Below are 43,727 nucleotides of genomic sequence, written 5' to 3'. Positions count from 1 at the left end.
CCGAGCTTGTAAAGAACAACGCCGCCATCTTCGTGGGCGACGTGGCCAGCGCGAAGCTGGTCAAAACCGGGATGGCCAAGTCCACGCTGGACGCGGGCTGGTCGTCATTGAAAACCGCTTTGGAATACAAGTGCCATCAGGCCGGAGTGGTTTTTGAGGAAGTGAACGAAGCGTATTCAACCCAGACCTGTTCTGCGTGCGGCAGTCTGCCGCCGCAGAGGCCCAAAGGTATCGCAGGTCTTGGAATAAGAGAATGGACGTGCAGCGACTGCGGGGCGGCACACGAGCGCGACGTGAACGCAGCACGCAACATTCTCGCGGCAGGACATTGCCGTCTCGCAGGAGGAATCCCCTGCCTTTAGGCAGGGGAGGATGTCAATATCCAGTACCATCCAAAGGTTTGGCCGCACACCCTGCGGCCCGTCCAAGGCCATGCCGCCGCCGACCGTGCCGGAGCTGCCGCTCCCGGCCATGCCTTTTCATTCCAGAAGAATTACCTTTTATGCCCAATATCCCAACCACTGCCGATGCCATCAGTCCCCCTGAAGTGCGCCGTCAGGACTACGCACCGCCCGCCTGGTGGATCGATACGGTCGATCTCACGTTCGATCTCGACCCAGCCAAGACCCGCGTGCTCAACAAGATGCGCCTGCGCCGCAACCCCGATGTGCCCGTCCAGCCACTGCGGCTGGATGGCGACAGCCTGAATCTGGCGCGGGTGCTGGTCAATGGCCAGGGCGCGTCCTTCAAGCTGGAGGGCCAGCAACTGGTGCTGAGCCAGTTGCCCGAGGGCGACGAAGCCGTCGAGCTGGAAATCTTCACCACCTGCCAGCCCGAGAAGAACACCCTGCTCTCGGGCCTGTTCGTCAGCCAGGGCACGTTCTTCACCCAGTGTGAGGCCGAGGGCTTTCGCCGCATCACCTACTTCCTGGATCGCCCGGATGTGATGAGCATCTACAGCGTCACGCTGCGCGCCAGCAAGGCGGCCTATCCGGTGCTGCTGTCCAACGGCAACCTCGTCGAGCAAGGCGACCTGGACGATGGCCGCCACTTTGCCCGCTGGCACGACCCGTTCCGCAAGCCCAGCTACCTGTTCGCGCTGGTCGCAGGCACGCTGGTGGCGCGCGAGCAGGCCATCCGTGCGCGCAACGGCAAGGAGCATCTGCTGCAAGTGTATGTGCGCCCCGGCGACCTGGAAAAAACCGAACACGCCATGCAGTCGCTGATCGCCAGCATCGTCTGGGACGAAACGCGCTTTGGCCTGCCACTGGATCTGGACCGCTTCATGATCGTCGCCACCAGCGACTTCAACATGGGCGCGATGGAGAACAAGGGGCTGAACATCTTCAACACCAAGTTCGTGCTGGCCAGCCAGGCCACCGCCACCGACGTGGACTTTGCCAACGTCGAAAGCGTCGTTGGCCACGAATACTTCCACAACTGGACGGGCAACCGCATCACCTGCCGCGACTGGTTCCAGCTCTCGCTCAAGGAAGGGCTGACGGTGTTCCGCGACCAGGAATTCAGCATGGACATGGCCGGCAGTGCCAGTGCCCGCGCCGTCAAGCGCATCGAAGACGTGCGCCTGCTGCGCACCGTGCAGTTCGCCGAGGATGCCGGCCCGCAGGCTCACCCGGTACGCCCCGATGCCTACCAGGAAATCAACAACTTCTACACCGTCACCATCTACGAAAAAGGCGCGGAAGTGGTGCGCATGATGCACACGCTGGTCGGTGAGGCCGGGTTCCAGCGCGGCATGAAGCTCTACTTCGAGCGGCACGATGGCCAAGCAGTCACCTGCGACGACTTCGCCCAGGCCATTGCCGATGCCAACCCGGACAGCCCGCTGGCCCAGCATCTGGAGCCATTCAAACGCTGGTACAGCCAGGCTGGCACCCCGCACGTCCACGCCAGCGGCCACTACGACAGCGAGCAGCAAACCTACACCCTGCACCTGACGCAAAGCCTGACCGCCCCCCCCGGCCAGCCCGACAGGCAGGCGGCCGTCATCCCCGTCAAACTGGGGCTGTTGCAGGCCGACGGCCAGCCCGTGCCGCTGTGGCTGCAAACCGACGATGGCGAGCAGGACTGCGGCCACGAACATACGCTGGTGCTGCACCAGAGCGAGCAGCGCATCACCTTTGGCCGCATTCCCCAGCCGCCCGTGCCCTCGCTGCTGCGCAGCTTCAGCGCGCCGGTGGTACTGCACCAGTCGCTGGACGACGATGCACTGGAAACCCTGCTGCAACACGACAGCGACCCGTTCAACCGCTGGGAAGCCGGGCAGCAATGGGCACAGCGCGTCATGCTGGAAGCCATCCGCCAGCCCCATACCGAGGCCACCGATGCCCCCGCCCGCCTGCCCGAACGCCTGGTGGCCGCACTGCGCCAGATTCTGCGCGAGCCGCAACTCGATGCCGCCTTCAAAGACCTGGTGCTGACCCTGCCCAGCGAGAATTACCTGGCCGAGCAGCTCGACACCGTCGATCCCCAGCGCATCCACGCCGTGCGCCAGAGCCTGCAACAGCAACTAGCCCAGGCCCTGCACGACGACTGGCGCACCCTCTGGGAACAGCACCACGACACCGGCGCGTACCGCCCCGATGCCCACTCCAGCGGGCGGCGCGCGCTGGCGGGCAAGGCCCTGTTCATGCTGTGCCTGCACGCCAGCCACACGGGCGAGGGCATCTGGCCGGGCAAGGCCTACCAGCAGAGCAAGGATGCCAACAACATGACCGACCGCTTCAACGCCCTGCTGGCCCTGGTGCACACGCACCAGCCGCTGGCCGAAGCGGCACTGGCGCGTTTTCACCAGCAGTTCCATAACGAAGCCCTGGTGCTGGACAAGTGGTTCAGCCTGCAAGCCAGCGTCCCCGACCGGCAGGGCGACATCCTCCCCGCCGTGCAGCAGCTCATGCAGCACCCCGACTTCACGCTGAAGAACCCCAATCGCGCCCGCAGCCTGATCTTCACGCTGTGCAATGCCAATCCCGCCGCCTTCCACCGTGCCGACGGCGCGGGCTACCAGTTCTGGGCCGATCAGGTCATCGCCCTCAACGGCCTCAACGCCCAGGTGGCCGCGCGGCTGGCGCGTTCCCTCGATGCCTGGCGCAAACTGGCCGAGCCATACCGCAGCCACGCCAATGCCGCGCTGCAACGGGTGGCCAGCCAGAAAAACCTCAGCAAGGACGTGCGCGAAATCATCGAAAAAAGCCGCACCTGAACCCTTGGGAAGGTCTGCAAAACCCTTACCCTTTCCCCACCTTGTTTTACGAGCCACACCATGACGAAACCCATCTCCCTCACCCGCTACCTCATCGAACAGCAACGCCAGTACCAGCACATTCCCGACCAGTTGCGTCTGCTGCTGGAAGTCGTCGCACGCGCCTGCAAAGGCATCAGCCACGCCGTGAACAAAGGCGCGCTGGGCGGCGTGCTGGGCAGTGCGGGCAGTGAAAACGTGCAGGGCGAAGTCCAGAAAAAACTCGACATCATCGCCAACGACGTACTGATCGAGGCCAACGAGTGGGGCGGCCATCTGGCCGCGATGGCCAGCGAGGAAATGGAAGACATCTACACGGTTCCCAAGCGTTATCCACAGGGTGAATACCTGCTGGTGTTCGACCCTCTGGATGGCTCGTCCAACATCGATGTGAACGTCTCCATCGGCACCATCTTCAGCGTGCTGCAAAAGAACCACGACCACGCCGAAGTCACCGCCGACGACTTCCTGCAACCCGGCTCCCGGCAGGTGGCCGCAGGCTACTGCGTCTATGGCCCACAGACCACCCTGGTGCTCACGCTGGGCAATGGCGTGGCCATGTTCACGCTCGACCGCGAACAAGGCTCCTTCGTGCTCACCCAGGAAAACGTGCAGATTCCCGAAGACACCAAGGAATTCGCCATCAACATGAGCAACTACCGCCACTGGGACGAGCCGGTGAAACGCTACATCGACGAATGCCTGCAAGGCGCGCAAGGGCCACGCGGCAAGAACTTCAACATGCGCTGGATTGCCAGCATGGTGGCTGATGTGCACCGCATCATCACACGCGGCGGCATCTTCATGTACCCGTGGGACCAGCGCGAGCCGAACAAGCCCGGCAAGCTGCGCCTGCTCTACGAAGCCAACCCCATGAGCTGGCTGATCGAGCAGGCCGGTGGCGCAGCCACCAATGGCCGCCAGCGCATTCTGGACGTACAGCCACAGTCGCTGCACGAGCGCGTCAGCGTGGTGCTGGGTTCCAGAAACGAAGTCGAGCGCGTCACCCGCTACCACCTGGAAGCCACACCAACCGAATCCCGTTGATGCAGCCACAGTGCTGGCTGCGTTCACAGCATCATTCGTGAACTTACCCCATACCGTCATTGCGGCGAAGACTCCAAGCACCCAACGCCGTCATGCCGGACTTGATCCGGCATCCAGTGACGACGCTTGCAAAAACACCTTGCTTGCCAATGGCTTGCGTTGCGACTGGATGCCGGATCAGGTCCGGCATGACGTAGCGGGCGGGGGGTCAAGAGCATTTGAAATGGCCACCTTGGCAGCCCCCTCCCAACATTCCGAACCACCGTGGACCTTGAGCCGCAATGACCGTCGTTTGAAACCCTGCCGCCCTGCCTGCCGAAGCGGCACTCTGTTGCGAAGACTGCCGCATCAATCACTTGAAGGTCTTTTCCCGTGGTTTCCCACAATCTTATCCACAGACCCTGTGGATGACTTTCTGCCCACGTTGCCATGACTGCCCCCACCCCTTCCCATGTGCTGCTGGCCGTGGCAGTCGATGCACCGTTTCACAGCGGCATCGGGCATTTGCTCAGCTACACCTGGGGCGAAGCCCTGCCCGCCGGAACACTGGTGCGCGTGCCGCTGGGCCAGAAGGAAGTGCTGGGCATCGTCTGGGACAGCACGCCGCCCCCCTTGCCCGATGGCGACAAAACCGTGACCCTGCGCCCGCTGCACAGTGTGTTGAAGGGCATTGCCCCGCTGGGCACGCACTGGCTGCGGCTGGTGGAATTTGCCGCCCGCTACTACCAGCGCAGTCTGGGCGAAGTGGCCCTAGCGGCACTGCCGCCCACACTGCGCAGCCTCAGTCAGGAACAGATCGACCGCCGCCTGCGTCGCCTTCGGGCACAGCCTGCCCCCGTGCCCCCAACCGCTGATGGCCACAACAGCCCTGCCCTCGCACTGATGCCCCAGCAGCAGCAGGCCGTGGCGCAGATCGTCGAGTCCAGCGAGCAGGGCTGCTTCGTGCTGCACGGGGCCACCGGCAGCGGCAAGACCGAAGTCTTCATGCAGTGCGCCCAGCAGGTGCTGCAACACGACGAACAAGCGCAGGTGCTGGTGCTGGTGCCCGAAATCAACCTCACCCCGCAACTGCAAGCCACACTGCAAGCACGCTTCGCCCCGCTGCTGGGCGCGGACTGCGTCGCCAGCCTGCACAGCGGCCTCACCCCGGCCCAGCGGCTGGCGCACTGGCTGGCCATCCACCAGGGGCGCGCGCGGCTGGTACTGGGCACGCGCATGGCCATCTTCGCCAGCATCCCGCACCTGCGCCTGCTGGTGGTCGATGAAGAACACGACAGCAGCTACAAGCAGCAGGAAGGCGCGCGCTACCATGCGCGCGATCTGGCCGTCTGGCGCGGTCGGCAGGAAGAGGCCAGCGTCATCCTCGCCTCGGCCACGCCCTCGCTGGAGAGCTGGCACAACAGCCGCCCGCCCGGCACACTGGGGCCAGAGGATGCCGGTGGCCACTACCGGCGGCTGTCCATGCCGGTGCGCGTGGGCGAAGGCACACTCGCGCAACTGCGCATCGTCGATATGCGCCAGCAGCCGCGCAACCCCATCCTCGCACCCGTGGTCGTGCAAGCCATCGGCCAACGCCTGCAACAGGGCGAGCAGTGCATGGTGCTCATCAACCGGCGCGGCTACGCACCCGTGCTCCAGTGCCAGAACTGCGGCTGGAAAAGCGACTGCCCGCACTGCTCCGCCCACCAGGTGCTGCACCTGAGCGACCGCAGTCTGCGCTGCCACCACTGCGGCTTTGCCACCCCCGCGCCACGTCACTGCCCCGACTGCCACAGCCCCGACCTCGCCCCCATAGGCCGGGGCACGGAACAGGTGCAGCAGGCCGTGCAGGACGAACTCGCCCGCCTGAGCCTGCCCCACGGCAGACCGCCCGTGGTCTTGCGCATGGATGCCGACTCCACCCGCCACAAGGGCGCGCTGGAAACGCAACTGGCGCGCATCCACGCGGGCGAGGTCGATGTCATCGTCGGCACGCAAATGATCGCCAAAGGGCACGACTTTCGCCGCATCGGGCTGGTGGCCGTCATCCAGCCCGATGGCGCGCTGTACGCTGCCGACTTCCGCGCCCCCGAACGCCTGTTCGCGCTGCTCATGCAGGCCGCCGGACGCGCCGGACGCGATGCCGCCTTCGCGCAGGAACAGCCCAGCCCGCCCGAACTCTGGCTGCAAACCCACGAACCCGAGCACCCGCTGTACCGCGCGCTGCACCGGCACGACTTCACCGCATTTGCCACGCAACAACTGCTGGAACGCCAGCAGGCCGACCTGCCCCCCTTCTGCCACCAGGCCCTGCTGCGCGCCGATGCACGCACCCAGGAAGGCGCGCAGACCTTCCTGCAAACCGTGGTGCAACAGGTACATGAGCAACCGTTGCCGGGGGCCGCGCACGTCACCCTTTACCCACCCGTGCCGCTGGCAATCCAGCGCGTGGCCAACGTCGAGCGCGCGCAGATGCTGCTGGAAAGCCACTCCCGTGCCGCGCTGCAACAATTCCTGCGCGCCCTGCAACCCCTGCTGCACGCCAGCCGCCAGCGCGAACACGGCCTGATCCGCTGGCTGGTGGACGTGGACCCTCTCGCCATCTGACCCTCCCAAACACAAGCCCATGACCCCTACCCCGCGCCGCCGCACCCGTGCCACACCCAGCCCCGCCACCGCCCTGCAAGAGCTGGGACTGCCGCCCGATCTGTCGGTCGAACTGCTCCAGGCCCTGCACATCCTCACCCGCGAAGGCAGCCTGAACCAGGACTCGCGCCGCAAGCTCAAGCAGGTGCTGCACCTGATCCGCTTCATCGAACCGCTGATTGCCGAAGCCGCCCGCAATGACCGCGCACCCGTGCTGGTCGATCACGGCGCGGGCAAATCCTACCTGGGCTTCATGCTGGCCGACATGGTGCTGCGCCCGCTGGGGCGTGGGCGCGTCATCGGCGTGGAGTTTCGCGCCAAACTCGTGGAACAGTCGCGTGCGCTAGCCACCCGCTTCGGCTTCGACAACATGGAATTTCTCGCGCTGGCTGTGGCCGAATCCGGCCAGCACGATACCGTGCCCGATGGCGTGGACATCGTCACCGCGCTGCACGCCTGCGACACCGCCACCGACGATGCGATTGCCTTCGGCCTGCAAAAACATGCCGCTGCCATGGTGCTCGTGCCCTGCTGCCAGGCCGAAGTGGCCGCCTGCCTGCGTGCCAGCAAGGCTCTGAACCTCTCGCGCACCCCACTGTCCGAACTGTGGCGACACCCGCTGCACACCCGCGAACTGGGCAGTCACCTCACCAACGTGCTGCGCTGCCTGTATCTGGAATCGCAGGGCTACCAAGTCACCGTCACCGAGCTGATCGGCTGGGAGCACAGCATGAAAAACGAACTCATCGTCGCACGCCAAACCGGCCAGAAAAAACACAGTGCCGCCCAACGCCTGCAAGCCATCCTCACCGAAATGGGACTGGAGCAGGCACTGGCACACCGTTTCCCGCTGAACTGAACCGCCGCTGCACTGCGGCCCCGCATCCCGCGCTTCAGGTCACGGGCGTGAGAGCCTTGCCTTCTGTGAAGAAAGCCACCAGGTTGTCCACCGCCAGATTCGCCATGGCCAGCCGGGTGGAAGCGGTGGCACTGGCCACATGCGGGGTCAGCACCACGTTGTCCAGCTCCAGCAGCGGTGCGGCAATGGCTGGTTCATTCTCGAACACGTCCAGCCCGGCTGCGGCAATGCGCCTTTGCCGCAGGGCCTCGGCCAGTGCCACATCGTCCACGATGCCCCCGCGTGCGATGTTCACCAGCGTGGCGGTGGGTTTCATCAGCGCGATTTGCTCTGCACCAATCAGGTGGTGGGCCGCTGGCGTATAGGGCAGTACCAGCACCACATGGTCGGCATGGCGCAATACGTCTTCCTTGGTGGGGGCGTACTGTGCCTGCAAGCCCGCTTCGGTGGCAGCATCGAGGCGGCTGCGGTTGTGGTAGATGAGCTTCATGCCAAAGCCCAGCACTCCCCGGCGGGCAATCGCCTGCCCGATGCGCCCCATGCCGATGATGCCCAGCGTCGTGCCATGCACATCCTGCCCCAGCAGGGTGTCGTAACGCCATTCCTTCCAACGCCCGGCACGCAGATAGTGTTCGGCTTCGGTGATGCGCCGGGCGGTGGCCAGCAGCAGGGCAAAGCCGAAATCGGCCGTGGTTTCGGTGAGCACTCCGGGCGCGTTCGTGCCGACCACACCGGCTGCCCGCATGGCCGGCAGATCGAAGTTGTTGAAGCCCACCGACATATTGGCGGCAATCTTCAGCCGGGGAGCCTGCGCCAGCACCTCCGCATGGATGGCCTGGGAGCCGGAGAGCAAGGATCCATCCTTGTCGGCCAGCAACTGCCGGAAGGTGGCCGGACTCAGCGGATAGTGCGGATGTTCCGCATCCACTTCAAAATGCTGGCGCAAACGCTCCAGCACGGACGGGAACACCGAAGTGGCGACAAGGATACGGGGACGGGATGAAGTGGGCATCGGTCAGAAGGGCTGGAAAAGTCGATGGCGCACACACTACCAGCCCCCGGCAAGACCTGCAACAGGCCACCTGCGCCCGTATTCCGCCCGCGAGGGAAGGTATGCAAAACCCGTTGCGCCGCCCGCATCCCGCCACTGGGCGCATCGCCGCGTTGGCTTTTGTGGTCAATAGCCCCGCTATTGACCACAAAAGCCGCCTTGCGCTGCATCCCATTGGCGGGCGCGGGCTTACCGCAAGAGTTTTGCATACCTTCCCTAGGTTACAGCAGTTTCAGTTTCACGGCTTCGGCCCGCAGTTCGCCCCGGAAGTCCGGGTGGGCAATGGCAATCAGGGCTTCGCATCGCTGTTTGGCGGTCTTGCCGCGCAACTGCGCCACGCCGTATTCGGTGACGACATAATCCACGTCGTTCTTGCCGGTGGTGACATGGGTGCCGGGGGTGAGCGTGGGCACGATGCGCGAGATGGTGTCGTTCTTCGCGGTGGAGGGCAGCACGATGAATGCCTTGCCCCCTTCGGAGCGGTTGGCGGCACGCACAAAGTCCGCCTGCCCACCAGTGCCGGAATAGGGCCGGTGCCCCAGGCTTTCGGAACCGCACTGGCCGATGAAGTCGATCTGCATGGTGGCGTTGATGGCATGGAGCTTGTCGTTGGCTCCGGCGAGGAATGGGTCGTTGGTGGTGTCCACCGGGTGCATTTCCACTGCCGGGTTGCGGTGGATGTAGTCGTAGAGTTTTTTCGATCCCAGCGCGAAGGTGGCCATGATCTTGCCCCGGTGGCAGTTCTTGCGCTGGCCGGTGACCACACCCGCCTCCACCAGCGAGAGAATGCCGTCGCCCACCATCTCGGTGTGAATACCCAGATCCTGCTTGTCCACCAGCTGCATGACCACGGCATCGGGAATGCCGCCATAGCCGATTTGCAGGGTCGCGCCATCGGGGATCATCTCGGCCACATAGCCGCCGATGGCCTTCTGCACCGGGCCGATGGCGGGCAGGCCCACTTCGGTGATGGCATCACTGCTTTCGCACAGAGCCGTGACCTGCGAAATATGCACCAGGCAGTTGCCATTCGCAAACGGTACATTCGGATTGACTTCCAGCACCACGGCGCGGGCTTTCTCGATGGCGGCCATCGTGTAGTCGGGGGCCAGCGAGAGTGAAAAATAGCCGTGCTCATCCATGGGCGACGCAATGCTGAACACCACGTCCGTGGGCATATGGCCCCGGCGCATCATTTGCGGGATTTCCGAAAAGTAGGCGGGGCGGTAGTCGATCCAGCCCTCGTGTCCACCGGGGCGGGTCGCACCGCTGAAGAAGTAGGCGGTATGGCGCACATGTTCCAGCGTGTCCGGGTCGATGTAGCCATACTTGCGCACCGGCAGAATCTGCGAGACCTGCACGCCCTGAAAATCGCGCCGCGCCTCGGACAATGCAGTCAGCAGCGCAGGAGGCTCCCCTACGGCGGTGGGCACCACGATGGTGTCACCGTTGCGCACAGCGCGGATGGCATCGCTGGCAGAGCGGCACTTGCTGGCGTACTGGCTATGGAATGCGTTCATGATTTTGTCTCCTTGTTTTTATGGATGGTTTGCAATAAACAACCCATCATTGTGGTGAAAGACAGGCCACCCGACCACCCGGTTTTTCCCCTGCTCGACAGCAGGACAAGGCGTGGTCTGGAGCCAGAAACAGCCACTTACTCTGCGGCAATGGCGCGGCCAATCACCAGCCGCTGGATGTCGTTCGCGCCTTCGTAGATTTGCGAGATGCGCACGTCGCGGTAGTAGCGTTCGACCGGAAAATCGCGCACATAGCCGTAGCCGCCATGAATCTGGATGGCATCGGAGCAGACTTTCTCGGCCACTTCCGACGCGAACATCTTGGCCATCGAAGCTTCCTTCAGGCAGGGCAGCCCGGCATCCTTGAGGGTGGCGGCACGCCAGACCATCAGCCGTGCGGCATCGAGTTGCGTGGCCATGTCCGCCAGCCGGAACGAGACGGCCTGGTGCTCGATGATGGGCACACCAAAGGTGACGCGCTCCTTGGCATAGCGCACGGCGGCTTCGTAGGCCGCGCGTGCCATGCCCACCGATTGCGCGGCAATGCCGATGCGCCCGGCCTCCAGGTTGGCCAAAGCGATCTTGTAGCCTTCACCCTCGGCCCCGATCAGGCAAGAGGCGGGCACGCGGCAGTTCTCGAAGCGGATTTCTGCGGTATCGGAAGCGTGCTGGCCCATTTTTTCTTCCAGCCGCGCCACCACATAACCGGGGGTGTCGGTGGGCACGAGAAAGCAGGAGATGCCTTTCTTGCCCGCTGCCTTGTCGGTAACAGCAAAGACAATCGCCACGGCCGCGTACTTGCCGGTGGTAATGAATTGCTTGACCCCGTTGAGCACAAAATGATCGCCATCGCGCTCGGCACGGGTGCGGATGGCAGCGGCATCGGAGCCGGTATGCGGCTCGGTCAGGCAGAAGCAGCCCAGCTTTTCGCCGCGTGCCAGCGATGGGAGCCAGTGCTCCTTCTGCTCTGGCGTGCCATAGCGGTGGATGATGCCGCAGGGCAGCGAGTTCTGCACGCTGACGATGGTGGAGGTGGCCCCATCCCCGGCGGCAATTTCTTCCAGGGCCAGCACCAGCGAGAGGTAGTCCAGCCCTGCCCCGCCCCATTCCTCGGGCACGACCATGCCCAGTGCGCCAAGCTCACCCAGACCGCGCAGGGCTTGGGCGGGGAAGGTGTGGTGCCGATCCCAGTCGGCGGCATGGGGTGCGATCTGCTCCTGTACGAATGCGCGGATGGAATCGCGCACCATTTGATGCTCTTGCGTCAAGATCATGATGAGTCTCTCCTGATGTATTACGGAAGGTCTGCAAAACCCATTGCGCCGCCCGCATCCCGCCACTGGGCGCGGGTTTACCGCAAGGGTTTTGCAGGCCTTCCTAGCGGTTCAAAGCAGTTCCACGGCCAGTGCCGTGGCCTCGCCGCCGCCGATGCAAAGGCTGGCCACACCGCGCTTGAGGCCGTGCTGGCGCAAGGCTCCCAGCAGCGTGACCACGATGCGCGCGCCCGATGCACCAATCGGATGTCCCAGCGCACATGCCCCGCCGTGGATGTTGATTTTTTCCACTGGAATGGCCAGATCGCGCGCAGCGGCCATCGGCACGACGGCAAAGGCTTCATTGAGTTCGTACAAGTCCACGCTGTCGGTGCTCCAGCCCACCTTGGCGAGCAGTTTCTGCACCGCGCCCACCGGAGCCGTGGGGAACAGCGCGGGCAAGTCGGCATGGTTGGCGTGGCCGACGATGCGTGCCAGCGGCTGCACGCCCATTTTTTCTGCCTGGGAGGCGCGCATCAGCACCAGCGCGGCCGCCCCATCGGAAATGGACGACGAATTGGCCGCCGTCACCGTACCATCCTTGCGGAAGGCGGGGCGCAGCGTGGCAATCTTGTCGATGTTCACGGCAAACGGGCCTTCGTCCTTGCTCACCACCACCTCACCCTTGCGCCCCGCCACCGTGACGGGGGTGATCTCCCAGTCGAAGCGGCCCTCGTTGTTGGCGGCCTGTCCGCGTGTGGTGGAGAGAATCGCAAACTCGTCCTGCTGCTGGCGGGTGAAGCCATAGCTGCTGGCGCAATCTTCGGCGAATGTGCCCATCAGACGGCCTCGGGTTTCGGGGGCGTAGGCATCTTCCAGCCCGTCCATGAACATGTGGTCGATCACCTGGGAATGCCCCAGCCGCAGGCCAGCACGCACCTTGGGCAGCAGATAGGGTGCGTTCGTCATCGACTCCATGCCGCCCGCCACGCTGACCGCATGCGAACCGGCGACCAGTCCATCGTGCGCCAGCATGATGGTCTTCATGGCCGAGCCGCAAACCTTGTGCACCGTGGTACACCCCGCCGACAGCGGCAGCCCCGCCTGCAAGGCCGCCTGCCGTGCCGGAGCCTGTCCCTGCCCGGCCTGCAACACACAGCCCATCAGCACTTCCTCGACGGATTCGGCGGGTAGGCCAGTGCGTTCGATGGCCGCCCGAATCGCCAGCGCGCCCAGATTGGCCGCCGTCAGGCTGGAAAACGCTCCCTGAAACACCCCCATCGGGGTACGCACGGCAGAAACAATCACCACAGGATCAGCAGACATGAAAAAATCTCCAGTCAGAACAGGAAAAAAACAGGCGCAGTCCACCGCCCCGGCAGGCATGGCCGGGAACGGACTGGCAGAAAAAACGGAAAGAGTGAGAGAAGGTTGAGCGTTACTTGGCCGCCATGCGGATGGAGCCATCCAGGCGGATCACCTCGCCATTGAGGTAGCGGTTGCCGATGATGTGCTCCACCAGTGCGGCGTACTCGGCAGGCTTGCCCAGGCGCGAGGGGAAGGGCACCATCTGGCCCAGCGCGTCCTGCACCTCCTGCGGCATGCCCATCAGCATGGGCGTTTCCATGATGCCGGGGGCAATCACCATGACGCGGATGCCACTGCGCGCCAGTTCACGCGCCACCGGCAGGGTCAAGGCGACAATGCCGCCCTTGGATGCCGCATAGCCCGCCTGCCCGATCTGGCCATCGAAGGCCGCCACCGAAGCCGTATTGATGATGATGCCGCGCTCGCCGTCTTCCAGCGCGTCCTGCAGGGCAATGGCTTCGGCGGCCAGGCGCAACATATTGAAACTGCCCACCAGATTGATCTGGATGGTACGGGCAAAGCCGTCCAGGCTGTGCGCCCCATTGCGCCCGACCACCTTCTCGGCCGGGGCCACGCCCGCACAATTGACCAGACCGCGCAACTCGCCCAGTTCTGCCGCTGCGGCAAAAGCCGCACGGGCACTGTCGTCCTGCGTGACATCGGTGGGCACAAAACGGGCCTGGCTGCCCAGTTCAGCGGCCACGGCTGTGCCAGCGGCCTCGTTCACATCGGCCAGCAGCACCTTGCCCCCGCGCTGCACCAGCGCACGCGCCGTGGCCGCACCCAGGCCAGAGCCACCACCTGTTACCACGAACACCTTGTCTTCGATCTGCATGAACATGTCTCCTGTGTGTCAGTTTTGGTATATGAAAGAATATAGACCTGCATCGTCATCAAGGCCATGCCCCAAACGCTCAAGCTGGCTGCCCGAATCGGCCAGTGCCTCCAGAAAACCATGAACCACCGCTCACTCCAGCAAACCGAAAAAGGCACCATTGCCATTGCCTTCGTGCGCGAGGCACTGGCGTGCATTCACGCACGCGGGCTGGATGCCGACGCACTGCTGCACCGCGCTGGCATTGCCCCTGCCCTGCTGCACCAGCCCCATGCGCGGGTCACGTCCCAGCACTACGGTGCCCTGTGGCATGGCATTGCCCAGGCCATTGACGATGAATTCTTCGGCATGGACAGCCACCGCATGAAAGTGGGCAGTTTCACGCTGATGTGCCACGCCCTGATTCACAGCCCCACACTGGAGCGCGCCCTGCTGCGCGCCATCCGCTTTATGCGCGTGGTGCTGGACGATCTGCATGGCGAACTGGTGCGCGAGGGCAGCACCGCCCGCATCGTGCTGCACGACAGCCCCCATGCAGCCAGCCCGAAACGCGCATTTGCCTACGGCACCTGGCTGATGATGCTGCACGGCCTCGCCTGCTGGCTGGTGGGGCGGCGCATTCCACTGGAACGCGCCGACTTCCGCTGCGCCGAACCGGATTTCAGTGCCGAATGGCGCGTGCTGTTCTCGCCGGAACTGCACTTCGACCAAGCCGTCTGCGGCATCCGGTTTGCCAGCCGCTATCTGGACATGCCGAACCTCCAAAACGAGGCGCGCATGAAAGCCTTTCTGCGCGAGGCCCCGGCCAACTTCCTGGTCAAGTACCGCAACAGCGACGGCCTGACCGCACGCATCCGCAGGCGACTGCGCAAAAGCAGCCCGGCGAACTGGCCGGACATGGCGGCACTGGCACGGCAGTTCCACCTGTCGGAAGCGACTCTGCGCCGCCGACTGGAAGCCGAAGGCCAGTCCTACCGCCAGATCATCGCCGACCTGCGCAAGGACATGGCCATCTCACTGCTGGCCGACCCCCGCCTGAGCATCGCCGACGTGGCCAGCCAGAGCGGCTTTGCCGAAACCAGCGCGTTCTACCGGGCCTTTCGCAAATGGACAGGTGCCTGTCCAGGGGATTACCGGGGCAAAGTTTCCGGGCACCAGCGGTTGGTATAAGTTTGAGATTTAGGGATTGCGATCACGCTTATCGGCAACCACTCATCCAAATAATGTACCCCATGAAATCACCGACAGAAATATTACTCACCGCTTCAGCAACCGAAAAAATTCGCCAGTTGTTAAAAATTGGCCTGACATTTCTTGTGCTGATTTTTCTATTCTTTTTACTATTGAATCCAAACCTCCCCGCTCGCCACGACGACGTTCTGTCAGCACACCAGGCAGAGGTATCGAGCCATCCATTCCGAGTAGGACGCGGACGTTACAAGACACTCGAATTTGATATAGGAGACGCTGATTAATTCGCCCGAGCCTGCGCGCCTTGTATCGGGAGGCTACATCTGGGCATTCCACACGGATCATTCCGCATAACTCATTGGCAGGCCCATATCGCCTGCCCTGTAGTTCAGGGCAATCGGGTGAAGGCTACCCTTCTCGTGCATAAGGTTATGAACGCATGATTTCGTGTCTGACGAATTTTTAGGAACTCAGGAGCGTTCGGTAGCGCTTGGTGGATTGGGTAGGCCTTTTGAAATCAAGGGCTCGCCAAACAATACGGTCTGCTGAGCGTTCCTATTGTTCATCGAGATCTGAAAAATTCGGGGGTAGCGTTGGGGGTACTCGTGTTCAACCGTGGGGGTACTTTTCCCCGCAGTGAAGTCCAACGATGCCCGAGAATCTACTCACCGACGCCAAGGTCAGGTCGGCCAAACCGACTGATCGAGATTGGAAACTTTCAGACGGCGGGGGCTTGTTCCTGCTGGTCAAGCCCACCGGCGGCAAGCTCTGGCGGTGGAAGTACCGCCTGCAAGGCAAGGAGAACCTCTTTGCCATTGGCGGCTTTCCTCAAGTAAGTCTTGCGGAGGCGCGCGCGGTTCGAGAGAAAGCGCGTGCCTTGGTCAAGCAAGGCATCCACCCTGCGCATGAGCGGCAGCAGGTCAAGCAGCGCAACCTGGAGGCGCTGGAGGAACGCAAGCGCGCTCGTGAAAGCTCGTTCGCCAAGGTAGCGCAGGCGTACCTGGCCGAGATCAAGCCTGTTTTTGCGCTCAGTTCCTACCGCACCAAAGAGTCCCGTATCAGGAAGTACCTGTCGCCCAAGTTCGATGGGATGCCGATGAGCGATATTGGGGTCAAACAGATTCGTCCGTTGCTGGAGGAGTGCAAGGCCCACGGCGCGTGGGCGGCCATCCATGTCAAAGGCGATCTTTCAGCCATCTTCGAATTCGCGGTGGTGCGGGGTCTGGTCGAGGCAAATCCAATTCCCAGCCTGCGCGGGCTGCTACGCGTGCCGTTCAGCGAGAGCAAGGCGGCGATGACGCGAGAGCAAATCCAGAAGTTCTATCAGGAGTTGCGCGGCTACCGGGGCTATCCGGAAACTTCGTTGTGCCTGCGGCTGATTGCGCTGACCGCCTGCCGTCCAGGGGAAGCGGCGGATGCCGAGTGGGAGGAGTTCGACTTTGAGGATGCACTGTGGCGTCGGCCAGCGGCGAAGATGAAAGCGCGGCGTGACCATGTCAGCCCGTTGTCTACGCAGGCCATAGCGGTGCTGAAAGACTTGCAGCGCATCACGAGTGGCGGGCGCTATTTGTTCCCACACCGGAGCGGCAAGGGTTTCACCACACCAAACCGGCTGACCTATGCCATGCGCGACATGAACCTGGGCCGGGGCACGACGCCGCATTGCTGGCGGACGACCTTTTCGACCTGGGCCAATGAGAACGGATACCGGCCTGATGCAATTGAGCGGCAGCTTGCTCACGTGGAAAGCAACAAGGTGCGGGCCACGTACAACAAGGCGTTGCTGCTGGATCAGAGGAGGACGCTGTTGCAGGACTGGGCGGATTATCTGAGTGCTGCGGAGGGAAGCGGAACGGGATAGGGAATAGTTGGCTGGGTGTTGCAGAACCAATGGACAGGGCGGCCTTTTCCTTTTCTTGATAGGGCCGTTGTCCCTTGAGTGCCGTTCCCTTGCCATTTGCCTTTGCCCAAGGCTGGGCGCTAGAAATGGGGTAAACAATGGATTGAATGGGGTAATTTTGATTTAATTGCCCCTTTTTTGAGATTCATGTCGCTCATTTCTTTCCTGGTCGCCTATGCCAGCCCCTCACGACCGGTCCAATGCTCAGGAAATGGGGTAATCAAACACCAGTAATGAGGTATTTTTAGAGACAATGCCCCATTTAATAGCTATAATTACCCCATTTACACAGCCCAGGCTTACATTTCCATGCACTCGCTCACACCCGAGTACCTTGCCGCGCTTCGCTTCGATGGCACCCAGGCCGCCACGTTGCGCACACTGGGCGAGTACCAGGGCAAGCAGCAACTCTACGCCGCGCAGTCGCCCGAAGCCCTCAAGGGCCTGCGCCAGATCGCGGTGGTGGAGTCCACCGAGTCATCCAACCGGCTGGAAGGTGTTGTCGTCGCACCCTCGCGGTTGAAGTCTCTGGTCATCCGCAACGCAACGCCAAAGAGCCGCTCCGAACAGGAGATCGCCGGCTACCGTGATGCTCTGGCACTGATCCACGAGTCCGCCGCGCACATGCCCTTCAGCGAGGGTGTTGTGCTGCAATTACATACCCTGCTGTACCGCTACATGCCGCAGGCGGGCGGGCGCTGGAAGGCTACGAACAACGACATCATCGAGCGTCACCCAGACGGCACTTCACGCCTGCGCTTCCAGCCGGTGGCTGCGCATCTCACGCCGATGGCCATGGCTGATCTGGCCGGGCGCTACGCCACCGCTCTGGACCAGCATCTGGCCGACCCTCTGGTGTTGGCACCGCTGGCGATGCTCGACTTCCTGTGCATCCACCCGTTTCCCGACGGCAACGGCCGCATGTCCCGCTTGCTGACCTTGCTGTTGCTCTATCACTTCGACTATGCCGTGGGCCGCTACATCAGCTTGGAACGCATCTTCGAGGACACCAAGGAAGGCTATTACGAGACACTGGAAGCCAGCTCGCAGGGATGGCACCAGGGGCAGCACGACGTTAAGCCCTGGCTCGACTACTTCTGGAGTGCCTTGCTGCGGGCCTACCGTGAGTTCGAGGAGCGTGTCGGCACCATCGAGCGTGGCCGTGGAAGTAAAGGCGATCGAGTGCGTGCGGAAGTCCTGGGGCGCACTCTGCCGTTTTCGATTTCCGAGATCGAAGAAGCTTGCCCGGGCGTGAGCCGGGACATGGTTCGACTAGTGCTGCGGGCGATGAAATCAGAGGGGTTGATCGAATCGACTGGCAAGGGGCGAGGTGCGAAATGGATCAGGCGAGCGTAAGGGGAGCACGATGGAACTGATTGACAACATCAGCCGCTTATTGGGTGATGACCTCAAGCAAGTCATTCGGCCAGGGGCACGGCTGCAGATCGGAGCCTTGTGCTTCGACCGGCCCCGAAACAGCCCAAAAATCAGGGGACAAAGAAGTGAGTGACCAGTTTTTCAACCAGCCAATCCTCAATTCGCCTTACGGCTACCCGTCGCGGCACTGGGAGCTGGACGACAGCGGACAACCTACGCAGCAAATCGTCGAGTCACGCCGAGCGTCCAGCTTCATCAGTCCGATTCCAAAGCCCCGCCGGCACCGCGGCGAGCAGGCTACTCTGGCGCTGGATGAAGTCGAGAACCTGGCCGACGACGGGCAGCGTTACCGCCACTCTGAACTGATCAATTCGGTGCGGCGCGAGGTCGATGCGTGGCGTCGCTTGCCGCCGACGCAGTGGCGTGTCACCCCCGAAACGGCCCGTCTGCTGGAGCACTGGCGCAACCACAAGTTCGCTGGGGTGCGCCCCTTCTTCTGCCAGGTAGAAGCGGCCGAAACCGCGATCTGGCTGACCGAGGTCGTCCCGCAGCTCGGCAAAAGTGGGGAACGCTTTCTCGATCACCTGAAGAAAGTCAGCAACGATGCCAACCCCGGCCTGATGCGCCTGGCGCTGAAGCTGGCCACCGGTGCTGGCAAGACCACGGTTATGGCCATGCTCATCGCTTGGCAGACGGTCAATGCCGTGCGTCATCCGCAGAGCAAGAAATTCACCAGAGGCTTCCTGCTGGTCGCTCCAGGCCTGACCATCAAGGATCGTTTGCGTGTGCTGCTGCCCAACGATGCGGACAGCTACTACGCCAGCCGCGAGATCGTGCCTCGCGACATGTTGGCGGATTTGGACAAGGCCAAGATCGTCATCACCAACTACCACGCCTTCAAATTGCGCGAGCGCATGGAGTTGTCCAAGGGAGGCCGTCGCTTGCTGCAAGGCCGTACCGGCAGCGAGCTGGACACGCTGGAAACTGAGGGCCAGATGCTCCAGCGAGTCATGCCGGAATTGATGGCACTGAAGAACATCCTCGCCATCAACGACGAGGCGCATCATTGCTATCGAGAGAAGCCCGCTTCCGACGACGACTTCATCGACGACAAGGGTAACCCCCTGACCGGTGATGACCTCAAGGCGGCTAAGGAACACGTCAAGGACGAGAACGAAGCCGCGCGCCTGTGGATTTCCGGTTTGGAGGCCGTCAACCGCAAACTGGGCTTGCAACAGGTGATCGACCTGTCGGCCACGCCGTTCTTCCTAGCCGGTTCTGGCTACGTGGAAGGTACGCTGTTTCCCTGGACGATGAGCGACTTCTCGCTGATGGACGCCATCGAATGCGGCATCGTCAAATTGCCGCGCGTGCCGGTGGCCGACAACATCCCTGGCGCGGAAATGCCCATCTACCGCGAGCTCTGGAAGCACATCGGCAAAAAGATGCCGAAGAAGGGGCGGGGCAAGAACGCCCAGCTCGATCCGCTGGCTATCCCGGTGGAATTACAGACCGCGCTGGAAGCCTTGTACGGCCACTATCTCAAAACCTACGAGGCGTGGAAGCAGGCAGGCATCAATGTTCCGCCATGTTTCATCGTGGTGTGCAACAACACTGCAACTTCCAAGCTGGTGTTTGATTACATCTCCGGCTTCGAGCGCACGAATGAAGATGGCTCCGTCACGCCCGTGGAGGGGCGTCTGCAACTGTTCCGCAACTTCGACGAGCACGGCAACCCGTTGGCGCGTCCGAAAACCTTGCTGATCGACAGCGAGCAACTCGAATCCGGCGAGGCGCTGGACGATAACTTCCGAGGCATGGCTGCGGACGAAATCGAACGCTTCAAGCGTGAGATCATCGAGCGCACCGGCGATCGCCGCCAGGCTGAGAACCTGAGTGACAGCGAATTACTGCGTGAGGTGATGAACACCGTTGGCAAACATGGCCGTTTGGGAGAGCAAATCCGCTGTGTGGTGTCGGTGTCCATGCTCACGGAAGGTTGGGATGCCAATACCGTTACCCACATTCTCGGTGTGCGCGCGTTCGGCACTCAACTGCTGTGCGAACAGGTGATCGGCCGTGCCCTGCGTCGTCAGTCCTATGAATTGAACGAGCAAGGCCTCTTCGACGTAGAGTATGCCGACGTATTCGGCATTCCCTTCGACTTCACGGCCAAGCCTGTCGTTGTCACGCCGCCTAAGCCCCGTGAAACCGTCACAGTCAAAGCACTGCGTCCGGAACGCGACCATCTGGAAATCCGGTTCCCGCGCGTGCAGGGCTATCGCGTCGAGCTGCCAGAAGAACAACTCGAAGCCGAATTCAACGACGATCACCACCTCAGTCTGACGCCTGATATGGTCGGTGCGACCAAGACCCACAACGCCGGCATCATCGGTGAAGCGGTGGAACTGGACATCAAGCATCTGGGAGACGTGCGCCAGTCCACCCTGCTGATGGAGCTGACCAAGCACTTGTTGTTCGGGCATTGGCGCGATCAAGGCCAGGATGCGCCAATTGCCTTGTTTGGCCAGATCAAACGCATCGTGCGCCAGTGGCTGGATGAATGCCTGGAATGCAAGGGCGGAACCTATCCGGCGCAATTGATGTACCGCGAGCTGGCGGACATGGCCTGCCAACGCATTACCAAGGGCATCACCGCGAAGGAGCTGGAAAAGGGCCGGCAGGTCAAGGCCATCCTCGACCCCTTCAACGCAACTGGCAGCACCGCGCATGTGCGCTTCAACACCTCGCGCGAAGAACGCTGGGAAACCCTTGGCGTGGACAACCAGCCGAAGAACCACGTCAATTGGGTCATCCTGGACAGTGGCTGGGAGAGTGAATTCTGCCGCGTCGCCGAGTCCCACCCCAAGGTGCTGGCCTACACCAAGAACCACAACCTCGGGCTGGAAGTGCCCTACCGCTTCGGCTCGGCCAACCGCATCTACATTCCGGACTTCATCGTGCAAGTGGACGATGGTCACGGCAAGAACGACCCGCTGAACCTGATCGTCGAGATCAAGGGCTACCGGCGCGAGGACGCGAAGGAGAAGAAGTCCACCATGGACACCTACTGGATTCCCGGCGTGAACCACCTCGGCACGCACGGCCGCTGGGCCTTTGCCGAGTTCGGCGATGTGTACGAAATGCAGGAAGACTTTGCCAAAGAGGTCGAAGCAAAGTTCAACCAAATGATTGAATCGGCTGTGCCCGCGCCGGGAAACAAGGAACACTGAGATGGCAACGAAGAAAACACAGATGCCCGGCAAGAGTATCGAACAGATCACGCATACCGAGGCCAAACGCAAGAACATCCCGACCGTGGAACACCAGTCGGTGATGCAGCAGCACGAGCAGGACCCGGTGAAGGTGGCCTACCCGCGCGCCAACCGACAATGGCTGGAAGAACTGTGCGCCCTGCACGACGCGGGCAAGGCATCCACGGAATTCCAGCAGCGGCTGAACCGCGACCTCGACCCACAGCTCATCTGGCGCGGCAAGGACCAGCAGGATTGGTCCGATCTGGTCGTCAATGCGCCGCCACTCTACATCCAGGAAAAGGTCAAACCCAAGGCGCTGATCGACGATCTGCGCCGCCAGACCGAAGAACGCCGCGAAGCCGCTGCGCCGCAACAGGACATGCTGGACCTGTTCGGGGACTTCAATGGCCTGCCCGAGGGCGCAGACCGCACCGAGTTCTACCAGCACGAAGGCCACTGGCAGAACCGCTTCATCCTGGGCGACAGCCTGCAGGTGATGGCCAGCCTGGCCGAGCGCGAGGGGCTGCGCGGCAAGGTGCAGTGCATCTATTTCGATCCGCCCTACGGCATCAAATTCAACAGCAACTTCCAGTGGTCAACCACCAGCCGCGACGTGAAGGACGGCAACGCGGAGCACATCACCCGTGAGCCGGAGCAGGTGAAGGCTTTTCGGGATACGTGGCGCGATGGCATACATTCCTACCTTACCTATCTGCGCGACCGGCTGACGGTGGCGCGGGATTTGTTGACGGAATCCGGCTCGATCTTTGTGCAGATCGGGGATGAGAACGTGCATCGGGTGCGAGCGGTGATGGAGGAGGTTTTTGGCGCGACGAACTTCATCAGCCAGATCTCGGTTCAGACCACAACCGGCTTCAAGACCAACTACATCGGCAATATCGCAGACTACGTTCTCTGGTTCGCAAAGGACAAGTCGAGGGGCAAGGCACGCTCACCGATGTTCCCGAAAGCGTTCGAGCTTGGTGAAGGCAACGCCAGATGGCTCTTGTTTGAGGACTTTACCTATCGCGGCGTATCTGCGGCGGAGAAGCGTGGCGAAGCCACCGTTCCGAAAAATGCGCTGCCATACAAACCAGACAACATCATTTCGCAAGGCCGGGCGAAAGAACCTCAGCCCTTCACGTTTCGCGGCAAGACCTACGATTCGTGGAGCAAGAACTCGCATTGGAAAGCGTCGTATCCAATCGGCATGGATCGCCTTGCAAAGGCAGGTCGCATCCATGTCGCTGAAAACTCGATCCAGTATGTCCGGTTTCATACGGACTTCGCGGTCGGCGTTCACGGAAACGTTTGGACTGACACTGGCTCTGGGAGCTTTACTGACGACAAGGTCTATGTAGTCCAAACAAACACCAAAGTAATCGAGCGTTGTCTGCTGATGGCAACAGATCCAGGCGATCTCGTGCTCGACCCCACCTGCGGCTCCGGCACCACCGCTTACGTCGCGGAACAGTGGGGGCGCCGCTGGATCACGATCGACACCTCGCGTGTATCGCTCGCTCTGGCCCGCGCCCGCATCATGGGCGCGCGTTATTCATACTACCTGCTGGCCGATTCCTGCGAAGGCCAGTTGAAGGAAGCCGAGATCTCCCGCAGTGCGCCTTCCAACCGGCCCGCTTACGGCGACATCCGGCAAGGTTTCATCTACGAGCGCGTGCCGCACATTATGTTGGAAACCATCGCCAACAACGCCGAAATCGACGTTATCTGGGACAAGTTCCAGACTGTGCTGGAACCGTTGCGCGAAGCGCTGAACAAGACACTTGGCAAGCAGTGGCAGGAATGGGAAATCCCGCGCGAAGCCGATGCAAAGTGGAGCGACGAAGCCAAGAAGCTGCATGCCGATTGGTGGCAGCAACGCATCGCCCGCCAAAAGGAAATCGACGCCTCCATCGCTGCCAAGGCCGAGTTCGAGTACCTCTACGACAAACCGTATGAGGACAAGAAGCGCGTGCGCGTGGCCGGCCCCTTCACTGTGGAATCGCTGTCGCCGCATCGCGTGCTGGGCGTGGACGAGGAAGACAACCTGATCGACCACGTGGCCGAGACCCAAGCAGAGTACGGCCAGGACTTCGCCAGCCTGATCCTGGCCAATCTGCGCACCGCAGGCGTGCAGCAGGCGCACAAGGCTGACAAGATCGAATTCACCTCATTGGAGCCGTGGCCTGGCGACTTGATCTGCGCCGAAGGCCGCTATCTGGAAAACGGGCAGGTAAAGCGTGCCGGTATCCTGGTCGGCCCGGAATTCGGTACCGTCACCCGCGCTGACCTGGTCGATGCTGCCCGCGAAGTCGGCGACGCCAACTTCGATGTGCTCATCGCTTGTGCCTTCAATTATGACGCGCCGGCCACCGAATTCAGCAAGCTGGGCCGCATAAACGTGCTCAAGGCGCGCATGAACGCCGATCTGCACATGGCCGAAGACCTGAAGAACACAGGCAAGGGCAACCTGTTCGTGATCTTCGGCGAGCCTGATGTGGACGTGCTGGACACACAAGGCCGCAGCATCCGCCGATACGACGGCAAGCGCGACATTATCGACGTACCCGCCGACGGACAACTGGTGGTCAAGATCAACGGCGTGGACGTGTTTCATCCCAGCACTGGCGAAGTCCGCAGCGACGGCGCGGACGGCATTGCCTGCTGGTTCCTGGACACCGACTACAACGAGGAATCCTTCTTCGTCCGCCATGCCTACTTCCTCGGTGCGAACGACCCGTACAAGGCTCTGAAGACTACCCTCAAAGCTGAAATCGACCCCGACGCTTGGGCAACGCTCAACTCCGACACCTCGCGCCCGTTCCCGAAGCCCAGCACCGGGCGGTTTGCGGTGAAGGTCATCAATCATCTGGGCGATGAGGTGATGAAAGTATTCAAGGTGAGCTGAAGGCAGCGAACATTTTCGATAAGGATTACGCACATGGCACAGATAGAAGGATTTCGCGTTCGTAATTACCGGGCGCTGCGCGACATTACCCTGGGAAAGCTCTCGGCAGATCAGCGGGCTGAGCCGCTGACTCCATTCACAGCAGTAATTGGCAAGAACGGGGTTGGCAAGAGTACCCTGTTTGATGCTTTTGGATTCGTAGCCGATTGCTTAAATACTGACGTAGAAACCGCTTGCGATGCCAAACTGCGCGGCGGCTTTGATCGCATGCGCTCATTGGGTGTGAATGAACCTATTCAGTTCGACATTTACTATCGTGACGCACCGGGCGAGCGTCCCATCACTTATGAATTGGCCATCAACCTGGATGCCAGCGGTAGACCTTTCGTTGAGTCGGAAGTGCTCAAGCAACGGCGCAAGGGTCAAAAACATGGCCGTCCTTTTCCATTTTTGCGACTGCATCATGGCGCTGGCAAGGTTTGGGCCGGAGAAGAGGCACTTGAAGTTGAAAGCAGCGAAGAAGACAACTTGCAGGAAAGTGTGGAGTTGACCGATCCACGTCAACTTGGCATTGCTACGCTGGGCACGCTCAAAGAACATCCACGCATCAAGCGTTTTCGTGATTTTTTGAAGGGCTGGTATCTATCCTACTTTCACCCCGATGCAGCCCGCAGCATCCAACCCGCAGGAGCGCAAAGACACCTCAACATCCACGGAGACAACATTGGCAATGTGGTGCAGTACCTGGAGCGTGAACACAAGGCTCGCTTCCAAAGCATTCTTGATCGCATCGCTGGCAAAATTCCCGGCGTGATCAGCATCGACACCAAAGTCACCGACGACAAGCGTGTGTTGCTCCGATTCAATGATGGAGCCTTTGCTGATCCGTTCTATGCCTCACAGATGTCCGATGGGACGCTGAAGATATTTGCTTATCTATTGTTGATGGAGGATCCCGATCCGCCGCCATTTATTTGTATCGAAGAGCCTGAAAATGGCTTGTACCACCGGTTGTTGGATGCGCTCGCTATGGAATTGCGCAGCCACGCTACTGGAAAAAAGAACGCGCCGCAGGTTTTCGTTACCACGCACCAACCGTATTTCGTGGATGCCTTGGCGGCAAATGAAGTCTGGATTCTGGAGAAGGGTAGCGACGGTTTCTCGACCATTCGCCGCGCTTCTGATATTGAGCTGGTACGCAATCTTGTCGCGGAGGGTCTTCCGCTTGGCGGGCTGTGGTACAGCGACTATCTGGATGCGAGGTAAGCATGCACATCGAGATACTCGTAGAGGACAGTTCCGGAACGAAATTGATCGACTCGCTTATGCCGCAAATAATTGGGCCGCAAGGAGAGCCGCACACTTGGCGCTTTCATACATACAAAGGCATAGGCCATATTCCCAAAAACCTTGATGCAAGAGCTGACCCTGCCAAACGGGCGTTGCTCAACCAGCTGCCTCGCGTGCTTGCAGGACATGGGCGCACACCTGGTACGGGTGCCGTAGTGGTAGTGCTGGACAACGATAACCGGGATTGCAAGGTGTTTTTGGAGGAATTGAAGGCAATTTTGGCGCGTTGCAATCCCGCACCAAGAACACTGTTTCGTCTGGCCATTGAAGAAATGGAAGCGTGGCTTTTGGGTGACAGATCAGCTTTGTTGGCGGCATATCCCAAAGCGAAAAAGGATACGTTGAACCGCTATGTGCAAGACAGCATATGCGGCACATGGGAATTGCTGGCCGATGCCATTTACCCTGGTGGCTCAGCAGCAATACGCAAGGCAGGCTGGCCGCTTCCGGGTCAAGTCAAGCATGAATGGGCAGAGAGGATCACGCCGCACATGAATGTCGAACACAATGCTTCGCACAGTTTTGGCAAGTTTCGTGATGGGCTGCGCCAGTTGGTAGTCGCGGAGGGGTAACGCATGGAATTCCGCATCGCTGACACCTTCACCACCAGCCTGGCGCGCCTGACGGGCGACGAGCAGAAGGCCGCCAAGACCACCGCGTTCGACTTGCAAGTTGACCCGACTGGCAACGGCATGAGCCTCCACAAGCTCGACAGAGCCAAAGACCCGAACTTCTGGTCGGTGCGTGTCAGCCGTGACATTCGTCTGATCGTCCACAAGACCGCTGGCAGTCTGCTGCTCTGCTATGTCGATCACCACGACAAGGCCTATCAGTGGGCCGAGCGGCGCAAGCTGGAAGTGCACCCGACCACCGGCGCAGCGCAGCTTGTCGAGGTCCGCGAGCGTGTCGAGGAGATCCTCGTTCCGAAGTATGTCGAGGACAGCAGACCGGCGACGCAACAGAAGCCGAAACTGTTCGCAAAATATGCCGACGCCCAACTGCTGGCCTATGGCGTGCCGCAGGATTGGCTGGCCGACGTGAAGGCTGCCGATGAGGATTCGCTGCTGGAATTGGCCGGCCACCTACCCGGCGAGGCGGCCGAAGCCTTGCTCGAACTGGCGACCGGCGGCACGCCGGCGTTGCCGGAAGTGGCAGCCAAGGGGGCGGACCCATTCCAGCATCCGGACGCGCAACGCCGTTTCCGCGTCATGTCCGATATGGACGAACTGGCCCGCGCCCTGGAATACCCGTGGGACAAGTGGACGGTGTTCCTCCATCCGGCGCAGCGTCAGTTGGTCGAGCGTCATTACAACGGCGCGGCACGTGTGTCTGGCTCGGCGGGCACGGGCAAGACCGTGGTTGCCTTGCACCGGGCTGTGCATCTGGCGCACCAGGACGAAGATGCGCGCGTTCTGCTTTCCACGTTTTCGGACACGTTGGCCAACGCCTTACGCGGCAATCTGTATCGGCTGATCTGGAACACGCCCAAGCTCGGCGAACGTATCGACGTGGCCGCCATGGATGCTCTTGGCATCCGCTTGTATGCGGCGGAATTCGGCAAATCGGTATTCGCTAGCCGTGATGAAATTTCCACGCTGCTGAAGGCTGCGGCCACGCAGGTAGAAGGCCTGAAAGCCAACGCCGCGTTTGTGCTGTCCGAATGGGAAGACGTGGTAGACACTTGGCAAGTGGAAAGCTGGGAGGCTTACCGCGACGCCAAGCGGCTGGGCCGCAAGACGCGCCTGCCGGAGGCACAGCGCGCCTTGTATTGGCAGGTGTTCGCCAAGGTGAAGGAGCAATTGAAGCAGGCCGGCAAGATCACTGCGGCCGAGATGTTCGCCAAGCTAGCGGAGGCCATGCCCAAGCGCAAGCATCCGGTATTCGATTACATCGTGGTGGATGAGGCGCAGGACATCGGCGTGCAGCAATTGCGCTTCCTTGCGGCGATCGCCGGCAACCGCGCCAATGCCCTGTTCTTTGCCGGCGATCTTGGCCAGCGCATCTTCCAGACTCCGTTCTCGTGGAAATCTCTTGGTGTGGATGTGCGTGGTCGTTCGCGTACGCTCAATATCAATTACCGTACCTCGCACCAGATTCGCTCGCAGGCCGACCGGCTTCTCGGCCCCGAGGTCTCCGATGTGGACGGAAATGTCGAAAGCCGCAAGGGCACGATTTCTGTATTCAACGGGCCGGAGCCGACCATTTGCAGCTACGCCGATGCCGAGGCGGAAAGCCGGGCCGTCGGCGTATGGTTGCAGCAATGCAGTGCCAGCGGTGTGCTGCCGCAGGAAATCGGCGTCTTCGTTCGATCTGATAGCGAACGGCCACGCGCGCAGGCGGCAGTCAAGGCCGCAGGCTTGCAGGGGCGTGTGCTCGGTAAGGACATGGCAACGGAAGAGGGCTTCGTTAGTATCACCACCATGCACTTGGCCAAGGGCATGGAATTCCGCGTGGTTGCGGTAATGGCCTGCGATGATGAAATCATCCCTTCACAGGTGCGCATCGACACTGCTGCTGACGAGGCCGAGCTGACTGAAATCTACAACACCGAACGCCAGTTGCTGTACGTGGCTTGCACCCGTGCCCGCGACCAATTGCATGTTTCAGCAGTGAAACCTGAGTCGGAATTTCTGGAGGACTTACTGCAGAAGTAGCTCCACGCGTCTTGGATGCGCCAGGTGGTGACAGCGTGCCTTGACTGTGTCGCCCCAGTCGCTTGTGTAGCGTGCGGCTTAGCTTCCCAGATAGACCGCCGTCACCTTCATCCGCTCGTGCCCGAGTTCATGACTGATCTGCTGCCGGACGTGTCGGTCGGCCAGGCGCTGTGATAGGTCGAGTTGAGCCGTGCCAAGCCCACCTGCTGCCGGTGACTTCCACCCCGTCAATGTTTCATATCGTATCTGTGCATACCGATGCCGCAGTCCATGCATATTGCTCAAGCCCGCCGCCTTGCACTGCCCATCGTAGACATGCCGTTGCTGGATGAAGGTCTTGTTTGCCGGGATCAATGACCCTGTGCCTGCCAGGTGGTGTGCTGCCTGGAGCGCGTCGCGTTGCTCTGTCGTGGTGATGGGCACCGTTCGCTCTCGGCCGCCCTTCGTCCACGATCCCTTGAGGGCGATGTGGTCACCCCGATCCGCATAGCTGGGCTGGAACTTGATCGCTTCCTCCCGACGCAATCCGAAGGCGGCCTGTAACTGAAGGCTCATGCGCACGTGGACATCGGTGATCTGCTCAAGACTTGTACCCAATTCACGGGCCTTGCTGATGTTGGTCACGTAGCGGCGTTCGGCCACGCCAAGCTGCGTGTTGTCCGCCGGCAGGATGCCAGCCTTGCCTATCTTCTCGGCCCACCAGCGCAGGTGAGAGAGCCGATTCTTGAGGGTGCCAGACGACAGGCCTTCACCCTGCCAGCGTTCCAGCAGCGCCTGGACGTGCTTGCCCTTGAGCGACGAGGCCTTCATCTGCCGGAAACCGGCCTCGCGCAGTTGCCGCGCGACCAGGGACAGGGAACGCATCCGGTCGGCCTGTGTGTTGTAGCTGCCGTCACGGTTGCGCTGGCAGAGCTGCCGCAGGGTGTAGGTCAAGTCGTCCATCTTCCGGTCTCCCTGCAAAGTGCCGTACTGCGTTGTCCTGAAACTCAATGGTTAGTGTTTGTGCCAACTCGCCAAGGCGAGATCCCGTGAGGGCAAGGGCATGGTGTTCAGGAGACACCAGAGCCTCGAATGAGGCATTCGTCTTGCTCCCTGCTGGAAGCCCGGACGGAGGTACTACAAGACGAAAGTGATGCGAACGTGGACGAGTCCTCCTATGAAGTGAGTGGGATGAGAAATGCAGCGGGAGCCCTGTGCATTGCACAGGGGCAATTGCCGCAAAGGACAGTGCGCCAGGCGGCGCGGTAGGGATGAGTTCAAACAGACGAAGAAGGCTCCGCCCTGGGTAGGGCCGGTATGCGATCGGAGCCTGGGCATACCTGGGGTGGCTCCACCCTGTCGGGCCAGCGCTTGCAGGAGCCTGCGCTGTTGGGGGTGCCGATGTACGAAGCCCATCGGTCTTGGCAACTGCCCGGTCAGTGTAGGGCGGCCATCATCATGTCTGCCGCACGCAATAGGATTCCGCATTCGCCCGCATTGTTGCTGGCGCAGGCGGGGTCGTCACTGCGGCGTGCAGTGACGACCCGTTTCGCGGCAGCATTTGCTACGCAGGATGCGGCTGCCATCCCCTGGCCTGCATTGCCTGTGCCGCGATGTCCCCAGCGTTCGTCGAGGCGTTCAGCATCTTGCGGATGTTGGCGATGTGCGCCAGGGCAGTTTCACGCGATGCCGGTGGCGCAGGCGGTTCTGGGCGGTGTTCGGTGCGTGGCACACCAGCAGGCCGATTTTCGGCAGGTCGTGGGGTGGCAGACGCCTCCTTGCGTCCGGCCCACAGACGGAACTCGCCCGCAAAAACGAGCTTCACCAAGGCGAAGAAGTAGGCCACGACATTGCGCACGGTGCCGCTCTGGCTGCGTGCCTGCAGCTCGTCGAGTACTTCCTGGCGATGCTGCGGCGGCAGCCGCCGCAAGGCGGCCTGCACGTCCTTTTTCTGATCTGCCTGGGCATGGTTCAGGCAAGGCGGCAAGTTCACCGACTGCGATGCCGGATCGCCTTCGCGCGCACGGTACGTACGTTCTTTTCTATACATATACGTCTTATACGTACTGCTCTGCTCAGCCGTCATGTGGCGAGCGTGCCTGGTCTGTTGCGGAACAAGCGTGCTGCCAGCGGAATCGCCAGACAATGGCAGTGGGTCGGCTGCCTCGCTTGCCGGCGACGGCGGCATCGGGGGCAAATCATCGTCATCGCGCAATTGATCGTGGGCCGCAATGGGAGCAGCTTCCGGTGCTTGTGCCAGCGTTGCCTGAATGTGGACGGCCACCCGATCCACCTGGTTGTTTTCGTGGCCGATGGAGGCTTGTAGAAGCGCTGGCAGGCTGGCATCGAGCGCACTGGCCTGCGGGAAGTCCAGGGCGCTTTCGTGAATCTGATAAAGCTCGCTGAGCACATGGCCGGTGAGGGGATCGCTTTGCTGGCCCACCAGACTGATCCACCCCGTCAGCCGAAGCACGACGAGAACGCGCCGGGCCGTCTCGTACCCGGCCCTTTGCCCCAGCGGGGTGGACGTGAGATAGCGACGCAACTGCCCCAGGTTTGCCAGCGGGCTGATGCTTTCCGCAGAGCGCAGCATGCGCAGAACCTGCCAACCATTGCGCTCCAGCGGCGTGAGGCGAGCATCGAGCATGAGCGAGGCCGGTGTGGTGAACAGGGCGTCTTGCCCCAGCGGATTGTGGCGGGTGTGATGGTCTGCCATGAGAGTTCTCCAAGGTCTGGGCCACAGCGGCCCGTTCCCCTGCATCTCATCGCGTACCGTTCCATGCGTCAGCCAACAATGCGGTCTGCGCCGTAACCGTTTTATCCGGCAGGCACAGCCCTGGCACCGGCATCCAGACTGATTTATCATCCTAATACCCCTATGGGGGTACAACTGGGGGTACTTCCAGCGATTCCCGCAAAGGCCGCGACCCGATTTCCCAGCGAAACCTAGCATTCACAGGCCTTTGCCGACCGATCAATGTTTAAACGTGTGATCAACGTCTGAAGGACGCTTTGGCCCTTTTCACTCCAGAGCCGTCATTCCCGCGAAGGCGGGAATCCAGGTGGCGCAGCCGTTGCTGTATAGGCGGTTGCTGCCATTGGATGCGGCATAACTGGATTCCGGGTCAAGCCCGGAATGACAGAAATCTTCACCCGATTGCCCTGCCCTGTCGCCCCTCTGTCTTCTCATTTGCGCTTGACCGTGCGCACACCCGGTACCTGGGCGACGGTGGCCAATACTTTTTGCAGGCGCAATGAGTCGTGGATTTCCACGGTGAAGGTCATGGAGGCCACGCCCCGGTGGGAGCGGGTCTGCACGCCGATGACGTTGGTGCGCTCGCGCGTGAATACGTCGGATATGTCGCGCAGCAACCCCTGGCGGTCGCTGGCTTCGATCATCACATCTGCCGGATACACCGCCATCTGCCCATTGGGCTGGCTGCTGGATGGCCCCCATTCCACTTCAATGATGCGCTCGGGGGTTTTTTGCTGCATTTGCTGGAAGTTGCTGCAATCACTGCGGTGAATGGCCACGCCTTTGCCCCGGGTGATGAAGCCGCCGATGGCATCGGGTGGGGCCGGACGGCAGCAACGCGCCAGATGCGTCATCAGCGAGTCCATGCCCACCACCAGAATCTTGCCGCCCGAATCTTTGCGGGGCTTGCGGATCAGCACGGCTTCGTCGTCGTTGCTTTCTTCCGGCTCTGGTGGCGGACGCAACAGGGCTTCGAGGTTGCGCAGGGAGAATTCATCCTTGCCCACCACCTCGAAAAAGGCATCGGTGGATTTGAAGCCCAGTTGCGCAGCAATGTCTTCGAGCTTGATGGCGGTCTTGCCTTCGCGCTGGAGCACTTTCTCGACAATGTCGCGGCCCTTGGCAATCGTGGCGTTCAGCTCCTGGGCGTTGAACCAGGCACGCACCTTGCTGCGGGCGCGGTGGCTGATGAGGTAGCCCTGCTCCTTGTTGAGCCAGTCGCGCGAGGGCGCGCCTTCCTTGGCGGCAATGATCTCGACGGTCTGGCCGTTTTGCAGCACGGTGTTGAGCGGCACCATCGCGCCATCGACTTTCGCGCCCCGGCAGCGATGCCCCAGATTGGTGTGCACGGAGTAGGCAAAATCCAGCGGTGTGCCGCCCTTGGGCAGTTCGATGATGGAGGCATTGGGCGTGAGCACGTAGATGCGGTCGTCGAACAGGACAAGTTCGCGCATGTCGCCATTGCCGGCGAATTCGCGCTCCCAGGCCAGCAACTGGCGCAGCACGGCAATCTTGGTGTCGTATTCGCCGCTGGCCGACACGCCTGCATAGCCCTTGGTGCCCGCCTCTTTGTAGGCCCAGTGGGCGGCCACGCCGTTTTCGGCATGGTCGTGCATGGCCTGGGTGCGGATTTGTATTTCGATGGCACGGCCGCTGCTGTCGCGCACGACGGTGTGCAGCGACTGGTAGCCGTTGGGCTTGGGCTTGGCGATGTAGTCGTCGAACTCGTCGGCAATCGGTGGGAAATGCTCGTGTACCCAACTGAGCGCGGTGTAGCAGGCATCGACATCGGCCACGATGATGCGCATGGCACGCAGATCGAACAATTGCTCGAAGCGCAGCGATTTGCCGCGCATTTTCTTGATGATGCTGTAGATGTGCTTGGGACGGCCCTGCACCTTGGCCTCGATGCCCAGATGGTGCAGCTCCAGTTCCACATGGGCGCAGGCCTGTTTCATGTACAGCTCGCGCTCGCGGCGTTTTTCGTCGAGCAGGCGGGCAATTTCGCGGTAGGTCTGTGGCTCCAGGAAGCGGAACGACAGGTCTTCGATTTCCCACTTGAGTTGCCAGATGCCCAGCCGGTTGGCCAGCGGCGCGAACACATACAGGCTTTCCTCGGCCAGACCTGCGTCCATGTCCACCTTGGCGGCGGCATGGTAGCGCAGGGTTTGCAGGCGCGAGGCCAAGCGGATCATGACCACGCGCAGATCGCGCGAGAAGGCCAGGAGCATCTTGCGCACGGTCTCGGTGTGCGCGGCCTTGGCATCGCCCTCTTTCATGGCACCGGAGCCTTCGCGCGCCTGCCCCTGCACGCGCATCAGCTTGGTGGTTTCCACGGCCAGCGCGGCATAGGTGTCGCCAAAACGCTTGGCGATTGCCTCATACGGGTTGTTGAGGTGGAAGGAGGCGTAGATCAGGTAGTTGGCCGCCTGCATGGCATGCGAGCCGCCAATGTCATGCAGGATTCGTGCCACGGCATCGGCATGATCGAGCGTGTTCTCGCCACTGTTGAGCGTTTCCGATGCAATCAGTGGCAGCGCGAAGGCGCGCGCACGCGCCAGCATGTCCTGCTGGTGCGGTTGCAATGGGGTGGTGGCATCCAGCAGTACGGCGGTGGTGTTCCACGCCGCATCGGGATTGAGCACAGCAGTTCCGCCTGCCCCATCGCCAGAGCGATCTGTGGCCTGAAGGTCTGCCATAAAGCGGTTCATTTCCATATCCTTGTTGTAGGGAAGGTGCGCCTGCATGGCCGTCACCTCCCGGTCTCCTGTCGTCCATTCATGCCGACTCTGGCGGTGGCGATCCATCCTGTTGCAAGAAATCCATCACCACGTCGCGTTGTGCCGCATCCACGAGTGTCGGGGCATGGCCCACGCCCTCGAATTCGGCCAGTCGCGCCCTGGGGCCACGCTGCTGCATGGCCTGCGCCGTGGCAGCCGAGAGCAGGTCGGACTCCTGCCCCCGCAGCAGCAAGGTTCGTGCCGTGATGGCATCGTAGATTTGCCAGAGCAGTTCCTGGCCGGCAGTCAGCACCTGTGGCCCCATGTTCTGCACCAGACTGGCCACCTCGGGGTCGTAATGCAAGGTGAACTGGCCGTTTTCAAGGGGGCGCAGTTGTGATTGCGACAGCGTCAGCCATTGGGCACGGCTGTGGGGGCCGAATCCGGCGGCTATGGTGCGCAGATAGTCGGCACCTTCGTCCACTGTATCGAATCGTGGCATTTTGCCCAGATAGTCGTTGATGCGCTGCAAAGCTTCAGCTTCCAGCGCGGGGCCAATGTCGTTGAGCACCAGGGAGTGAATCGGCACAGGCGGCGTGGGCAGGGCAGAATAACCCATGCCGATCAGCCCCCCCATGCTGGAGCCGATCCAGTCCAGCCGTTGAATCGGGGCACCAGCCTGCTGCGCCTGACTGGCAAGGAATTGCAGCAACTGCACCATGTCGCCCACATAGAACGGAACCTGGTACTGGTTGGCATCGGCCAGCCAGTCGCTGCGCCCCCGCCCTGCCACGTCCGGGCACACCACCCGCACCCGGCCCGGCAAGGCCCGCAGAATGTGCCGCGCCAGTTCATCGAAATCGCGCCCGGTGCGCGTGAGGCCATGCACACACAGCACCAGATGCTGCGCAGGCTGGGCGGTGTCACCGCTTTGCCAGTCCCAATACGCCACGCGGTGGGTCTGTGCATTGGCCGGGCCGTGAGGACTTTCCTTGCTGGCCCCTGCACAGGGCATGAATTGAAGTGTGGGTTCTTGCTGCTCCGTATTATTTGTCATGAAGAATGTTTCCCTTGGGTCAATAATATGTCTTGCGCTCTGCCGTCGGACATCATGACAGCTTCGTGGCATATTAACGCATTACATCTGCATACATTAAGGAGATTCTCGCTATGTTGAAAGGTAAAACCGCCCTGGTCACTGGCTCCACCAGCGGCATCGGTCTGGGCATTGCCCAGGTGCTGGCATCGCAAGGTGCCCATGTCGTGCTCAATGGCTTTGGCGATGTCGATGGCCCCCGCGCCCAAGTCGAGGCCGCCGGTGCTGCACACGACATCCGCACCGGCTACCACGGCGCAGACCTGAGCAAGGTGGCCGAAATCGAAGACCTGATCGCCTACAGCAGCCGGGAGTTCGGCCAGATCGATATTCTGGTGAACAACGCAGGCATTCAGCACACTTCCCCGGTCGAAACCTTCCCGCTGGATCGCTGGGATGCCATCATCGCCATCAACCTCAGCAGCGTATTCCACACCTCGCGTCTGGTGCTGCCTGCCATGCGCCAGGCCAACTGGGGGCGCATCATCAATATCGCATCGGTGCATGGCCTGGTCGGCTCCGCTGAAAAATCGGCCTATGTGGCCGCCAAGCATGGCGTGGTCGGCTTCACCAAGGTGGCCGCCCTGGAGACCGCCACCACTGGCGTGACCGTCAATGCCATCTGCCCCGGCTGGGTACTCACCCCGCTGGTGCAAAAGCAGATCGATGCACTGGCCGCCCAGCAAGGCGTGAGCGTGGAGCAGGCACAGGCGCAATTGCTGGGGGCCAAGGAGCCATCCAAGCAGTTCACCACTCCCGAAGAACTGGGGGAACTGGCTGCATTCCTCTGCTCATCCGCTGGCAACAACATCCGGGGCGTGGCCTGGAACATGGACGGCGGCTGGACGGCACAGTAACACCGCCACCGCCCCGACATCCATCAGTCATCATCCCCTGACGGATGCTGCACCACGCGGTGTGCCACATCCGTCGAGAAGCCGCGCGAGAGCAGAAAGCGCATTTGTCTGGCGCGGCGTTTGGCACGTTCGGCGGGCGTTTCGGCATCATCCGATTCGCTGACTGGCGACCCGAATTTACCTTGCCAAACCTGCCGGGCACGCTCCAGTTCCGTCTCTTGCAGCGGGGTCAGTGCCTCCTGCACAGCTTCCCGGTCCATGCCCTTGGCCAGCAAGGTCTGCCGCAAGCGTGCCTGCCCCCAGCGCGGCGACTTCTGGCGCAACACCGATGCGGCGGCACGCGCATCGCTCAACAGCCCGCGCTGCTCCAGCCGCTCCAGCACCGCATCGACTTCAGCCTCCTTGGCATCCGACTCCTCGCCTGCCGCATCGACTGCGCCTGCCACAGGCAAGGACAGCAGCTTGCGGCGCAGTTCCTCGCGCCCGTATTCACGACGCGCGAGGTATTGCAAGGCCATGCCCATCAGCGAAAGCGGGGACCGGCCAGAGCGGGAAGGCCCATTCACCATCAGTCCTCCACCACACCATCTTCATCGACACCAGGCGGCAGAGCTGCGAGGTTGGCCGCCACCACTCCCAGATTGGCCCGCACCTTGTTCTCGATTTCTCGTGCCATGTCGGGGTTTTCACGCAGAAACTCCCTGGCATTGTCCCGCCCCTGGCCAATTTTTTCCCCGCTGTACGAGTACCAGGCTCCGGCTTTCTCCACAATATGGGCCGCCACGCCCATATCGATAATTTCACCTTCGCGGGAGATGCCCTTGCCGAACATGATGTCGAACTGCGCTGTCTTGAAGGGCGGTGAAACCTTGTTCTTCACGACCTTGACCTTGGTTTCGTTGCCGGTAATTTCATCGCCCTTCTTGATGGAGCCGGTGCGGCGAATGTCCAGCCGCACCGACGCATAGAACTTCAGCGCGTTGCCGCCCGTGGTGGTTTCAGGGCTGCCAAACATCACCCCGATCTTCATGCGAATCTGGTTGATGAAAATCACTGTGCAATTGGTCTTCTTGATCGTGGCCGTGAGCTTGCGCAGTGCCTGGCTCATCAGACGCGCTTGCAGACCGGGCAACTGGTCGCCCATATCACCCTCGATTTCCGCCTTGGGGGTCAGGGCCGCGACCGAGTCGATCACCACCAAGTCCACCGCGCCGGAACGCACCAGACTGTCCACCACTTCCAGAGCCTGTTCCCCGGTATCCGGCTGGGAAATCAGCAACTCCTTCACATTGACCCCCAGCTTCTGGGCGTACTGCACGTCCAGCGCGTGTTCGGCATCAACGAAGGCACACACGCCATCGAGCTTCTGCATCTCGGCAATCACATGCAAAGTCAGCGAAGTCTTGCCGGAAGACTCCGGCCCGTAAATCTCGATGACACGACCGCGTGGCAAGCCCCCCACTCCAAGGGCCACATCCAGCCCGAGGGAGCCAGTGGAAACCACCTGAATATCCTGCGTCATATCGTCTTCGCCCAGACGCATGATGGTTCCCTTGCCAAACTGCTTTTCAATCTGCGCGAGGGCAGCCTGCAAGGCCTTGGCCTTTTCATTGCTCAGGTTCTGGTTGGCGGTGGCATTCATACGGCATCCTCTGAATAAAAAACGGTTGCAAAATGGTCACCGCCGGTCTGGTATTCGCTCGCTGTCCGACAGTGTCTGGGATGCAGTGTAGCGGCACATAGATTGAAAATATATGATTTTTTAGTCAGTTTAGCTGACCAAATATTCCGCGTTATGATGCGATTTTGCAGTCCATTCGCCACTCTCATGCACACCCTGGAATCACACATCCATCCCGGCATTACCGAAGAAGCCATCACCGCCAGCGGAGTCACCCCACCGGAAGATGCCTGGCGACAAACCCATCTGGGACGCTTGCTGGGTCATGCCACCCGCCGTTTCGATGAGCGGGTGTTGTATCTGATGGCACACGATGCTGAAGTGCCTTTGGCACTGTCCAATCTGGCGGCACGCAACAAGGTCAGCGCGGCACACATTCACATCACGCGCCATTTGTCGCTGCGGGGCGACCGCCTCACGGCACTGGCACACCGGGCCGGCATGAGCAAGCAGGCCATGATGACACTGGTTCGACAGTGCCAAGCCTGGGGGCTGGTGCAGCGCGCACCCGACCCCGTCGATGGACGCGCCAGTGTGGTGTACTTCACGGAAACAGGCCTGCTGTGGCTGGCAGCCTTCCAGCGTTCCGTCACCCAGGCAGAAACGGAATTCACCCAGGCAGTGGGCAAGGATGTGGCCACGGTGGTGGCTTTGGGGCTGGAAGCTTATGCAGGAGGATGTTGATGCGATTTTGCGGCTCACCCACCCCACAAAAAAAGCGATCCGAAGATCGCTTTTTGAAGTTTTGGCGGAGCGGACGGGACTCGAACCCGCGACCCCCGGCGTGACAGGCCGGTATTCTAACCAACTGAACTACCGCTCCTGGTAGCGACTGAATTTGCCTTTGGCAAACCCAGCGTTTTTGGCGACCCTACGGGGATTCGAACCCCGGTACCCACCGTGAAAGGGTGGTGTCCTAGGCCTCTAGACGATAGGGTCAAAACCTAGAAACTGGCTGTAAACCTTGGTGGAGGTAAGCGGGATCGAACCGCTGACCTCTTGCATGCCATGCAAGCGCTCTCCCAGCTGAGCTATACCCCCGTTTGGTTTACTTGGGCTTTGCATCGTTTTTGTTTCTGTGTTTCGTTCGTTGCAAGCCTTGCATTGTATATCAGTTTTTCCCTGTTTGGCAACTCATGACAATCTTTTTGTCACTTTTTCTTTACCAAGCAGAAAAAGAACTGCATCCACCGATGGCGTCTGTGCCACGCCCACGGTCAAAACCCGTGTCGGCATGGCCAAGTGCGGCATTTTAAGGGCATTCTTGGCCAATGTGGCCTTGATGGCCTGCCCAATGGCTTCCTGGCTCCATTCTCCCGCTGCCAGCAGGGCCGCAAACTCCTGCAAGACAGGGCGAATCGCCGGGGTGACATGCTTGGCAAAGTCGTCGGGATTCAGCTGCACTTCGCTGGCATAGAAAACAACCGCCCAATCGGCCAAGGCTTCCAGGGTGTCGCAACGGTCCTTGAACAAGGCCACGATCTGCGGCAGGCGGCCATCGGCCAGTGCATCTGCCGTAAAGCCACGTTGCTGCAAACGCAAGGCAATATCGGCTGCCAGCACGGCATCGTCGCTTGCCTTGATGTGCTGGGCATTGACCCAGCGCAGTTTGGCCTCGTCAAACTGGGCGGCACTGCGCCCCAGATGCTCCAGATCAAACCATTGCAGGAATTGCTCACGGCTGAATATCTCGTCGTCGCCGTGACTCCAGCCCAAGCGCGCCAGATAGTTAATCATGGCATCGGGCAGGAAGCCTTCATCGCGGTATTGCGTCACCGGCTTGGCTCCGTGGCGTTTGCTGAGTTTTTCGCCCTGCTCGTTCAGCACAGTGGGCAGGTGCGCGTACACCGGCGGTTCCTTGCCCAAGGCACGAAAGATATTGATCTGGCGTGGTGTGTTGTTTACATGGTCATCGCCCCGGATCACATGGGTAATGTCCATGTCGATGTCGTCCACCACCACGCAGAAATTGTAGGTGGGGGTGCCATCGGGGCGGGCAATCACCAGATCGTCGAGTTCTGCATTGCTGATTTCGATGCGGCCTTTCACCTTGTCGTGCCAGGTGACTGTGCCATCCTGGGGATTGCGAAAACGCCAGACCGGCTGTACGCCTTCGGGAACCGGCGGCAGGGTTTTGCCGGATTCAGGTCGCCAGGTTCCATCGTAACGGGGCTTTTGCTTGGCGGCCATTTGCCGTTCGCGCAGGGCATCCAACGCTTCCACGCTCATGTAGCAGGGATAGATGGCTCCCTGCTCACGCAACTGCTGCAACACTTCTTTGTAGCGATCCATGCGCTGCATCTGGTAGAACGGGCCTTCGTCGGGGGTCATGCCCAGCCAGCTCATCGATTCCAGGATGACATCCACGGCCGCCTGGGTGGAGCGTTCCACGTCCGTATCCTCGATACGCAGAATGAAATCGCCGCCACTGGCGCGTGCAAATGCCCACGGGTACAAGGCTGAACGGATATTGCCCAGGTGGATGAAACCGGTGGGCGATGGTGCAAAGCGAGTACGCACCCGCACGTCAGGCGAAGAAGAAACAGACATCGAAATGACTTTCAAGAATGGGAAAAATGGTTGGCAGGCAGCTGCATCAAAATGAGGCCTAGCCCTGTGAGGCCGCCGAATGAACGATTTTCGCACCGACAGCCCCGAGCACTGCGCCAGTCGCCTTGTCGATGTAATACGCACTGCGGTTGAAGAAGCTGCGCACCGTACCGTGGGACAACGCCACAACGATGAATACATCCCAAACCAGCACGACTGTGGTCATCCAGACCCCCAGGGCCAGTTTGAAACCCATATCCACCCCATCATGGAGTACCAGCGAAAAAAGACTGAGATAAAACAACAGATTCTTCGGGTTCAGAATCCCCGAGGCAAAGCCGACAAGAAACTCCCGCCAGAAGCTGGGGCCAACAGCAAGCCCGTGGGCATTTGGGTCGGCGGCAGGCTGATGTTCCAGAAAGCGGTAATCCGACTTTCTGGCCCGCAAAGCCATCACTCCCAGATAGAGAAGAAACAGGCCACCCGCCATTTTCAAGCCCCACATCCATGCAGTGGAACGGCTCAAAATGGCTCCCACTCCCACCAGACACAAGGCAATGTACAGCGCATTGGCCATCGCAATGCCAGCGGCCACCCCTACGGCAACCCCTGCCCGATTCTTGACGGCACTCTTGACCACTAGCAAGAAATCAGGGCCAGGACTCAACAGCGCGAGAAAATGCGCCAGGGCCACCGTCACAAATATCGTGGTTTGATCCATCGGCTCGACCTGTCAGCCATGCAGCGCAGACAGTCCTCGCTGCAAATCATTCTGAATGTCTTCGGGGTATTCCAGCCCCACCGATACACGCACCAGCCCCTGTCCAACACCCGCCGCCTGCCGCTGCTCTTCGGTCAGACGACCGTGGGAAGTGCTGGCAGGGTGCGAAATAGTGGTTTTGGTGTCCCCCAGATTGGTAGTCTTGCTGATGACCTGACATTGATTAATGACTTGGAATGCATGGGCACGTCTGGCTTCGGGTGTATCTCCCCGTACATCAAAGGACAGTACCGCTCCCCCCAGGCCCGACTGCTGCTGCAAGGCCAGTGCATGCTGCGGGTGGCTGGCCAACCCCGGATAGTACACATGCGCCACCTGCGGCTGCTGTTCCAGCCACTGCGCCAATGCCAGGGCATGGCTGCTTTGCGCCTGCATGCGGATGAACAGGGTTTCCATGCCCTTGAGCACCACCCAGGCATTGAACGGCGACAGATTGAAGCCCGCACTGCGAATGAAGGCACCCAGCTTTTCTTCCACCAGTACGCGCGAACCACACACCGCGCCCGCCAACACACGCCCTTGGCCTTCCAGGAATTTGGTGCCGGAGTACACAACCAGATCGGCCCCCCAGTGACTGGGTCGCTGCAAGGCAGGCGTGACAAACGAGTTGTCCACGGCCAGCCAAGCCTGGGCATTGTGTGCCAGATCCGCCAATGCCGCGATGTCGCACACATCGGTCAATGGATTGGTAGGGGTTTCGGCAAAAAGCAACCGGGTCGTTCCGGGACGGATGGCTGTTTTCCACGCCTGAATATCCGTCTGGGACACAAAGGTGGTTTCCACTCCAAAGCGCGCCAGCTCCGATCCCAGCAATTTGATGGTGGAGCCGAACATGGAGCGCGATGCAACCACATGGTCACCCGCCTTGAGCAAACCAAACACCAGCAAGGAAATGGCCGCCATGCCCGTAGCCGTGCCAATCGCTGCCTCGGTTCCTTCCAGGCCGGCAAGGCGTTGCTCAAAGCTGGTCACCGTAGGATTGGAGGTACGGGTATAGGTGTAACCCGCTTCTTCGTTGGCAAAACGGCGGGCAGCCGACTCTGCATCAGACTGCACATAGCTGCTGGTAAGGTACAGTGCCTCGGAATGCTCACCATACTGACTGCGTGCAATGGCCTGGCGCACGGCCAATGTCTGGGCATGCAGGCCGGGGGGAAGTGTGGATTCGTCGGTCACGACAGGGACTTTCTTGTCAAGGCGATGGGGTAGTTGGAAGGCATGCAATGGCATGGCCCACTCTGCCGCACCATGCTGGAATACCAGTTTTCTGGTGTGAAACAAAACAAGGGCTATTTTAGAACCAGTGTTCAATCTGTGCCGGAAGACACACAGGCCAACTGTCGTGCATAACGCTGCAACTGACTCACCAGATCATCCTGCTGTTCCAGCCGCTCACGACAGTCATGCACCACCGCCTGCCAAGCCTGCCGCTGTGCAGGAACATCCCAGACATCCCTCCACACCCCATCGAATGTCTGTTGGCCTCCCTCCGTATTCCAGGCATGGAACACACGACGAATCGCAGAAGGAGCATTCATCCAGTCCAGAAAGGCATCCAGTTTGGCATGGTGAGCCTGATCGTGCTGGGGATAAATATGCCAGACAAACGGCTTTCCCGCCCACAACGCGCGCACCAATGAATCCTCACCACGCACCACATTCAGGTCTGAAGACCACAACACAGCATCAAAAGCCACTTGCGGCACGAAAGGCAGGAGCAAAGCCGTGCAACATCCCCGACGGACCGTACGAACAGAGGCAGCTTCATCCGCTTGAAGCAATAAGGTTTCGGCCTGACCATACAGTCGTTGCCAAACCTTCTCGAATGCACGCTGCGAACGCCCAGCAGCCACCAGCAATACCGTCTCCTGCGAGCCATTCACCAGATGTTCCAGCCATTGCTGCAAAGCCATGGCCTCGTAACTGAACAGAGACAACCACTGTGCCTGGTGGGATAAATCTTGCGAAAGACCTGCCCTTCCCAACAACTCACTGCGCCATTTTTTCTCATCCCAGATTTTCTGCCTGGCCAGCAAATTTTGCTCTCGCAACAAACCACCCGTTTTTGGCGTAAAACCCGGATAAAAGAAATGCTTGCACCACCTGCTCGCCACACCGCTCATGACAGGCGATGGCAAACCATGCATCCGCTCGACATACAACTCGGCACTCAGATACTCCAGGTTCAGCCACACAGGCTGCACAATCGTCGATTGTGTGCATTGCTCCCGCAAATCATGCAAATATGGCTGGGGAATTTCACACCCAAACGCCTCAATCAGCACATCCGGCAAAGGCATCGGGCATTTCAGGGCATCGTCCCAGCTTCCCACCTGCAAAGAATCGGCATCATTTGAATCGACCATCCAGGACAGGATGGAAACATCGTTCATCCACAGGCGAACGGCTTCACCGCGCTGTGTCAAATCCTGTGCCAACCGCCAACACACGCCTGCATCACCGTAGTTATCGATGACTTCGCAAAAAATATCCCATTGCACATTGCATCCCCCAAAGCAAAACCCCCTGAGCTGGAGCGCAGGGGGTTTTTGAATAGAAGCCTGACGATGACCTACTTTCACACGGGAGACCGCACTATCATTGGCGCGAGACTGTTTCACTGTCCTGTTCGGGATGGGAAGGAGTGGTTCCAGACTGCTATGGTCATCAGGCTAAAAACGTTGGCTTGCAGCGGCTGTGCTGCGAGCCGTAAATCATAGAGTCGAATTGTATTTGATTGCGTTGGCAATGTATTGAGTTTGCATTGCGAATGTATTGATGTGTCATCAAAGTTATAGGGTCAAGCCTCACGGGCAATTAGTACTGGTTAGCTCAATGCATTGCTGCACTT

At 60.8% G+C, this 43,727-nt stretch carries 31 protein-coding genes, 3 tRNA genes and 1 rRNA gene; 16 read left to right on the top strand and 19 right to left on the bottom strand.

Going from position 1 to position 43,727, the window contains the following annotated elements; translation table 11 throughout:
• The 5 genes from BUE21_RS11105 to BUE21_RS11085 form a co-directional block, all read left to right on the top strand.
• Nucleotides 1-362, top strand: a 362-nt coding sequence (locus BUE21_RS11105) for an RNA-guided endonuclease InsQ/TnpB family protein (protein WP_143164507.1), incomplete at its 5' end; no start/stop codon positions are given.
• 140 nt (nt 363-502) lie between these two features.
• Entirely contained in the window at nt 503-3,223 is a 2,721-nt protein-coding gene (gene pepN / locus BUE21_RS11100; protein WP_073356733.1) for an aminopeptidase N, read from the top strand.
• A 60-nt stretch (nt 3,224-3,283) separates the two neighbouring features.
• Entirely contained in the window at nt 3,284-4,309 is a 1,026-nt protein-coding gene (locus tag BUE21_RS11095) for a class 1 fructose-bisphosphatase (protein WP_073356732.1), read from the top strand.
• Nucleotides 4,310-4,738: 429 nt separating this feature from the next.
• The gene (gene priA / locus BUE21_RS11090) at nt 4,739-6,895 is read left to right on the top strand and encodes a replication restart helicase PriA (protein ID WP_073356731.1); all 2,157 of its coding nucleotides are present in this window, start codon (nt 4,739-4,741) and stop codon (nt 6,893-6,895) included.
• Nucleotides 6,896-6,914: 19 nt separating this feature from the next.
• Nucleotides 6,915-7,793 (top strand): class I SAM-dependent methyltransferase, encoded by an 879-nt coding sequence (locus tag BUE21_RS11085; protein WP_073356730.1) that lies wholly within the window; start codon nt 6,915-6,917, stop codon nt 7,791-7,793.
• 34 nt (nt 7,794-7,827) lie between these two features.
• Here the strand turns inward: BUE21_RS11085 and BUE21_RS11080 are convergent, their stop codons facing one another.
• The 5 genes from BUE21_RS11080 to BUE21_RS11060 all read right to left on the bottom strand — a co-directional run bounded on the left by BUE21_RS11080 (nt 7,828) and on the right by BUE21_RS11060 (nt 13,820).
• Nucleotides 7,828-8,805: a 2-hydroxyacid dehydrogenase gene (locus tag BUE21_RS11080; RefSeq protein WP_073356729.1), complete on the bottom strand. Its 978-nt coding sequence runs from the start codon at nt 8,803-8,805 to the stop codon at nt 7,828-7,830.
• 260 nt (nt 8,806-9,065) lie between these two features.
• Nucleotides 9,066-10,364 (bottom strand): acetyl-CoA hydrolase/transferase family protein, encoded by a 1,299-nt coding sequence (locus BUE21_RS11075; RefSeq protein WP_073356728.1) that lies wholly within the window; start codon nt 10,362-10,364, stop codon nt 9,066-9,068.
• A 137-nt stretch (nt 10,365-10,501) separates the two neighbouring features.
• Nucleotides 10,502-11,638 carry an acyl-CoA dehydrogenase gene (locus tag BUE21_RS11070; RefSeq protein ID WP_073356727.1) on the bottom strand — a complete coding sequence of 379 codons (1,137 nt, stop codon included), beginning with the start codon at nt 11,636-11,638 and terminating at the stop codon, nt 10,502-10,504.
• Between the two features lie 111 nt (nt 11,639-11,749).
• Nucleotides 11,750-12,943 (bottom strand): acetyl-CoA C-acyltransferase, encoded by a 1,194-nt coding sequence (locus tag BUE21_RS11065; protein WP_073356739.1) that lies wholly within the window; start codon nt 12,941-12,943, stop codon nt 11,750-11,752.
• Between the two features lie 112 nt (nt 12,944-13,055).
• Nucleotides 13,056-13,820: an SDR family NAD(P)-dependent oxidoreductase gene (locus BUE21_RS11060; RefSeq protein WP_073356738.1), complete on the bottom strand. Its 765-nt coding sequence runs from the start codon at nt 13,818-13,820 to the stop codon at nt 13,056-13,058.
• A 120-nt stretch (nt 13,821-13,940) separates the two neighbouring features.
• On the opposite strand from BUE21_RS11060, the gene BUE21_RS11055 reads away from it, so the two are divergent.
• From BUE21_RS11055 to BUE21_RS11015, 9 genes are all read left to right on the top strand, one after another.
• Nucleotides 13,941-14,990 carry an AraC family transcriptional regulator gene (locus BUE21_RS11055; protein WP_073356737.1) on the top strand — a complete coding sequence of 350 codons (1,050 nt, stop codon included), beginning with the start codon at nt 13,941-13,943 and terminating at the stop codon, nt 14,988-14,990.
• A 62-nt stretch (nt 14,991-15,052) separates the two neighbouring features.
• Complete coding sequence (locus BUE21_RS14545; RefSeq protein ID WP_143164506.1) at nt 15,053-15,295, top strand: hypothetical protein; 243 nt, start codon at nt 15,053-15,055, stop codon at nt 15,293-15,295.
• 365 nt (nt 15,296-15,660) lie between these two features.
• Nucleotides 15,661-16,872: a tyrosine-type recombinase/integrase gene (locus tag BUE21_RS11050; protein WP_073356726.1), complete on the top strand. Its 1,212-nt coding sequence runs from the start codon at nt 15,661-15,663 to the stop codon at nt 16,870-16,872.
• 348 nt (nt 16,873-17,220) lie between these two features.
• On the top strand, nt 17,221-18,267 hold the full coding sequence (locus BUE21_RS11045; RefSeq protein WP_073356725.1) for a Fic family protein: 1,047 nt from the start codon (nt 17,221-17,223) through the stop codon (nt 18,265-18,267).
• 146 nt (nt 18,268-18,413) lie between these two features.
• On the top strand, nt 18,414-21,521 hold the full coding sequence (locus BUE21_RS11035) for a BPTD_3080 family restriction endonuclease (protein ID WP_143164505.1): 3,108 nt from the start codon (nt 18,414-18,416) through the stop codon (nt 21,519-21,521).
• 1 nt (nt 21,522) lies between these two features.
• A complete protein-coding gene (locus tag BUE21_RS11030; protein WP_073356723.1) occupies nt 21,523-24,453 on the top strand; it encodes a site-specific DNA-methyltransferase in 2,931 nt (976 codons plus the stop codon).
• Nucleotides 24,454-24,486: 33 nt separating this feature from the next.
• On the top strand, nt 24,487-25,719 hold the full coding sequence (locus BUE21_RS11025; protein WP_073356722.1) for an AAA family ATPase: 1,233 nt from the start codon (nt 24,487-24,489) through the stop codon (nt 25,717-25,719).
• A gap of 2 nt (nt 25,720-25,721) precedes the next feature.
• Nucleotides 25,722-26,375 (top strand): DUF4276 family protein, encoded by a 654-nt coding sequence (locus BUE21_RS11020; RefSeq protein ID WP_073356721.1) that lies wholly within the window; start codon nt 25,722-25,724, stop codon nt 26,373-26,375.
• A gap of 3 nt (nt 26,376-26,378) precedes the next feature.
• Complete coding sequence (locus BUE21_RS11015) at nt 26,379-28,457, top strand: UvrD-helicase domain-containing protein (RefSeq protein ID WP_073356720.1); 2,079 nt, start codon at nt 26,379-26,381, stop codon at nt 28,455-28,457.
• A 78-nt stretch (nt 28,458-28,535) separates the two neighbouring features.
• On the opposite strand, the gene BUE21_RS11010 is transcribed toward BUE21_RS11015, so the two are convergent.
• The 4 genes from BUE21_RS11010 to BUE21_RS10995 all read right to left on the bottom strand — a co-directional run bounded on the left by BUE21_RS11010 (nt 28,536) and on the right by BUE21_RS10995 (nt 34,968).
• The gene (locus tag BUE21_RS11010; RefSeq protein ID WP_073356735.1) at nt 28,536-29,399 is read right to left on the bottom strand and encodes a phage integrase N-terminal domain-containing protein; all 864 of its coding nucleotides are present in this window, start codon (nt 29,397-29,399) and stop codon (nt 28,536-28,538) included.
• A gap of 601 nt (nt 29,400-30,000) precedes the next feature.
• On the bottom strand, nt 30,001-31,152 hold the full coding sequence (locus BUE21_RS11005) for an STY4528 family pathogenicity island replication protein (protein WP_073356719.1): 1,152 nt from the start codon (nt 31,150-31,152) through the stop codon (nt 30,001-30,003).
• A 470-nt stretch (nt 31,153-31,622) separates the two neighbouring features.
• Nucleotides 31,623-33,890: a RelA/SpoT family protein gene (locus BUE21_RS11000; RefSeq protein WP_084523207.1), complete on the bottom strand. Its 2,268-nt coding sequence runs from the start codon at nt 33,888-33,890 to the stop codon at nt 31,623-31,625.
• 79 nt (nt 33,891-33,969) lie between these two features.
• Entirely contained in the window at nt 33,970-34,968 is a 999-nt protein-coding gene (locus tag BUE21_RS10995) for an alpha/beta fold hydrolase (protein ID WP_073356718.1), read from the bottom strand.
• Nucleotides 34,969-35,081: 113 nt separating this feature from the next.
• On the opposite strand from BUE21_RS10995, the gene BUE21_RS10990 reads away from it, so the two are divergent.
• Complete coding sequence (locus BUE21_RS10990) at nt 35,082-35,864, top strand: 3-hydroxybutyrate dehydrogenase (RefSeq protein ID WP_073356717.1); 783 nt, start codon at nt 35,082-35,084, stop codon at nt 35,862-35,864.
• A gap of 23 nt (nt 35,865-35,887) precedes the next feature.
• On the opposite strand, the gene BUE21_RS10985 is transcribed toward BUE21_RS10990, so the two are convergent.
• Entirely contained in the window at nt 35,888-36,430 is a 543-nt protein-coding gene (locus BUE21_RS10985) for a regulatory protein RecX (RefSeq protein WP_234971134.1), read from the bottom strand.
• A 2-nt stretch (nt 36,431-36,432) separates the two neighbouring features.
• Entirely contained in the window at nt 36,433-37,506 is a 1,074-nt protein-coding gene (recA, locus tag BUE21_RS10980; RefSeq protein ID WP_073356715.1) for a recombinase RecA, read from the bottom strand.
• A gap of 186 nt (nt 37,507-37,692) precedes the next feature.
• Between recA and BUE21_RS10975 the strand changes: the two genes are divergently transcribed.
• Nucleotides 37,693-38,229, top strand: coding sequence for a MarR family winged helix-turn-helix transcriptional regulator (locus BUE21_RS10975; protein WP_073356714.1), 537 nt, complete (start codon nt 37,693-37,695; stop codon nt 38,227-38,229).
• A gap of 62 nt (nt 38,230-38,291) precedes the next feature.
• On the opposite strand, the gene BUE21_RS10970 is transcribed toward BUE21_RS10975, so the two are convergent.
• From BUE21_RS10970 to rrf, 8 genes are all read right to left on the bottom strand, one after another.
• Nucleotides 38,292-38,368 (bottom strand) — tRNA-Asp (locus tag BUE21_RS10970).
• Between the two features lie 40 nt (nt 38,369-38,408).
• A tRNA-Glu gene (locus BUE21_RS10965) sits at nt 38,409-38,484 on the bottom strand.
• 26 nt (nt 38,485-38,510) lie between these two features.
• Nucleotides 38,511-38,586 (bottom strand) — tRNA-Ala (locus tag BUE21_RS10960).
• Nucleotides 38,587-38,679: 93 nt separating this feature from the next.
• On the bottom strand, nt 38,680-40,095 hold the full coding sequence (gene gltX / locus BUE21_RS10955) for a glutamate--tRNA ligase (protein ID WP_073356713.1): 1,416 nt from the start codon (nt 40,093-40,095) through the stop codon (nt 38,680-38,682).
• Nucleotides 40,096-40,153: 58 nt separating this feature from the next.
• Nucleotides 40,154-40,789, bottom strand: coding sequence for a LysE family translocator (locus BUE21_RS10950; protein ID WP_234971133.1), 636 nt, complete (start codon nt 40,787-40,789; stop codon nt 40,154-40,156).
• Between the two features lie 39 nt (nt 40,790-40,828).
• Nucleotides 40,829-42,052 carry an O-succinylhomoserine sulfhydrylase gene (locus BUE21_RS10945; protein ID WP_073356711.1) on the bottom strand — a complete coding sequence of 408 codons (1,224 nt, stop codon included), beginning with the start codon at nt 42,050-42,052 and terminating at the stop codon, nt 40,829-40,831.
• 131 nt (nt 42,053-42,183) lie between these two features.
• Nucleotides 42,184-43,377: an elongation factor P maturation arginine rhamnosyltransferase EarP gene (earP, locus tag BUE21_RS10940; RefSeq protein ID WP_084523202.1), complete on the bottom strand. Its 1,194-nt coding sequence runs from the start codon at nt 43,375-43,377 to the stop codon at nt 42,184-42,186.
• Between the two features lie 58 nt (nt 43,378-43,435).
• A 5S ribosomal RNA gene (rrf, locus tag BUE21_RS10935) occupies nt 43,436-43,548 on the bottom strand.
• Nucleotides 43,549-43,727 lie beyond the last annotated feature (179 nt).

It is taken from the genome of Lampropedia hyalina DSM 16112, from assembly GCF_900129055.1.
In the GTDB taxonomy this organism is placed as follows: domain Bacteria; phylum Pseudomonadota; class Gammaproteobacteria; order Burkholderiales; family Burkholderiaceae_C; genus Lampropedia; species Lampropedia hyalina.
Note: the sequence above shows the minus strand (reverse complement) of the source record. Positions and strands in the feature narration are given on the sequence as shown.

Bases quoted from the DNA above. Each gene is read 5' to 3' on its own strand.
- pepN (WP_073356733.1), top strand. From the start codon at position 503: ATGCCCAATATCCCAACCACTGCCGATGCCATCAGTCCCCCTGAAGTG.
- BUE21_RS11095 (WP_073356732.1), top strand. From the start codon at position 3,284: ATGACGAAACCCATCTCCCTCACCCGCTACCTCATCGAACAGCAACGC.
- priA (WP_073356731.1), top strand. From the start codon at position 4,739: ATGACTGCCCCCACCCCTTCCCATGTGCTGCTGGCCGTGGCAGTCGAT.
- BUE21_RS11085 (WP_073356730.1), top strand. From the start codon at position 6,915: ATGACCCCTACCCCGCGCCGCCGCACCCGTGCCACACCCAGCCCCGCC.
- BUE21_RS11080 (WP_073356729.1), bottom strand. From the start codon at position 8,805: ATGCCCACTTCATCCCGTCCCCGTATCCTTGTCGCCACTTCGGTGTTC.
- BUE21_RS11075 (WP_073356728.1), bottom strand. From the start codon at position 10,364: ATGAACGCATTCCATAGCCAGTACGCCAGCAAGTGCCGCTCTGCCAGC.
- BUE21_RS11070 (WP_073356727.1), bottom strand. From the start codon at position 11,638: ATGATCTTGACGCAAGAGCATCAAATGGTGCGCGATTCCATCCGCGCA.
- BUE21_RS11065 (WP_073356739.1), bottom strand. From the start codon at position 12,943: ATGTCTGCTGATCCTGTGGTGATTGTTTCTGCCGTGCGTACCCCGATG.
- BUE21_RS11060 (WP_073356738.1), bottom strand. From the start codon at position 13,820: ATGCAGATCGAAGACAAGGTGTTCGTGGTAACAGGTGGTGGCTCTGGC.
- BUE21_RS11055 (WP_073356737.1), top strand. From the start codon at position 13,941: ATGAACCACCGCTCACTCCAGCAAACCGAAAAAGGCACCATTGCCATT.
- BUE21_RS14545 (WP_143164506.1), top strand. From the start codon at position 15,053: ATGAAATCACCGACAGAAATATTACTCACCGCTTCAGCAACCGAAAAA.
- BUE21_RS11050 (WP_073356726.1), top strand. From the start codon at position 15,661: ATGCCCGAGAATCTACTCACCGACGCCAAGGTCAGGTCGGCCAAACCG.
- BUE21_RS11045 (WP_073356725.1), top strand. From the start codon at position 17,221: ATGCACTCGCTCACACCCGAGTACCTTGCCGCGCTTCGCTTCGATGGC.
- BUE21_RS11030 (WP_073356723.1), top strand. From the start codon at position 21,523: ATGGCAACGAAGAAAACACAGATGCCCGGCAAGAGTATCGAACAGATC.
- BUE21_RS11025 (WP_073356722.1), top strand. From the start codon at position 24,487: ATGGCACAGATAGAAGGATTTCGCGTTCGTAATTACCGGGCGCTGCGC.
- BUE21_RS11020 (WP_073356721.1), top strand. From the start codon at position 25,722: ATGCACATCGAGATACTCGTAGAGGACAGTTCCGGAACGAAATTGATC.
- BUE21_RS11015 (WP_073356720.1), top strand. From the start codon at position 26,379: ATGGAATTCCGCATCGCTGACACCTTCACCACCAGCCTGGCGCGCCTG.
- BUE21_RS11010 (WP_073356735.1), bottom strand. From the start codon at position 29,399: ATGGACGACTTGACCTACACCCTGCGGCAGCTCTGCCAGCGCAACCGT.
- BUE21_RS11005 (WP_073356719.1), bottom strand. From the start codon at position 31,152: ATGGCAGACCATCACACCCGCCACAATCCGCTGGGGCAAGACGCCCTG.
- BUE21_RS11000 (WP_084523207.1), bottom strand. From the start codon at position 33,890: ATGGCAGACCTTCAGGCCACAGATCGCTCTGGCGATGGGGCAGGCGGA.
- BUE21_RS10995 (WP_073356718.1), bottom strand. From the start codon at position 34,968: ATGACAAATAATACGGAGCAGCAAGAACCCACACTTCAATTCATGCCC.
- BUE21_RS10990 (WP_073356717.1), top strand. From the start codon at position 35,082: ATGTTGAAAGGTAAAACCGCCCTGGTCACTGGCTCCACCAGCGGCATC.
- recA (WP_073356715.1), bottom strand. From the start codon at position 37,506: ATGAATGCCACCGCCAACCAGAACCTGAGCAATGAAAAGGCCAAGGCC.
- BUE21_RS10975 (WP_073356714.1), top strand. From the start codon at position 37,693: ATGCACACCCTGGAATCACACATCCATCCCGGCATTACCGAAGAAGCC.
- gltX (WP_073356713.1), bottom strand. From the start codon at position 40,095: ATGTCTGTTTCTTCTTCGCCTGACGTGCGGGTGCGTACTCGCTTTGCA.